The sequence below is a fragment of the Rathayibacter sp. AY1E6 genome (assembly GCF_002931115.1).
In the GTDB taxonomy this organism is placed as follows: Bacteria; Actinomycetota; Actinomycetes; order Actinomycetales; family Microbacteriaceae; genus Rathayibacter.
Window position 1 is genome coordinate 1 of sequence record NZ_PSVK01000023.1, and the last position, 46,961, is coordinate 46,961.

The window sequence follows — 46,961 nt, forward strand, 5'->3', positions numbered from 1 at the left end:
TGGCCGACGAGCTTGATCGGGATGCCGGTGCGCCCCCGCCCCCCGCGGCGGCAACCCCCCGCCGGTACCCGCGAGCCCCGCGCCGCCGCCCGCCTCCGACCCGCCGCGTCAGCCGTCCCAGCCGCCGGGGAGGTCGCGGACGACCCGCCAGCGCGGGTCGAGCTGCGTCGCCGCCCCTCCGTTCCACGCGCGGCTGTGGAACCACGGCGCGATCACGTCGGCGCCGCCGTGCACGTGGTCGCCGAGATGCGCGCCCCAGTACGAGAAGGTCGAGTTCGTCAGCACCAGGCGGCGGGACGCGGCCAGCAGGGCGAGCTGCTGCGGCACCGGCGTCCCCGCCCCCGGGAAGCGCACCTCGACGCCCTCGAGGACGCGGGCCAGCTTCACCCGGCACCAGTCGAGGTCGTCCGACACGATCAGGACGCTGCGCACGGGCTCCCGCTCGCGGGCCAGGGCGAGCGCCGCGTCGACGTACTCGACCACGTCGAAGGAGTAGCGGCCGCGGAAAGCCGGGACGCTGTAGTAGTCGCCGCGCCGGATGTTCACGGTGAGGTCCGCCTCCGGTCGCGCCGCCGCCGCCAGAGCGGTGAACGGGCCGCCGGGCGGGAGCAGCATCGTCGCGACGAAGTCCGCCAGCTCGTCCGCCGTGAACTCCACGCCGAAATCCTGGTGGACGCTCCCGAGCTCGCGGGGGCTGAAGAACGACATCTCCGCCGGGGGCACCACGAGCTCCTCGAGGACCCGCGGGAAGACCTCCGCCCACTCCGCGGTCCTCCGCGTCGCGCGCACCGCGGTCGGCACCCCGCGGCTCCGGCGGGCGTGGGCCTGCAGCCAGAAGTAGGCGAGGTTCCCGACCCCGAACGACTCGCCGGGCAGCAGCACCGTCGTGCCCCGTCGGCGGAGGGGCGCCAGCAGCGCCGAGCGGACGTCGCCGAGCGTCACCACCGCGGGCCTCCCCCGCTCACGAGAGCTCTCCGAGCGCCACGAGCTGGGCGAAGCCGGGGTGCGCGGCCCGCACCTCCTCGAAGGTGCCGGCCCCCTCGATCCGGCCGCCGTCGAGGAAGAGCAGCCGGTCGGCGCCGCGCACGGTCGAGAGCCGGTGGGCGACCACGAGGACGGTCATGCTGCCGTGCAGCTCGGCGACGGCCCGCGAGATCTCGTGCTCCGTGCGGTTGTCGAGCGCCGAGGTCGCCTCGTCGAGGACGAGGACGGAGGGGCGCCGGTAGAGCGCTCGGGCGAGGCCGAGCCGCTGGCGCTGGCCGCCGGAGAGGCGGACGCCGCGCTCGCCCACGCGGGTGTCCAGACCCTGCGGCAGCCCGCTGACGAACTCCTCGAGCTGCGCCGTCCGCAGCACCTCGCGCACGCGCTCGTGGTCGACCTCGGCCGCCGGCACCCCGAAGGCGACGTTCGCGGCGACGGTCGCGTCCAGGAGGAACACGTCCTGCGGCACCACGCCGAGCCCCGCGTACCAGGCCGCGGGGTCCTCGTCGATCGGCCGCCCGCCGCAGAGGATCCGGCCGCTCGTGGGCGGGAGCAGGCCGAGGACCAGGTCGAGGAGGGTGCTCTTGCCGGCGCCGCTGGATCCGACGAAGGCGGTCGTGGCGTTCCGCTGGATCACCAGGGAGACGTCCCGCACCACGTCCACGTCGGAGTCGGCGTAGCGGTACGTGACGTGCTCGAGCGCGATGTCGCCGGAGTAGCGGCCGCCCGGCCCGGGCCTCTCGTCGTGCGCCCCCTCGGAGGCGAGCTCCTCGGCCGCCTCGGAGACGATCCGCAGGCCCGCCTGCCCGCTGCGCACGATCGCGAAGGTGGCCGAGACGCGGTTGAGGGTCGGCAGGGCGCGGAGGGAGGCGGCCGCGAAGACGCCCAGGACGGAGAGCGCCTCGGCGCCGGAGCCGGTGGCGACGAGGATCCCCGAGACGCCCACGACGGCGACGACGAAGCCGATCTCGAGCAGGTACTTCGGCAGCTCCGAGACGAGCGAGAGGGAGCGCAGAGCCTGGGCGCTGCGGCGCTTGGCCCCGCTGAAGCCGGCGACCAGGCTCGCCGCGCTCGAGGTCAGGCGCGCCTCGCGGAACCCGTCGAGCGAGGGGAGCAGGAACTGCCACGACTCCAGCGCGGCCTCCGCCATCTCCTCGCCGATCCGGCCCTGCCGCCGCCGCAGGAGCGCCTGGACGCCGCCGAGCAGCACCGCGAAGAAGACGGCCGCGAACAGGGTCGCGACCGGCGAGGCGACCAGCAGGATCGCCACGATCGCGACGAGCACCAGCAGGTCGGAGGCGATGCCGATCACACCGAGGAGCACGCCGGCCGCCTGCGCGCTGGCGTCGTTGATGGTCCGGTACACCTCGGCGAGGCGCCGGGAGCGGTGGACGGCGTAGGGCGCGAGGACGTACCGCCGGAGCAGCTCCGTCGCAGCGTCGGCCGATATCCGCGTGGTGCGGCCGAGCAGCCACCACCGGAAGACGATCGTCCCGGCGCTCTTGAGCACGAAGACGACCGCGACGAAGCCGGCGATGATCGGGAGGAGGGTCTGGACGTCCGTCGAGCCGAGGACGCCGGAGAGGACGCCGAGCGCGCCCGTGGTGGTGTCGGTCCCGGTGAGCAGCGCCATGAGCGGCACCATCGCGGCGACGCCCAGGGTGTCGAGGACCGCGAGCGCGAGGGAGCCCGCGACGGCGGCGGTGATCCAGCCCGGAGAGGCGGCGCCGGCCAGCGAGAGGAGGGTGCGCAGCCCCGGCCGCAGGGACCCGCCGCTCACGCCGCCACCCCCTCGTACACGGCGGCGATCCCGCCGCACATGGCGGCGACGTCCCGCACGGCGCGAGGAGCCGCGGCCCTCGACGCCTGCCGCTCCAGCGCCGCGGCCACCGCCTCCGGGTCGTCGGCGTCGACCAGCGAGTCCCGCTCGACGATCTCGGGGTTCCCGCCCACCGCGGAGGCGACCACGCCGATCCCGCGGGCGGCCGCGTCGAGCAGCGTGTAGGAGCAGTTCTCCCAGACCGAGAGCTGGGCGACGACGTCCGCCGCGGCGAGCGCCGCCTCCGGATCGGCGAAGCCGGGGAACGACACGGCGTCGCCGAGGCCGAGCCGCTCGGCCCGGGCGCGCAGGGTGCCGTCGAGCGGACCCTCGCCGGCGACGGTCAGCGTGGCGCCGGGGACGCGCCGGCGCAGCACCGCGAAGGCCTCGAGCAGCGCGTCCAGGCGCTTCTCCGGCGCCAGGCGCGCGAGCGAGAGGACCCGGAGCGACCCGGGCTCCCCCGGCTCGCGGTCGCGGGGCGCGGCGTCGACTCCGTTGAGCACGACCTGCACCGGCAGGCTCGGCCGCCACTTCTCGATCATGGTGCGGCGGGTGGCCTCCGAGACGGCGATCGCGGAGTCGAAGGACCGCAGCCGCGCGTGGTGCGCCGCCGCGGTCGTCCGCGCCCGCAGGGCGGTGCGGTGGTAGACGTCGGGCCCGGCGATGCCGTGCTCCGTCGTGACGCGGCGGACCCCGCGGGGCAGCGGAGTCGCCGCGGTCACGAGGTCGGCGTGGGCGAGGTGGGAGTGGACGACCGCCGGGCGGAGAGCCGCCGCGGTCGCGCGCAGGGTCGCCACGGAGGCGGCGGCACCGGCGGACACTCCGAAGCACCCGGTCGTCACGGCCGAGCCCTGCTCCCGCAGCCGCTCGGCGAGCGCTCCCTCCGGGCAGAGCACGACGAGCCGGTGGCCGGGGATCCCGTGCCGGGCGGCGTCGAGGACGTGGCGGGCCACCCCGCCGAACTCGCCGACCGGCACCGCCCAGAGCGCGAGCGGGGTCACAGCCACTCCTCCAGCCGCTCGAGCGCGGTCCAGAAGCCCTCGCCGCTGTTCACGTGCCCCTGCCAGATCTCGGGGATGAACGGCACCCCGGGCGCCAGCTCGTCGAGCGACGCCGCGAAGTCCGGCCAGTCGATCTCGCCCTCGCCGATCTGCACCCCCTCGCCGTCGACACCCGTCGCGTCGACGAGGTGCAGGTGCGCGCTGAGCGGAGCGAGCAGCGCCACCGCCTCCGAGAAGGCGAGCCCGAGGTGGTTCGCCGCGAGCTTGGTGTGCGAGGCGTCGAGGCAGAGCGGCGTGCCGGTCGCGGCCGCGAACTCGGCGGTGTCGCGCGGGTCCACGAAGAGGTTGTGGAACTGCTGCCCGCCCATGAGCCACGGGTAGGGCGGGAGGGTCTGCGCCAGCACGCGGACGCCGCTCGCGTCGATCCGCTCGAGGGCGTCGGCGACGCGCTCGTAGAGGGGAGCGCGCTGATCCTGAGCCACGTGCGCGTGCCGGGTGAAGCCGCCCATCGTGACGACCATCATCGGGTCCTCCTCCTGGCGGAACCAGCGCGCGAGGCTCCGGGTGGTCTCGACGGTGCGCTGCACCTCCGCGATCGAGCGCTCCCACACGTCGTCGTCGAAGGAGGCGAGGTCGACGAGGAAGTCGCCCGCGAACAGGTCCGGCAGGTGGGTGGTGAAGCCGGAGTCGAGGCGGCGGGTGAACACGTCGTCCGGCTCGATCTCCAGGTCGCGGTACGAGAAGTGGAACTCGAGGAAGTCGGCGTTCGACTCCGCGGCGAGCGCCGCGTGGTCGTGGTACCGCACCGGCAGGCCCCAGGGGCGGCGGAACCGGAACGGCCGGCCGGACGGCGTGCTCTCGCGCAGGTCGCCGGCGAAGAAGAACCCGCCCTCCTCGACGTCGCGGTGGAGCGCGCGGCCGAGCAGCTGCGGCAGCTCGTTGGGCTGGAGGCCCCGGCCGGGGCTGCGGACGACGACGTCGGCGGCGCGCACCACGTCCCCGATCGAGAGGTCGCGGGAGGCGACCAGCGACTTCGCGAGCGAGACGCGGTTCATCGACTCCCCCGTCGAGACCGATCGGGCGTCGCGCGTGCCGAGCGAGTCCTCGATGTCGCGGATCTCGCCGACCATGCGGCGGAACTCGTCCGGGAGCAGGGACACCGTGTGGTCGTTGCCCTCCATCCCCCGGTCGACCGTGAAGTGCTTCTCGACGATGCGGGCCCCGCGGGCGACGGCGGCGACGGGGACGTGCCAGCCCCGCTCGTGGCCGGAGTAGCCGACGACGCCGCCGCCGATCTCGGCGAGCCGGTCGAGGTAGGCGAGGTTGAGGTCGCGGTAGGGCGCCGGGTACGTCGACTGGGTGTGCAGCAGGGCGAAGGAGGTGCCGAGCGAGCGCAGCAGCGCGACCGACTCGAGGATCTCGGACTCGCGGGACATCCCGGTGCTGAGCAGCAGGGGCAGTCCCCGGGTGCCGGCGTCCTCGATCAGGCCGTGGTTGGTGAGGTCCGCCGAGGCGATCTTGAGGCCCGGGATCCCGTAGTCGACGAGCGCCTGCACGCTCGGGGCGTCCCACGGGGTGCAGAGGACGTCGATCCCGGCCTCGGCCGCGTGGTCGAAGACCCGGAGGAGCGGCTCGGCGGGCAACGAGAAGCGGCGCAGGAGGTCGATCGTGTACTGGGCGCCGAGGTCCTCCCCCGCGGTGGCCCCGCCGGCGCGCCGGTAGAGAGAGTCGAGGTCGCGCAGCTGGAACTTCACCGCGTCGGCTCCCGCCTCGACCGCGAGGTCGACCAGCCGCCGCGCCAGATCGACCGAGCCGTTGTGGTTGTTGCCGATCTCCGCGATCAGGAAGGCCGGGTGGCCGTCGCCCACCTCGTGGCGGCCGATCCGCAGCGCCCGATCGCCCTCGACCGCGATCGCGACGAGGTGCCCGCGGTCGTCGACGAGCGGGAGGTGGCTGATCCCGTCGCGGCCGAGCCGGGCGGCGATCGCGGTGGCCGGCTCGTCCGCTCCCGCCGTGCGGACGGCGGTGTTCGCGACGGCGAGGGCCGGGACGTCGAGGGAGGCCGTCGGGTTCGCGATGATCCAGCGGCGGAAGTCGCCGTCGGACACCGACCCGCGGAGGATCCCGTGCCCGTCGACGCAGAAGACGATCCGCTGCTTGTTCGCGTTGATCTTGGCCAGCGCGGTGAGCACCGGGTCCTCGGCGAAGACGATGAACGGGGCGAGGTGCCGGTCGATGATCATGCGCCGCCTCCCGCCGACAGGCTGAGGAGGGTCTGCTCGACCACCGCGAGGTCCGCCTCGGTGTCGATGTCCCCGCCCTCCGCCTCGTCCATGACGAACAGGCCGACCCGGCCGCCGATCCGGTTGCGCTCGCGCTCGTAGACCTCGGTGCGGGTGAGGTAGAGGGACCCGGTCTCGCGGTAGAAGAAGTCGGCCTCGGCGAGGTCCTGGCGCCGCGGCCGGGCCGTGACGTCGTACTGCGGCACGGCGGCCCCCTCCAGCAGCCGCCAGAGGAACGGCGTCTGCGGGACGACGCCCACCAGCGAGTCGACCCCCGTCGAGGCGAACTGCTCGAGCGCGCGGGCGAGGGTGCCCGGGAGCCGGATCGGCGAGGTCGCCTGGAGGAGCATCACCGCGTCCGGGCGGCGGCCCAGTGCGGCCCGGTGCTCGATCGCGTGGAGCACGACGGGCTCGGTCGCCGTCTCGTCGCGCGCCAGCTCGGCGGGCCGGAGGAACGGCACGTCCGCTCCCGCCCCCTCCGCGATCGTTGCCAGCTCGGGGTCGTCGGTCGACACGAGCACGTCGAGACCGGCGGCGAGCGCCTGCTCGATGCTCCAGACCACCAGCGGGCGGCCCGCGACGGGGCGGGCGTTCTTGCGCGGTATGCCCTTCGAGCCCCCGCGCACGGGGATGACGCAGAGAACGGTCACGGGGTGCCTCCTTCGGCGATGGCGAGTGCCCGGCGGGCGACGGCGACGGCCGGCTCGACGGACGGGACGGGCGGAGCCGCGGTCGGCGTCTGCCCGCCCCAGCGCGCGAGCCGGTACCGGCTCCAGAACTCGAGCACCCAGGCGGGCGGATCCTCGCAGACGACCCACGCGGGGATCCCGGCGGCCGCGGCCTCGAGGACCCCGGTCGAGAAGATCGAGGCGACCGGCCGGGCCTGCGCGGCGAGGTCGCCGCCGCGGAGCACCCGGATGCCGCGGCGCTCCCACCGCGCGTGCTGCCAGCGCGAGCGGCGGTCGACCTCGGCGGGGTGGGGGCGGTAGTCGGCGCCCGCCTCGCGGCAGAAGCGGGAGGCGGTGGCCGCGGCCGTCCGCCGGAGCAGCTCCGCGCCGTGCAGCTGGCCGAGGAACAGGGGCCGCTCCTCGAGCCGCTCGGGGCGCGGGCGGCGCGACGCGGTCCAGAGCAGCTGGCTGCCGACGACCTCGGTCTCCACGTCGCTGCGGCCGGAGGTCCAGAAGGTCGCGTCCTCCTCTGAGAACGCCAGCAGCGTCGCTCCGGGCGGGAGCGGCGGGGCGGAGGGGGTGAGCAGGCCGTGCTGCACGACCAGGAAGCGGGCGCCGAGGATTCCGGACCAGCGGTGGGCGGCCGCTCCCGCCGCGAGGAAGTGGCCGGTGGCGATCACGGCGCGGAGGCTCCGCAGCTCGGCGGGCGGGTCCGCCTCCGGGTCGACCGGGTGCGCCCTCCAGCGGCCCGGCAGCAGCCCGGACAGCGCGTCGCCGGCTCCGGAGGGAGCGAGGACCGCCGCGGGAGCCCCGCCGAGAGGAGCGAGCGAGGCCGCGGTCGAGGCGAGGGCGCTCGCCGTCGACGCCTCCACCGCGAGCAGGACGGCGGGCCGGTCGCCGCGCACGTGCAGCACCAGGCGGGTCGGCTCGGAGCGCCGCAGCGCCGCCCGGGCGGTGCGCAGCGGGTCGCGGCCGCGCTGCCAGCGGCGCCAGGCCTCCAGGTCGGTCGGGTGCGTCAGCGCCACAGGGCCCTCACCTCCCGCATCCGGTGCACGAAGGTGTGCTCGGCGCCGGTGCGGCGCGCGCCCGCCTCGCGGATGCGCCGCGCCCAGGAGGGGTCCGCGCCCGCCCGCCGCACGTGCTCGACGAGCTGGTCCCGCTCCTCGAAGACGAGCACCTCTTTGCCCACCTCGTAGAACTCCGCCACCTCGGGCCGGTCGATCAGGGTCAGCGCCCCGACGCCCGGGGCCTCGAAGGCGCGCATCGAGAGTCCGCCATGGCCCGCGCCGTGCAGAGCCAGGGTCGCGGTCGAGCCGGCCATCACTCCGTAGTAGCCCGCCCGCGGGACGTCGCGGCGGGCGGGGACGCCGGCCGAGCGCCAGCGGCCGGTGCGCGCCACGTCCCAGGGGTGCCGCGACCACTGCCGCCCGTACGCCTCGACCGCGACACCGCCGGCCGCGAGCTCCCGCAGCACGCGCTCGCGCTCGGGGTAGCGGGCGCCGACGAAGGTCACAGCGGCGGAGGGGCGGGGGCGGAAGGAGAGGAGGGAGTCGAAGGCGTCGGGCAGGTGCCCGGCCGGAACCCCCGCGCGGGCGAGCTCGGCGACGTCGGCGGCGGAGTAGCTGACGATCGACACCGCCTCCCCGGCGAGGGAGCGCAGGCGGTCCACGGGGTGCCCCATGTTGCGGAGCTCGTCGTAGAGCCAGAGCACCACGGGGACGCCGGCGCGGCCGACCTCCTCCCACCAGGCGTCGCCGAGGGAGTCGCCCTTCACCACGAGGACGGCCCGGGGCCGGACGGCGCGCAGCGCCGCGATCGCACGGTCGGTCTCGGCGCGCATCGACGAGCGCCGGAGCCGGCCCCCGGGGAGCCGGTGGCCGAGGGCGTCGCGCACGTGGGCCAGCCCGGTCGCGGCGTCGTAGCGGTGGACGACCACGTCGTCGCCCAGGTGGGCCAGCGCCGACTCGAGCGCCTCCCAGTAGCCGTGGAAGACCGGGCTCACCACGAGCACGGGCCCGCTCACCGGGACGCCGCCTCGGCGGCGGCGACGAGCCGGAGCTCGCGCCGGAGGACGGCCAGCGGGCGCACGTCGCTGCCGGCGGCGGCGCGCACCGCGTTGGCGGCGAGGTTCACGGCGGAGGCGGCGCGCAGGGCCGCGGCGACGGCGGCGGGGCGCCCGCCCCACTTGCGGGCGTAGCGCAGGCGCGAGGCGACCAGCCAGACCAGCCGGCGCGCGGGGTCGGAGGAGCCGCCTCCCGTGTGCTCGGCGACGACGGAGCCGGCGAAGACCGAGGGCACGCCGCGCTCGCGCAGCCGGCGCTGGAGGTCGACCTCCTCGCAGTTCATGTGGAAGGACTCGTCGAACCCGCCGACCGCGCGGAACTCGGCCACCGGCAGCAGCATCACGGCGCCCACCACCCAGTCCACCGGCACCGTCGCGCCCGGGGCGCACCGGGTGTCGTGGCCGACGGCGGCGTGCAGCCGCGGGCGCCAGCGCGCGAGCGGAGTGAGCCACTCCACGACGTAGTGGCGCAGCCGCGGGAACCGCCGGCCGACCCACTGCCGCTCCCCGCCCGCGTCGACGAGGTCCGGAGCGACGACCGCGGGCAGCCACGGCCGTCCCGCCTCGAGCAGGTCGCAGAGGAAGGAGGGCCCGACGACGAGGTCGCTGTTGAGCACCAGGAGCAGCGGGTGGCGCGCCCGGGCGGCGCCCGTGTTCACCGCGGCGCCGAAGCCGCCGTTCCGCTCGCGCCGCACGACCTCCACTCCGTCGGTCCCGGTCGGGAACGGGATCGGGGAGGCGTCGTCGACGACGACGATCTCGAGGGCGGGGGGCGACTCCTGGCTGCGGAGCCGCTCGACGAGGGCGAGCGCGGGCGCGGGGTCGCCGTAGTGCGGGATCACGACGCTCACCCCCTCGGCGGTCACCTCGCGACCGTCTCGGCGGCGCGGTCCCGGCGGAGCGAGCGGCGGGTGCTCCGGACGGTGGCGGCCGGGGGCTCCGCGCCGACGGGCAGAGCGCCGAGAGCGGGGAGGATCACCCGGAGCAGGGCGTCGATGTCCTCGACGGCCGCCGCGGCGACGTCCGGGCCGCGCCCGAACGGGTCGGCGAAGTCGTCCTCGGCGCCGTAGGGGGCGGTGTCGTCGGCGAGCAGCCGCAGGAGCGGGACCCCGGGGGCGGCTCCCGCCAACCGGGCCGCCCGGCGGACCGTGGTCGTGCGGCGCGCGGCGGCCGGGAAGTGGCGGGTGACCCACTCGCGCTGGCCCGCCTCGAACACGAGCACGGGGTCGGTGCCGGCGAGCATCCGGCCGTCGGCCTGGCGCGCGCGGTGCCCGGCCGTGGAGAGTCCGCGGGCCCGCAGCGCATCGCTGAGCTCGGGGTCGAGCCCGCGGCCGGCCTCCGCGTGCGTTCCCGCGCTCTCGACCCGCCAGTCGGAGCCGGCGCCGAGCAGGCGCGCCGCGATCAGCTCGGCCGAGGGCGACCGGGCCACGTTCGCATGGCAGAGCAGGAGCAGGCGCCCGCTCATCGAGCCGCCCGGCGGGACGTCTGCGGAGGCAGGGCCCGCGACTCCACCGGGGCGAGCTCGGACCGGCGCGGTGCCGCCGCCGCGCGCTTGCGCCCCGTCGCCGGCTGCGGCTCGGCGTAGTACGCGTTCTTGCGGTCGTAGTAGTAGTACCCGGTGTCGCCGTCACGGGCGGTGACCATGTTGAGCACGGTGCCGAGCACGCGGGCGCGGACCTGCTGGACGATCCGCCGGGCGGCGGCGACCTCGGGCCGGCGCGTCTGGTTCGAGGCGACGACGAAGACGACGCCGTCGACGACGGTCGCGACGATGGAGGCGTCGGTGACGGGCAGCACGGGCGGCGCGTCGATGATGACGAAGTAGTCCTTCGAGAGGCGCGCGACCAGGGCGCGCATCGCCTCGGAGCCGAGCATCTCGGACGGGTTGGGCGGGATGTGCCCGGCCGGGAGGGCGTAGAGGCCCGCGGTGCCGGTGGGGCGGATCGCGTCGTCCACGGGGATCTGGTGGCTGAGGACCTCGCTGAGGCCGATGGCGCCGTCGATGTCCAGCATCCGCGCCACGGAGGGCCGGCGGAGGTCCGCGTCGACCAGGAGGGTGCGCTGCCCGGACTCCGCGGTGACGCGGGCCAGTCCGGCGGCGATCGTGGACTTGCCCTCGGCCTGGTTGGCGCTGGTGATCACGACGCTGCGCGTCTCCTCGTCGACGCTGGAGAAGCGCAGGCCCGTCCGGAGCGAGCGGAACGCCTCCGCGGTGAGCGCGTCGGTGCCGCGGCGGCCGCCGGTCCGGCCCGGGCGTCCCGCCTTGGGGATGCGCCCGAGGACGCCGACGCCGAAGAGCTCGGTGAGGTCGTCGACGGTCCGCACGCGGATGTCGAGGGCCCGGCGGAGGAAGGCGAGACCGAAGCCGAGAACGAGCCCGCCCAGGGCGCCGAGCAGGATGTTCCGCACCCAGTCGGGGCTCGTCGGAGCGGCGGGCGGCTCCGCGTTCTCGAGCGGGACGACGGTGATCTGCGGTGTGCGGTCGGCGGTGGACTGCGTCTCGATGTCGGTGATGACGGCCGCCAGCGCCGCGAGCGCCCCGTTGGCCAGGGCGGCGGCGTTCTGCGCGGTCCCGGCCGCGGCGGTGACCTCGATCAGGGTGCTGCCCGGAGCGACCCTCGCGGTGAGGCGGCCGCTCAGGGCCTCCCCGCCCGGATTCGCCTCCGGGTCGGCCTCGATCCGCTCGGAGACGGCGCTGCTCGAGATCAGCGGCAGGTAGGCGTTGGCCCGGGTCACTGCGGTCTGCGACCCGCTGATCGCATCGGCCGAGCTGCCGTCGCTCGCGGCGATCACGAATCCGGCCGAGCTCGACTCGTAGACCTTCGGAGTGAGGAACGAGAAGGCGGCCATCGCCAGAGCTCCGACGAGCACGGCGACCACGAGGGTCCGCCAGTTCCGCCGGATGAATGCGATGAGATCGACGACAGTCACTGCGCACCTTTCTGCGTGCCGCGCATGCGCCGCACGACGATGCTGAGGTGTCGGTCACGCTAGCAATGCGGAGCGCCTTTCCCTAGGCGGTCCCCGACCCCTCGGGAGGCCCTTTCTGCGAGGATGACGACATGTCCGCGCCAGGGGGAGAGATCGTCGTCGAGAGGCGTTCCCCGCTCGTTCACGCGGCCTTTCCGATAGCACATTCCGCTCGGATACTCGATGCCGTCCTGATGGGCCTCCTGGTCTACCGGCTCCCCACCCCCTTCCTCCCGGGGAGCGTCCCGCTGGCCCAGACGGCGCTGGCCGCCCTGGTCCTCGTCAGCCTCTTCCGGCGGCCCACCCGCCGTCTCGGACGGGCCGCCTGGTACCCGTGGCTGTGCCTCGCCCTGCTCGCCTTCGTCCTCGCCGGCTCGTCCTTCGACGGCCTCGACGCCCTGCGCCGGGCGGCGAACATCGCGCTCGTCATGCTCGCCGCGGGCTTCCTCGCGAGCGGGCGGATCGACGTGGTCTCGGGGCTCAAAGGACTCGCCGCGGCGCTGTCGCTGAACGCCGTGCTGTTCGTCGCGGGACTCGCCCCGGACAGCTACCAGGGCGCCCTGACCGGCTACCTGCAGGACAAGAACGTGGCCGGTCTCGTCTACGGAGCGGCGGCGCTGCTGGTCTCGGCGCTCGGCTCGCGGCTGTGGCTGCGGGTCGGCGTGCTCGCGCTCGGGGCCGCCGCGGTCGTCGCCACCGACTCCCGCACGTCGATGGCGGCCTACGCCTGCGCGCTCGTGTGGCTCGTCGCGGCGCCGTACCTGCGCCTGCTCTTCCGCGCGCTCCTCGGCGGCGGCCTCGTCCTGCTGTTCCTCTGGGCCGAGCGGAACCTGGCGACGGCCGGCGACTACGGGGTGGAGCGGGCCGGCTCCGACGCCCTGCGCGCCCGCATCCTCGACGCCTCGGTCGACAAGGTGGCGCTCTCGCCGTGGACCGGCTCCGGGCTCGGCGAGGCGACCGCGCGGGTCGACGGGATCGACTGGTTCTTCCACAACTCCTACCTGGCGCTGATGGCCGAGGGCGGCGTCGTGCTGCTCGTCGGCGTCATCGGCACCGTGCTCGTGGCCGGCTTCGCGACCACGGCCGCCGGGGCCGGGAGCCGCCCGGGGCACGCGGTCGGCGCGGCGAGCATCCTGGTGCTGCTGTGCGCGACGCAGCTGGGCGAGGTGTTCTTCGCCCCGATCTCGTTCGTCGTGATCGGCGCGGGTCTCGCTCTGCTCGCGGAGCGGTCCGCTCGCGCCCGCGCTCTGCCGCCGGAGTAGCGCCTCCCGCGTCCGCCCGATCCGGCGCGGATCCACGGGTCCGGGGCGCGGAGGTCCCGGTCGGCGGGCCCTTCCCGGCGCGACGGAGGTCGCCTGGTGGGGCCCCGGCCGACCGCCGCTCAGACGCGGCCGCGCTCGCGGACCGCGTCGCGGAGGACCGCGCGGACGCCCGCCCACATGTGCCGCGCGTTCAGCTCGGCCAGCACCCGCTCCCGGCCCGCGCGGGCGACCTCGGCCCGCTTCCCGTCGTCGCTCAGCACCGCCTCCAGCACCGCCGCGATCCCCGCTGGATCGTGCAGGGGCAGCGAGAAGGACGTCTCGCCGTCGCGGACGTAGCCGGTCATCGCGGCGCTCGCGGTGACCGCCGTGCAGGTCCCGCAGCCGGAGGCCTCCAGGAGGACGCTCTGGCCCGTCGGGTAGGCGAGGTCGTGGCTGGTGACGACGACGAGCTCGGCGTCGCGCAGGTTGTCGCGGTGCCGACCGACCGGGACGGGATCGTGCAGGACGACGTTGGCCGGCAGCGCCCGGGACGGCCGCCGTGCAGGAGTGGTCACGATGTCGAACCGACGGTGCGGCAGGCGCTCGGCGGCGGCGACCAGCGAGTCGAAGTCGCGCCCGCGGTCGACACCGACGGCGAGCACCTCGAACCGCTTCGGACGCGGCGGAACGGGCCGGTAGTAGTCCGAGTCGACCCCGAAGAGCACCGGTGCGATCCGCCGCTCGTCGACGCCGTGCCGGGCGAAGAGCTCGCGCTGGTTCTCGCTGAGCACGATGATCCGGTCCACGCCCTGGAGCAGCCGGACCACCTGTCGGCGCCGCTGCGGCGAGCCGGTGAGCAGCTCCTCCGCCCACCAGCAGGAGAGGACCACGAGCGGCGTGCGGCCGTACGGCCCGAGCCGCGCGCGCCGGAGCAGCGCGGGGAGGCCCGCCTCCGGCTCGAGCACGCAGAGCACCGCGTCGGCCGAGCGGACCGCCCGGAGTGCGCGCAGCTGCGTGTCCACGTTCAGCCCCGTGCGGTGCTCCACGACGTCGCGCAGCTTCACGTGCGCGGGCCGAGACGCGTGACCGGGGACGAGGAGCCGCGTCGAGTCGTCCCGGAGGAGGTCGGCCCGGTACGGCAGCCTCCCTCGGGCGAAGGGCTCGCCCGGAGCCAGGCGCAGTGTCGGGTGCTTGAGGAACAGTCCGAGCACTCTGAGGACTTCCGGTTCGGGGGTCATCGTCGTCCTTTCCGGAGGGAGGAGGAGAGGCTCGCCGCGGCATTCTCCGGAAAGCGGATCGGTCCCGTGGCGGGAGGATCAGGAATCACCGGAGAGGACCATTCGCGCCAGAAGTCCGTCGATAGCCGACTTCCCGGAGGACGGCGAGTAGGAATCGTTCCAGCGGGCACGATCCCTCTCCCGCGACTCCGATAGTCCTCTCTTCTTCCGGGCTCTGATCAGCTCGGCCAGAGCCCGCGGATCCCCGGCTCGGAACGTGGCGTCGATCGACGGGCCGACGACCTCGGGGAGCGCACCGGCATCGCTCACCACCACGGGGACGCCGGCCGACATCGCCTCCGTCACGACCAGGCCGAACGACTCCGGCTGCACCGACGGCACCACCAGGAGGTCGATCCGCGCGAAGAGGTCGCCGGGCTCGATCCACCCCGGCCGGTCCACCAGAGCGGCGACCGGAGCGAGGGCCGCCTCCACCTCGCGACGCTCCCGCTCCGCCACGAACCGGGGCTCGCCCGCCAGCACCAGGCGATACGCGCCCGGTTCCCCGGCCTCCAGCAGCGCCAGCGCCTCGGTGAGGACCCGCACCCCCTTCGCGAGCGAGGGACGCCCGAGGAAGCCGAGGACGGTCGTCCCGTCCTCCCGCTGCCGCGCCTCCGGCAGCTCGACGCGGCGGCTCCAGTTCGGCAGCACGGTCGACCCGGGGACGACCCCCGCGAGGTAGCGAGAGGGGACGAGGGTCGCCAGCGCGCCGCGGCGGGCCACGGGCGCGAGCAGCCGCTGCAGGCCGGACGGGCGCTGGTGCAGATGCACGATCCGCCGCGGACGCCCTGCGGTCGCGACGGCCGGCACCAGCCCGTTGCACCACAGCACGCCCTCGCGGGAGGAGGCGTCCCAGCGCCGCAGCGCGCGCATCCAGGCGGGTCTGCCCGCGGCCTCGAGCTCGACGACCCGGTGGCCGGCAGCGAGGGCGGCGGCGACGAGCGCACGCGGCTCCGAGGGGCCGACGACCACGACCGGGACCTCGAGCGCCTCGAGCGCCTCCGCGATGCTCAGCAGCATCACCTCGCCGCCGCCGATGTCGCCGTTGTTGGTCGCGAGCGCCACCGGAGGCCGCCCGGCGCCGCCCGCTCCCCCGTGGATCATCCGCCGCCCCGCCCGCCTCCGTGCGGCGCCCCCGCGGCCCGCGGGCCCATCCTCACCGAGACGAGCGCTCCGCTCCACCGCCCCCGGCCGGGCTCCGCGGGCCGCAGGAGCGCTGGAATACTGACCGGATGGAGGTCGTGGGCGTTCTCTGGGCCGACGAGGCCGTGCCGCTGGTGTCGGCGTTCGTCCACCGGCGGGCCGACGCGGCGGGCCTGCGCGCACTCGTGCTCAAGGGACCGACCGCCGCCGCCGACCGGCTCCGGCCGCCCCGCGCCTCCGGCGACGTCGACCTGCTGGTCGCCCCCGACGACCTGCCCCGGATCCTGGCCCTCCTGGCCGCCGACGGCTGGACCGAGCGGCCCTGGCCGGACGGACCGACGCTCGCGGCCAAGCACTCGCGCTCCTACCGGCACGCCGCGTGGCCGGTCGACATCGACGTGCACTGGCGCTGGCCGGGCTTCCTCGTGCCGCCGCGCGACGCCTTCGAGGCGCTGTGGAGCCGGCACCGGATCGTGGAGCTGGCCGGCCGTCCGGTCGCGACCGCCAGCGTCGCCGACTCGGCGCTCGTGCTGGCGCTGCACGCGCTCCGCGACGCCTGGCAGATCACCGACCCGCGCCTCACGCGGCCCTCCGACTACGACCTGCTCGTCGAGGCGGTGGGCGCCCGCGCGGAGCTGCACGCTCCGCTCCGGGCGGCGGCGGAGGAGCTCGGCGCCGTCCAGACCGCGCAGCCCTTCCTCGACGCGCTCGGCATCCGCGCGCGCGCCGGGGAGGTGCCCGTGGCCGAGCTGCGGGCGTGGCGGATCAACGCGAGCTCGCCCCACGCCTCCGCGGGGTGGGTGCAGGCCGTGCGCGCGGCCGGCTGGCGGCAGCGGCCGCTGCTCCTCGCCCGCGCCGTCTTCCCCGCTCCCCACGCCCTGCGTGCCGCCGACCCCGCCATCGGCCCGCGCCGGATCGACGTAGCGGCCGGCTGGTGGCGGCGGCTGCGCCGCGGCGCCCGCACGGCTCCGCTCGCGTGGGACCACCTCCGACGGACGGACAGGACCTGACATGACCCGCCGGCTGATCCGCGCCCCCTTCGGGCTCGGCGTGCGCTTCACCTTCGACGACACCGTCCCCGACCGCTTCGTGGCGGAGGTGGAGGAGTCGTGGAACGACGTGGACGACGACGCCGATCGCCCGGGCTCCGAGTACCGGGTGTCGCTGACCGAGCCGGTCGGGGAGCCCGGAGTGATCGCGCAGCCGACCGAGGACGCCCTCGCCGAGCACATCGGCGCCGCGCTCACCCTCGCGGCGGCCGACGCCTGCGAGGGCCGGCTGCTCAGCGTGCACGCCGCCGCGGTCGCCCTGCCCGACGGCCGCGTCGTCGCGTTCGTCGGGCGGCCCGGTGCCGGGAAGTCGACCCTCGTGAGCCTCGCCGCTCGGCGGTACGGGTACGTGACCGACGAGACGCTCGCCGTCCGCCGCGACGGGCGGGTGCTGCCGTTCCGGAAGCCCGTCGCCCTCCTCGACGGCGGCGACTGGAAGCGGCACCGCTCCCCCGCCGCGATGGGCCTGCAGCCGCTGCCGGACGCTCCGCTGCGCCTGGCCGCCCTGCTCCTGATCGCCCGCGACCCGTCCGGCCCGGCGGAGCCCCGGCTCGAGCCGATCGCCTTCGACGAGGCGCTCTCGGTGCTGCTGCCCGAGCTGAGCCACTTCGCACGGCTGCCCGCGGCGCTGCACCACCTCGCCGGGCTGCTCGATTCCGTCGGCGGGGCGCGGGTGCTCCGCTACCGCGAGGCGGAGACCGTGCTGCCGCTCCTGGAGCGGATCGGGGAGCCGTCGCCGGTCGTCGCCGACGCGCCGGAGGCCGATGCGGCGGCGCCCGGCCCGGGCCTGCTCGCGCGCGCCGCCGGCGTCGAGTGGGTCGAGCGCGACGGAGTGGTCAGCTGCCTCCTCGACGAGCGGGTCGAGACGCTGACCGGGATCGGCCCGGTGCTGTGGCGTGCTCTCGGGACGCCCGCGACGGTCGACGCGCTGACCGGGGCCGTCGTCGCCGAGCACGGCGCCCCGCCCGCGGGCGACCCCCGGGCGCACGTCGAGGCCGTGCTCGACGCGATGGTCGAGCACGGCCTCGTGGTCCGCGGCGCCTGACGGCGCCGAGCGCGCGGCTAGCCCGTGCGGACGTTCGGCCCGACGGAGCCGCGGGCGATGAACAGGTCGAGCAGGTTCACGAGCCCCACCGCGCGGATGTAGAGCGCCGCGACGTCGTAGCGGCCGACGGGGAGCGCCTCGAGGGCGGCGGGCCCGGTCGGGTTGGTGGAGCGGTTCTGCGCGTTGACGTCGATCTGGATGACATCCTGCAGCGCGGAGAAGACCGGAGTGATGACCTCGTTCTGCAGCGTCGCGAGCAGCGGCGTCAGGGCCGTGAGAGCGAGGTTCACCACGGTTTGAACAGCCCCCCCGAGACCACTTGAGACCAGCGGCGTACCGTTGATGAGGATGAGATTCTCGAGACGCGTCCTCAGCGAAGCGAGAAGAGCACTCGTGAAGGACGACGCCGCCGTCCCTGGAACCCGGAGGCTGTTGTCGACGAAGAGGGTCGAGTTCGGCGGAAGGCCGTTGACGTAGGGCGAGGTCGCGCCCTGGCCCGGTGCTCCGCCGAGCAGCGAGAAGAGATCGACCGTGATGGTCGCGGGGTTCGTCGACAGCTGCGCCTGGATCGGCTGCGTGCCGCCGGGGATGCTGCCGCCGAGGACCGACGTGGTGTCGACCGTGACCGTCAGCCCGAGGCCCGAGAGGTTCACCACGGCACCGAGCAGCGTGTTGATCGCCGTCGTGATCGCGGTCAGCGTCGGCGAGGTCAGCACCAGGTCCAGGCGGCCGACCTGGTAGTCGCGCTGCAGGTTGTCCGACCCGGGCACGCAGGCCGACTGGAGGGACGCGCGACCGGTCAGGGCGCCGATCCGCAGGGTCAGGTCCGTCACGTTGGTGAGCAGAGCGGCCACTCCCGCGCCGCCGGACGCCGCGAGGATCGCCCGGAGGTTCACCGTCCCGAAGTCGGGGAAGCTCCCCGCCGTCGAGTCGAGCGCCAGCTGGCCCGCGTCCGTGATCGCGCCGGAGGCGCCGCGGACGGTGCCGTTCGTGTTCGCCGACGCGTACTGGTTGAGGGTGCCGACGGTGGCGGGAGCCGCCAGCGTGAGGAGGGAGGAGAGCGTGCCGGTCAGCCCGGTCGCGTTCACGTTGATCGCGTTCAGCACCGTGGCGTTGACGCCGCCGGTCACGACGGCCGGATTGCCCTGGTCGGGAGCGATCGCCGTCACGCCCGCGACACCGGCGACGGTGTCGAGGTTCACGCCGCCGAGGAAGCCGCTGAGGAGGCGTCCGCGGGCGACCGCCTGGAAGACCGTCCCCACCGGGAAGCAGCTGATCGAGACAGCGGAGGCGGACTGCGCCAGCATCACCGCGGGCACCGACCAGACCGCTCCGGCCACGACCGTCCGCCGTGCGAAGACGCCCGCGGAATTCGCGCTCTTCTTCTCGCTCTTATCGCTGATATCGCTGGATGCGAGCGGATTAGACTCCGACATTGGCGGCCCTCCGGTGCTGTCGCTCGACGTACACCCCTTGGCGCGTCGGCGGCAAACATAGCGAGAGAGGCGTCGCGATAAGAGGCGCTGGCGGATTTCTACTCGCACTGGCGGTGATCAGCGGAGAGGACGCGGAGAAGATGGCAGAGGACCCCCGGCTCCTTCTCTGGCGGCGCCGCCCGGACACGGCCTCCGTCGATCTGAACGGGCGCGTCCTGGTGCTCCCGCTGGACGTCTCCCCGATGGGCAGCCCCTACGCGCTGCGCGAGAGCGTGGCCGCGACCTGGCGGGCGCTCGACGACGAGCCGCAGGACTTCTCCGGCCTGGCCGACCGGCTCGCCCGCCTCCACTCCACCGATCCCGGCGCCATCGCCGACGACCTGGCGCGCGTGCTGAGCGGGCTGGAGGAGCTGCTCCTGGTCGAGAGCAGCCCGCGCGGCGAGGAGTCCCGATGAGCGTCGCGAGCGTCGTCGTCCCCAGCTACGCGGGGGCGGCCCGCCTGCCCCGCCTCCTCGCCGCCCTCGCGGCTCAGACCCACCGCGATCTCGACGTGGTCGTGGTCCTCGACGGCGTCGTCGACGCCAGCGAGCGCGCCCTCGACGCCTCCCCCGTGCCCGTGCGCCGCGTCGTGCTCCCCGAGAACCGGGGGCGCTCCGCCGCGCTCACCGCCGGCTTCGACGCCGCGCGGGGCGACGTGCTGATCCGCTGCGACGACGACCTCGAGCCCGGCCCGGGCTGGGCCGCCGCGCACGTCGGGGCCCATCGGGACGCGGTCGTCGGCGTCGTCGGCCTCTGCCCCGACGTCGACCCGGGCACCGCCTACTCCCGCGCCTACGGCCGGCCGGCCGGCGAGCGCTTCCGCCGCGGCGCCTACGCGGCGGGTTCCGACGCAGCCTGGCGCTACTGGGGCGGCAACGTCTCGGTGACGCGGACGACCTACGACCGGGTCGGCGGCTACAGCACCGACTACCGCGAGTACGGCTGGGAGGACGTCGACTGGGGCTACCGGCTGCACCGCCTGGGAGTGCCGGTGCGGATCGAGCCCGGCGCCGAGGCCCTGCACCACGGCGCCTCCGTCTCGGCGGCGGTCCGCAGCCGCCGCGCGTTCCTCTCGGGGGCGGCCCGCCGCACCTTCGAGCGGCTGCACCCCGAGCAGGTGCGGGAGGCGGTGCCCGCAGCCGGCGCGTGGGACGCGGTAGTGCGCCTCCTGGCCCGCGGCGGGAGCGAGCGGCGCACAGCACTGGTCGCGGGATTCGCGGACGCCGCGCTCGGAGTGGTGCCCCGCCCGGTCGGCGAGAAGCTGGTCGCGCTCGCCGTCGAGTCCGCTGCGATCGCGGGCTACGACCGCGGCAGAGGGCGTCCCGCGCACGGGTGACGGCGGCGCGGATCGACGGATCCGCGGGCCCGGCAGCGGCGCCGACGCCGTGCGGGAGCCGATCTAGGCTCCCCCGCATGCGAGTCCTTCTGGTGGGCGGAGCGGGCTACATCGGGAGCCACACCGCCGTCGCGCTCCTCGAGAGCGGCCACGAGGTGCTGGTCGTGGACGACCTCTCGCACGCGAGCGAGCGGACCCTCGACGCGGTGGAGGAGCTGACCGGCTCGGTGGTCCCCCGCCTGATCGCCGACGCGCGCGACACGGCCGCGCTGACCCGCTTCCTCGCCGCCCACGGACCGGTCGACGCCCTGGTCCTGCTCGCCGGGCTCAAGTCGGTCGGCGACTCGGTGCGGCGGCCCCTCGATTACTGGACGGTCAACGTCGGGCTCGCCACCGCGGCGTTCTCGGTCGCAGCGGAGGCGGGGATCCGCACCGTCGTGTTCTCGAGCTCGGCGGCCGTCTACAGCCCGGGCGGCGCGATGCCGGTCGGGGAGGACTCCCCCGCCGGGCTCAGCGCGGCGAGCCCCTACGGCGCGACCAAGCGCGTCATCGAGGAGATCCTCGGCGACGCTGCGCGCGCCGATCCCCTCCTGCGCGCGGTCAGCCTCCGCTACTTCAACCCCATCGGCGCGCACCCGTCGGGGCGGATCGGCGAGGATCCGGCCACGGCGCCGGGGAGCCTCCTGCCCGTGCTGACACGGGCCGCAGGCGACCCCTCCCGGTGCGTCGACGTCCTCGGCGACGACTACCCGACCCCCGACGGCACGGGGCTGCGCGACTACATCCACGTCTGCGACCTCGCGGCCGGGCACGTCGCGGCGCTCGAGCGCGCGCGGCCCGGGCACCGCGTCTACAACCTCGGCACGGGCTCACCGACGAGCGTCCTCGAGCTGATCGACGAGGTCGAGCGGGCGAGCGGGGAGACGGTCCGGTGGCGGGCCGTGGGGCGCCGGCCGGGCGACCTCGCCGCGAGCTGGGCCGACCCGGCGCGCGCCGAGCGGGAGCTGGGCTGGCGGGCGGTGCGCACCGTGCGCGAGGGCGTCCGCGACCAGTGGCGGTGGCAGACCCTGCAGCGCATCGGCGTCTCCTGATCCTTCCGGCACGGCGTCACTGAAAGAGTGACTTCTTCCTCTCCGCGACTCTCCTCCATCGTTGTGATCTCCGAGGGAATAGCGCCTCCGCGACGCACTCCAGACGATCCTCGCCATTCCGCTCGCGGCTTATCCGGATTATCGGACTCTCCTTTCCCCGTCGTTCTGCGACGACTCGTACTCGCCTTTCGATTCCTTCTCCACGAGCCGGTTAGCTTCTACTGCACTGCTGATCGGTCACCGACGACGGATAAGCATTCGGAGCCGCTCCCGTCTCCGGATGGCCGCCCGATCCTCACCGCACGCCCGGGGGAAGGGGCCCATCATCACTGCCGTCATCGACGCGACCACCCGTTCCCGATCCGTCCCCCCGGTCGGTCCCGGCCTGATCGTGCACGAGTGGGTCGAGCGCCGCGGAGGCGCCGAGCGCGTGCTCGAGGCGATGACCGAGGCCTTCGCCGACGCCGACGTCCGCGTCCTCTGGAGCGACTGCGCCGAGGTCGTCGGCAGGCCCGTCTCGGAGTCCTGGCTGGCGCGCACGCCGCTGCGCCGCCACAAGGTCCTCGCCCTGCCGGCGATGCTGCCCACGTGGCGGCTCCCGGTCGGCGCCTCCCGCGAGTGGGTGCTGGTCAGCTCGCACCTCTTCGCCCACCACGTCCGCACCAGCGGACCGACCCGCAAGCTCGTCTACGCGCACACCCCGGCCCGCTACATCTGGGAGCCCGACCGCGACGGCCGCGGCAGCAGCCTCGCCGCCCGCACCGCGAGCCTGCTCCTCAAGCCGATCGACCGCCTCCGCGCCGCCGAGGCCTCCTCCATCGCGGTGAACAGCCTCTTCACCGGGCAGCGGGTGCGCGACGCGTGGCACCAGCCGTCGAGGGTCATCTACCCGCCGGTGAACACCGAGCTGCTCTCGACGATCACCGACTGGCGCTCCCCGCTCGACGACGACGAGCTGCGCCTCCTCGACTCGCTCGCGCGGCCGTTCATCCTGGGCGCCTCGCGGTTCGTCCCCTACAAGCGCCTCGAGAAGGTCATGGACGCCGGAGCTCGCACCGGGCTGCCGGTCGTCATCGCCGGGCACGGCCCCTGGGAGGCGCGGCTCCGCGCCTACGCCGAGGAGATCCGGGCCGACGTGACCTTCGTCATCTCGCCCTCCGACCAGCTGATCCGCGCGCTCTACGCGCAGGCGCTCGTGTACGTCTTCCCCGCCGTCGAGGACTTCGGGATCATGCCCGTCGAGGCGATGGCCTGCGGGACGCCGGTCATCGGGACCGACATCGGCGGAGTGCGCGAGAGCGTGTCCCTCGCCGGCGGGGGCGTCATCGCCGACCTCGAGGGCGATCCGGACTGGAGCGACCTGCTGCGCCGTGCGCTCGCGCTCGACGTCGACGCCTTCCGGGCCCGGAGCCGGGTCTTCTCGCGCCGGCGCTTCATCGCCGAGATCCAGGACTGGGTCGCCGAGCAGACCGCCTGACGACGGCGCTCCCCACCGCGGGAGGCCGTCCGTGCGCGCGTCACCGTGCGTGCGGACGACCCTCCCGCGGCGGGATCAGAACAGGCCGCGCGGGGGCTCGATCGAGGCGAGGACGCCGGGGGCGGCGATCACGCTGAGGCGGCCGACCTCCTCCGGGGTCAGCTCGGGCAGGCGCTGCGCGAGGTCGAGGAAGCGCTCGATCTCGGACTCCTCGAGCACGTCGGCGGCGAGCGTGCGGAACTTCGACACGTACTGCTCTCGGCTGAACGGGTGCGCGCCCAGCGGGTGCGCGTCCGCCACCGCGATCTCGTCGACGATCGTCGTGCCGTCCGTCATCAGGATCTCGACGCGGGCGCCGAACGCCTTCTCGCCCGGATCGGTGGAGTGGTAGCGGCGCGTCCACTCCGCGTCCTCCTGCGTCGTGACCCGGTGCCAGAGCGCGATGGTGTCGGCGCGGGCGGCCCGCTCGGGGGCGTAGCTGTGCACGTGGTGCCAGGCGCCGTCCTGCAGCGCCACCGTGAAGATGTACGGCACGGAGTGGTCCAGCGTCTCGCGGGACGCGGCCGGGTCGTACTTCTGCGGGTCGTTCGCGCCCGAGCCGATCACGAAGTGCGTGTGGTGCGAGGTGTGCAGGACGATCCGCTCGACGCGCTCGGGGTCGGCGGCCTCGGGGTGCGTCCGGTGCAGGCGGCGGGCGAGGTCGATCAGCGCCTGCGCCTGGTACTCGGCCGAGTGCTCCTTCGTGTACGTGTCGAGGATCGCGCGCTTGGCCTCGCCGCGGTCGGGCAGCGGGACGTCGTAGCTCGCGTCGGCGCCGTCGAGCATCCAGGCGATGACGCCGTCCTCGCCCTCGTAGATCGGCGACGGGCTGGTCTCGCCGCGCATCGCCCGGTCGACCGCCTCGATCGCCATCTTCCCCGCGAAGGCCGGCGCGTACGCCTTCCAGCTCGAGATCTCACCCTTGCGCGACTGCCGCGTGGCGGTCGTCGTGTGCAGGGCCTGCGCGACGGCCTGCTCGATCGTCGCGACGTCGAGGCCGAGCAGCGTGCCGATCCCGGCGGCGGCCGAGGGGCCGAGGTGCGCGACGTGGTCGATCTTGTGCCGGTGCAGACTGATCGCGCGCACCAGGTCGACCTGGACCTCGTATCCGGTGACGATGCCGCGGACGAGCTGCGCCCCGCCGATGCCCGCGTGCTGGGCGACGGCGATCAGCGGAGGGATGTTGTCGCCCGGGTGCGAGTACTCGGCCGCCAGGAACGTGTCGTGGTAGTCGAGCTCGCGCACGGCGACCCCGTTGGCCCAGGCCGCCCACTCGGGCGAGACCCGGCGGGCCGGGTCGACGCCGAGGACGACCGAGCCCTGGCCGCCGATGGAGGCGGGGTGCGCGAGAGCCTGCGCGCGGGCGGCGACGACCGGGCGGCGCAGGAGCGACGCGGTGGCGACGGCGGCGTTGTCGATGACCCGGTTGACCACCATCTCGGCGACCTCGTCGTCGATCTCGACCGGATCGGCGGCGACCTCGGCGATCGCGTGGGCGAGCTGCCCGTGTCGCGGGAGCTCCTCGTCGCTGCGGTGGACGCGGACGTGGTGTTCGTGCACGGGCGGCTCCTTCGTCTCTCCCCCAGGCTATCGCCCGCCTCCGGCCCCGGCCGCGCGGGCAGAATGGGCGGATGTCCTCCCCCACGCGCGTCGCGGCGCTCGACTGCGGCACCAACTCCCTCCGCCTGCTGATCGCCGACGTGGAGGGCGGCCGCCTCCGGGACGTCCAGCGTCGCACCGAGCTCGTGCGGCTGGGCCGCGGGGTCGACCGCACCGGCCGCTTCGACCCGGCCGCGCTCGAGCGGACCCTCGCCGTCACCCGCGAGTACGCGGCCGCCGCGCAGGAGGCCGGCGCCGAGCGCCTCCGCTTCGTCGCCACCTCGGCCACCCGCGACGCGGCCGACCGCGAGGACTTCCTCGCCGCCGTCGAGCGGATCCTCGGCGTCACCCCGGAGACGATCTCCGGCGAGGAGGAGGCGCGGCTCTCCTTCCGCGGCGCGGTCTCGGCCGTCGACTCCGCCCGGCCCGTGCTGGTCGTCGACCTCGGCGGCGGCTCGACCGAGCTCGTGCTCGGCGGAGCGGAGCCGGAGCAGGCGCACTCGATGGACGTCGGCAGCGTCCGCCTGACCGAGCGCCACCGCCGGGCCGCCGCACCGACGGAGGGCGAGCGCGCGGCGATGCGGGCGGACGTGGCCGCCGCGCTGGCCGCCTCCTCCGTCGACCTCTCGCAGGCCCGGAGCGTCGTCGGCGTCGCCGCGACCGTGCTCACGATCACCGCGCACGTCCTCCGCACCACCGACCGCGCCGCGCTCGAGACGTCCCTCCCCCTCTCCGACGTCCTCGCCGCCTGCGACGAGCTCGCCGCACTGTCTCCGGAGGGGGCGGCGGCCCTCCCCTGGGTCCGCCCGGGGCGCGAGGACGTGCTGGCGGCCGGCGCGCTGGTCTGGGGCGAGGTCCTCCGCGCGGTCCACGAGGCGTCGCCGGGCGTCGACCGGGTCCGCTCGACCGCGCACGATATCCTCGACGGCATCGCGCTCGGCCTCGCCTGACGCCCGCGCGGGTCAGGCGGTGAGGGCACTCCCGGAGTCGCGCGGGAGCCGGGCGGCGGCGGCGAGCGGCACGAGGGTCAGCACCGCGAGGGCGAGGAAGGCGACGCGGTAGGGGACGAGGCCGGGCCCGATCGCGGTGCCGACGGCGAGCGCCACCGCGCCCACCGCGACCCCGAGGCCGGCCGCGATCTGTTGCGTGGTGGCGTTGAGGGTGTTGGCGCCCGACATCCCCTCCTGCGGGACCTCGGCGAACGTGACGGTGTTGTAGGCCGTGAAGCCCGCCGAGCGGGCCACTCCGCTCAGCACCAGCAGCGCCACCACGAGCGCCACCGGAGTCGCCGGCTCGAGGAACGCCATCGCCGCCATGCACGCCGCCCCGACCGCGCTCGCCGCGACCAGCACCCCGCGGAAGCCGAGGCGCCGCAGCAGCGGAGTCGTGGCCGGCTTGATCGCCAGGTTGCCGGCGAAGAGCGCCAGCACCACGGAGCCGGCCTGCACCGGGCTCCAGCCGAACGCGTCCTGGAACAGCAGCGGGAGCAGGAACGGCACCGCGTTCACGGTCGCCCGGTAGAGCGATCCGCTCGCGTTGGCGACCCGGAAGGTGCGGAAGCGGAAGGCGTCGAGCCGCACGAGCGGATGCTCGGCGCGGCGCAGGTGCCGCACGGCGAGCGCCGTCACGACCGCGCCGACGAGCAGCGGCGCCACCGCCCGCCCGTCGAGCTCGGAGCCGGTGAGGAGCCCCGCCGCTCCGACCAGCGCGCCGAGACCGACCGCGACGAGCGCCAGCCCCGTGACGTCGAGCGGGGGCGGCGCGCTCTCGGAGGTGGCGGGGACGATCCGGCGCGCGATCGCGAACGCGACGACCCCGAGGGGCAGGTTGATCAGGAAGATCCAGTGCCAGGAGGCGACGGTCGTGAGCAGCCCGCCGAGGAACGGCGCGATCACGGGGGCGACCAGTCCCGGCCAGACCAGGATCGCGATGGCGTGGATGATCCCCTCCCGCGGAGTCGCCCGCAGCACCGCGAGCCGGCCGACCGGCACCATCAGCGCGCCGCCGACGCCCTGCAGGACGCGGGCGCCGACCAGCAGCGGCAGCGTGGGGCTGAGCGCGCAGAGCAGGGAGGCGAGGGTGAAGACGGCGATCGCGGTGGTGAAGACGCGGCGCACGCCGAAGCGCTCGCTGAGCCAGCCCGAGGCCGGGATGAGGACGGCGACGGTGAGGAGGAACGCGGTGACGGTGATCGAGACCGCGGCGGAGTCGACGCCCAGGTCGGCGGCGATCGCGGGCGCGGCGGTCGTCACGATCGTGGCGTCGAGGTTCTCCATGAAGAAGCAGCCGGCGACGAGCAGCGCGAGGGAGCGGTGGCGGGGGTCCGTGCTGTCCTCCTCGGCGTGGGGCTGTCGGCGGCGAGCGTAGCGCGGCGACGGCGCGGCCGCCGGGCGGGTACCGTCGCAGCATGAGCGCTGCAGCCGAGACCAGGACGATCCAACTCCGACGCTACGAGCTGATGGACGGGGTGATGGACGACTTCCTCGCCTGGTTCCCCGAGCGGATCGTGCCGGCGCGGGAGGCCCACGGCTTCCGGATCGAGTTCGCCTACGCCGACCGCGAGGTGAACGAGTTCGTCTGGGCGGTCAGCACGGCCGGCGACGCCGACGCGTTCGCCGAGGTCGAGCGGGCGTACCTGGCCTCGCCAGAGCGCGACGCCGCCTTCGCGGGCGAGCCGAAGCGCGTCGCGGTGCAGCACGTGCGGCTGGTCGAGCGGATCGTCTGACCCGGGCGGCGTCCTGCCGGGGCGCCGCCGACTCCGGGCACCGTCGGGTCCGGGCGCCGTCGGGTCCGGGCGCCGTCGGGTCCGGGCCCGTCAGCTCCGGGCGCGCCGCACGGCCGCGAGGACGCCTCGGACCACGAGCGTCCCGACCGCGATCGACCCGATCGCTCCGGTCAGGCGCGCCCAGACGTGCTTCGGCCGGTCGATCCCGGCGCGGTCGGCGGGCGAGGGGAGCGAGGCGGGCGCGAGCGTGCGTCCCGCGGCTCCCGCCTCGGCCATGTGGGCGAGCCGGCGCACGGCCTCGCGGTTGCGGATCCAGAGGAACGAGTGCATCAGCGGCTTCGGGATGAGCGTGCCCGGGCCCTTCACGGGCGCCTCGTGCATCCGCACCTTCGCGCCGCGCGCGTGCGGCTCGACCTCGACGCGCACCCGGGCCTCGCCGAGCGGCCAGCCGGCGGCCTGGATGACCATCCGGCGCGGCGGGTCCCACTCGAGAACCGTGGTGCGGTCGTCGATCACGAGCGGCCACAGGCCGAAGGAGTGGTGCAGCTGCGAGCCCACGTGCGGGAAGTCGGCGTCGACCTTCCGCATCCGCGACGCGCCGACGACCCAGCTCGGGAACAGCCAGCCGGAGGCGAGCACCGCGAAGACGGACTCGGGCGGGCAGTGGACGACGCGGGTGGTGCGAGACATCGCGGGCTCCTTCGAGTGGTGGTGGGGCGCGTGGCGGCGCCGTCCCTCAGCCTGGCAGGCCGGGGGCGGCGACGGGCGCAGCGCAACGGCGGCGGCTCAGGCCGGGTGCGCCTCCGGCGACAGGTCGGGCGACTCGCGCACCCCGAACTCGTGCCGCAGCGCGCTGCGGGCGGCGTGCCAGCCGGCCATGCCGTGCACGCCCGGCCCGGGCGGGGTGGACGAGGAGCAGAGGTAGAGCCCCTTCGCGGGCGTCCGCCACGGGTCGGTCGTGGGGACCGGGCGCGAGAGCAGCTGCGCGACGCTCGCGGCTCCGGCGGCGATGTCCCCGCCCAGGTAGTTCGGGTTGTAGGCCTGCATGTCGCGCGCGGTCATCGAGGAGGCGCCGATCACGCGGTCGCGGAACCCGGGGGCGAAGCGCTCGATCTGGGCGGTGATCGCCTCCTGCTGGTCGGCGGGCGAGTACCGGGGGACGTGCGTGTACGCCCAGAGGACGTGCTTGCCCTCGGGCGCCCGGGTCGGATCGGCGATCGAGGGCTGCGCCACCAGCACGTAGGGGCTGCGGCTGTGCCGGCCGCGCTTCACGTCGCGCTCGGCGGCCGCGATCTCGGCGCGGCTGCCTCCGACGTGCAGCGTGCCCGCGCCGGCGAGCTCCGGGTTCGTCCACGGCACCGGCCCGTCGAGGGCGAAGTCGACCTTGGCCACGCCGTTGCCGTAGCGGAAGCGCTGGAGGGCCGCGGCGTACGCCGGGGGCAGCCGGTCCCCCGCCATCGCGAGCAGCGCCGTCGGCGTGCCGTCGACGAGCACGGCGCGGGCCGGGGGCAGCTCCGAGAGCGAGGTCACCTCGACGCCGGTCTCGATGGTGCCGCCGTGCGCCCGGAGGTCGTCGGCGAGCGCGTCGACGATCGACTGGCTGCCTCCGATCGGCACCGGCCAGCCGCGCGCGTGGGCGTAGGCGCCGAGCGCCAGGGCGGCCGCGGCCGTCGACGGGCTCGGCATCGGGCGGATCGAGTGCGCGGCGACCCCGGAGAACATCGCCGGGGCGACGTCCTCGCGGAAGCGCAGGTTCCACACCGGGGTGCCCTGCTCGAGCACCCGCAGTCCGAAGCGGATCAGCACGCTCGGGTCCGTCGGGATCCGCAGCAGCGCGTCGTTGGTGAAGCCCGCGACGCGGTCGGCCCGCTCGGAGAGAGGTCCCATCAGGGCGCGCCACGCCGCTCCGTCGCGCCCCAGCGCCTCGACCGTGCGGTCGAGGTCGCGGTAGGCGATGCCCGCGCGGCCGCCGTCGAGCGGATGCGCGTACGAGATCTCGGGGACGACCAGCTCGATGCGCCGGTCGAGCCCGAAGGCGCGGAAGAAGCCGGACGCGAGCGCCATCGGGTGCACCGCCGAGCAGACGTCGTGGTGGAACCCGGGCAGCGTCAGCTCCGCCGTGCGCGCGCCGCCGCCGATCGTCTCGTTGCGCTCGAGCACGGTGACCGAGAGCCCGGCCCGCGCGAGCGTGACCGCGGCGGCGAGGCCGTTGGGCCCCGCCCCGATGACGACGGCGTCGACCACGGTCACTTCCTCCGCAGGGCCGAGACGACGCCCGCGGCGCCGGCGGCGAGGGCCGCGGCGGCCCCCGCGTAGCTCAGGGCGCGGTGGCGGATCATCCAGATCTGGGGCGTCATGGTGTGCGCGCGGTCGCTGAAGAGGCCGCGGGCGCCGTGATCGCCGGGGACCGGCTCATACACGTTGTTCGGCAGCATCGGCTCCGTCTTGTCGGGGGCCTGCTGACCGTCGAAGGCGCTGCGGGCGAGGTACCAGTCCATGAAGCGCCCGGCGAAGCGGTCGCCGAGGATGGTGCCCGCGGTCGGCTCGCCGACCCAGGTGCGGCGGCGCGGCTTGTCGGCCACGTCGGCGATCGCGATCGCGCCCACCTCGGGCTCGTAGATCGGCGGCACGGGCTGCGGGTGGTGCGGCAGCTGCGACTTCACCCAGTTGAACTGGATGGTGTTGAGCGCCGGCATGTCGACCTCGGACAGGCGCACGCGGCTCTTCGCGTGCAGCAGCTCCGCGGTGACGGCCTCGGTGAAGCCTCGGGCGCCGAACTTGGAGGCGCAGTACGCGGCCTGCAGCGGGATGCCCCGGTGCGCGAGGGCGGAGCCGACCTGGATGACGTGCCCGCGGTCGCGCGGGGTCATCCGGGAGAGGGCTGCGCGGGTGCCGTTGACGAAGCCGAAGAAGTTGACGCCCACGGCGCGCTCGAAGTCGGCGGGCTCGGTCGAGAGGAACTCGCCGAAGACGCCGACCATCGCGTCGTTGACCCACAGCTCGATCGGGCCGAGCTCGGCCTCGACCCGGTCGGCCGCCGACTCGACGGCCTCGCGGTCGGCCACGTCGGTCGAGATGCCCAGCCCGCGCCGGCCCTTCTGCTCGATCTCGGCCACCGTGGCCGCCAGTCCGTCCTCGCCGCGTGCCAGCACGGCGACGTCCCAGCCGCGGGAGGCGAGCTCGCGGACCGTGGCGCGTCCGAGCCCGGCCGTGCCGCCCGTGACGACGGCGACTCCGCGGCTCATGCGCGGGCCTCGCGGGAGGAGGTCTCGAGGCGGGGGTGCTGCGTCATGGTGCGGGCTCCTTCGTGAGGGCGCGGTGTGCGTCGGGAGTCCCACGCTAGGCGGGAGCGGCGGCGCGGCGCGCGGGGTTGCGCCCGATCGGTGGAGAGCTCGGTGGATCCGCGCCCGGGGAGGAGAATCGCTCCCGACAGCTCCCGGCTCTCCTCCAGAGACCGCCGCCAGACTGACGCCCGCCCGAGCACCCTCCGACCGGATCGACGCATGACCTCTCTCCTCGACCTGAGCCTCGTCTCCGGCCCCCTCGTCGTCGCCGTCTACGTGCTCGCGATCGGAGCGCTCCTCCTCCTGCTCGCCGCCCACGTCCGCGCTCCCCGCCGCGGGCGCTCCCGGCGCGGCGGGATCGCCGTCGCGGTCCTCCTCCTGGGCCTGATCGGCGGCGCCGCCCTGGCCGCCCTCGTCGACGGGCCCGACGGCCCGTTCGGCGTCGACTTCACGCCGGTCACCCGGGTCGCGATCGGCCTCGGGATCGGCGGGCTGGGCGTCGCGCTGGTCGTCCTCGGCCACGCGATCGCCCGCCGGCGCGCGCGGGGAGTGCTCGCGTCGCTCGCCGCCGGAGTGCTCGTCGTCGCGGCGGCCGCGATGACCGTCAACATCGACTTCGGCCAGTACCCCACGGTGCGCAGCGCGCTCGGGATCAGCGCGTACTCCGACTCCTCCGTGCCGGTCGCCGCCGCGGACGGACCGCACTCGGACCTCGCGACCTGGACCGCCCCGGCCGGGATGCCCGCCGTCGGCTCGGTCTCGACAGTCGCCATCCCCGCCACCGCGTCGGGCTTCCCGGCCCGCGACGCCGTCGTCTACCTCCCGCCCGCGGCCCTCACCGCGACCCCGCCGCTGCTGCCGGTGATGATCATGCTCTCGGGGCAGCCGGGGTCGCCCTCCGATCCCCTCTCGACCGAGAAGTTCCAGCAGACCCTCGACGCCTACGCCGCCGCGCACGCCGGCCTCGCGCCGATCGTCGTGTCGCCCGACCAGCTGGGCGATCCCGACAGGAACCCGATGTGCGTCGACTCGCCGCTCGGGAAGTCGGCCACGTACCTCACCGTCGACGTCCCGAACTGGATCCGCGCCAACCTGCCGGTGCTCGGCGACGCGCAGCACTGGGCGATCGGCGGCCTCTCGCAGGGCGGGACCTGCTCGATCCAGCTCGGCGCCGGCCACCCGTCGCTCTTCGGCAACATCGTCGACGCCTCGGGCGAGCTCGCGCCGACCCTCGGCAGCGAGGCGGCGACGGTCGCGCAGGGGTTCGGCGGCGACCAGGCCGCCTACGAGGCCGCGAAGCCGGTGAACGTCCTCGCGGAGAACGCCCCCTACACCGGCACCGTCGCGATCTTCGGAGTCGGCGCCGAGGACACCTCGTTCCTCCCCGGAGCGAAGACCGTCTACGCCGCGGCCGTCGCCGCCGGCATGAGCGCCACCTACCTCGAGGTGCCGGACAGCGCCCACGACGTCACGGCGTGGTCGGCGACCTTCGACAAGGGCCTCGAGATCCTCGCCGACCGCTGGAAGCTCGTCCCCGCCTCCTGAGCGGCTCCGCGCCTCAGGCGCTCTCGACCAGCCGGACCGCCGCCTCGACCCCGCCGCTCCACGGCGCTCCGTGGCCCGGAACCACCCAGCGCGCCCCGGTGGGCAGGAGCGCCCGGAGCGACGCGAGCGCCTGCTCCGGCTCGTCGGTGAAGGGCGCGGGCTGCGGACCCGTGCGGCCGGTGAGCACGTGGCGGGTGGTCAGCCCGTCGCCGACGAAGACCGCGTCGGCCAGCGGCACGTGCACGGCGATGCTCCCCGGGGAGTGACCCGGGAGCGCGATCACGCGGGGAGCGCCCGGCAGGTCGAGCGTCTGCCCGTCGTGCACTTCGACGACCTCGGTGAGCGGCGGGACCGTCGCGATGCCCTTCCGCAGCGCGTAGGCCGCGAAGCCGAGGAGCGGCAGGACGCGCAGCCGCGGTGTCGCGGTCCTCGGCTTCGCCCCGCCCTTCGCCCGCTCGGCGTCGGCGGCGTGCACGTGGACCGGCACGTCGTGGTCGCGGCGCAGGCGCTCGGCGAAGCCCACGTGGTCGGAGTCGCCGTGGGTCAGCACGACGCCGCGCACGTCGTCGAGGGTGCGGCCCATCGCGCGCAGCTCGGCCAGGAGCTCCGGCCAGAGACCGGCCGGCCGCGTTCCTCCTCGTGATGGCCCCCGCTCCCGGCACGCCCGTCGCCGCCCAGGAGTACCGCGACGCGGCGAGCGCCCGCCTGCTGGACCTCACCGCGCAGCTGGCGGGCGAGGAGGACGCCCTCGAGGCGGCGCGCACGCTGACCGCCTGGGCGACGGGGTTCATCGGGATGGAGATCACCGGCGCCTTCACCCTCGGCGGCGATGTGGAGAGCGCCTGGCGCTTCGGGCTGGGGCGGATCGTCTCCGCGCTCGCTCCGGCCGCGTCGCGCTGAGCGCCGCCGCTCAGGCCCGGCGGAGCGCCGCCTCGTCCTCGAGGAACCGCGGACGGCACGCGACGATCCCGCTGACCAGCAGCACCGCCACTCCGGCGAACAGCAGCGCGTACGCGCCGCCCCAGTCCCCCTGCGCCTCGTAGAGCACGCCGATCAGCAGCGGACCGAGGCAGGCGAGCCCGTAGCCGAGCCCCTGCGTGGCGCCGGAGAGGGTCGAGGAGCCGGTGGTCGTCCGCGTCCGCGCGTTCACGAGCGTCAGCGTCATCGGGAACGTGCTGACGCCGAGCCCGAGGCAGACCACCCACGCCACGGCACCCTCCAGCGGAGCGACGACGAGGCCCGCGTAGCCGACGGCGAGCAGCACGCAGCACACCACCACGACCACGACCGGGTTGCGCATCCCCAGAGTCAGCGGCGGCACCACGAAGGCGGCGGCGAGGCCGAACACCGAGAACAGCGCCAGCAGCGCCCCGCCCTGCGCCGGATCCGCGCCCGCGTCGACGAGGATCGTCGGCAGCCAGGTGATGATCCCGTAGGTGTGCAGACCGGTCATCCCGAGCATCAGCACCATCGCCCAGAGCAGCGGCGTGCGCCACGCCCCGTCCACGCGGCCGCCGGCGGCGGCCGGAGCCGCCCCGCCTCCTCCGCGGGCCGCGAGCGCCGCCCAGAGCAGGCAGGCCGCGGCCGTCATCACGGCCCAGATCCCGATCGCCCAGCGCCACCCCGCCGTCGAGGCCAGCGGCACCGCGACCAGCGGAGCGACGAACTGGCCCACCTGCAGCAGCGCCAGGTAGAGCGAGCTGACCGTCTTGATCCGCTCGGCGAAGTACCGCTTCACGATCGGCACGATGAGCACGTTCGTGGTGCCCACGCCCGCGAAGGCGACGACGGTCGAGAGCACCAGAGCGACCGGGCTCGGGCTGAGCGCGCGGAGGGCGATGCCCAGTGTGGTCACCAGCGTCGCGATCGCGAGCGTGCGCTCCAGGCCGATCCGGCGCGAGACGGCCGCGGCGACGAAGCCGAAGACGGCGAAGGAGGCGGTGACGATCGTCCCCAGCGCCCCGTAGAGCGAGGGCCCGAAGCCGAGATCGGCGCCGATCGTGTCGAGCAGCGGGCTGAAGCCGGTGACGGCGGTGCGGAGGTTCAGCGCGGTGATCGCGATGGCGGCGAGGGCCAGGAGGGCGGTGGCGCGGAGCGTCGGTGCTGCGGTCATGGAGTCCCCGAGAGATAGGATGATGGGATGAATCCTGGCGAGTCTAGCCCCGCGGCGCCGTTCCAGCGCGAGAGCGTGATCGACCACGTCACGGCGCTGTTCCACGAGGAGATCCGCTCCGGCCGCTGGGCCGTCGGCGAGCGGATCCCGGTGGAGGCCGAGCTCGCCCGCTGGACCGGCGCCGGACGCAACTCCGTCCGCGAGGCCGTCCAGGCCCTCGTGCAGGCGGGCCTCGTGCGGCGGGAGCAGGGGCGCGGCACGTTCGTCACCGCGCGCTCGCAGCTCGCCGAATCGCTGCGCCGCCGCATCCCGAGCGCCGCCCGCCGGGAGGGCCTCGAGCTGCGGTTCGCGATCGACGGGGCCACGGCCGCGCTGGCGGCCGAGCGCCGCACCGGGGAGGACGTCGCCTCCCTCCGCGCCCTGCTGGCCCGCCGGGCCCGCTCGTGGGAGGCGCCGGAGCTCGCCGAGCGGATCGCCGCGGACACCGCGCTGCACCGGGCCGTCGTCGTCGCGACCCACAACGACCTGTTCGTCGAGCTCTACGACGGCCTCACCGGCATGTTCGAGTCGGTGCTGGAGGAGGACGTCGTCGGCGAGGAGGACGTGCACGCCCGCCAGCACGCCGAGCTGGTCGAGGCGATCGCCGCGGGTGACGCCGAGGGGGCGCGGCGCCGGATCGAGGAGCTGCTCGCGCCGCTGCTGGCCGAGGCGCAGCAGGGCGGCGGCTGAGGGGGATGCTCCGAGGCGGGCGGCGGGCGGCACGCGCTCACGGCCGGCGTCGTGCCGCCCGGCGAGCGGGATCCGATGAGAGGGATCAGCCCCGCGGACGACGGGTCGACCAGAGCGCCCACGCCACCAGCAGCGGCTGGAACGCGAGGCGCACGGCGCGCTTGCGGTCGGTGTCGAGGCCGAAGGCGCTCGTCCGCGTCACCCACTGCGAGACGTTGCCCGGGAAGATCGCGGTGAAGAAGGCGGCGGCCGCGGCTCCGACCAGCGGCGCCCGTCGGCGCGCGAGCACCAGCGAGGCGCCCAGGCCGATCTCGACCACGCCCGAGGCGAGCACGACCGCGTCCTTGTCCAGCGGCACCCACTCGGGCACCTGCGCCTGGAACTCCTCCCGCTTGCGGGTGAGGTGGCTCACCCCCGCGAAGAGGAGGGCGGAGCCGAGGAGCACCTTGGCGCCGGTGCGGAGGAGGGAGGGGGAGGAGGAGGATGTCATGCGCTCCATCGTTCCCGATGCGGGCCGCCGCCGCCGACGTGGCGCGGCCACTGCGCACGAACGTGCCGGTGTCGGAGGCGGCGCCTAGTCTGATCGCGTGACTGACCGCATCCTCGTCCTCACCACCGGTGGCACCGTCGACAAGGAGTACTCGCTCGCGGGCGAGCTCGAGATCGGCGCCCCGATGGTGCCGCGCCTGCTCGCCCCGGTGCTCACCACGCTCGAGTTCCGCGTCGAGGAGGTCCTCGCCAAGGACAGCCTCGAGCTCGACGACGCCGATCGGGCCCTCATCCGCGAGCGGGTGCTCGCCGCCGAGGAGGACCGGATCGTCCTCACCCACGGCACCGACACGATGACCGCGACGGCCGAGGCCCTCGGCGTCGTCCGCGATCGGGTGGTCGTCCTCACCGGCGCGATGCAGCCCGCACGGATGCTCGACAGCGACGCCGCGTTCAACCTCGGCACCGCGGTGGCCGCCGTGCAGCTGCTGCCGCCGGGCGTCTACCTCGCGATGAGCGGACGGGTGCTGCCCGCCGGCTCCGTGGTGAAGGACCGGTCGATCGGCGTGTTCCTTCCGGCCTGAGCCGAACGCCGGGCCAGGGTCGCCCGCGGACGGGCTCCCGGCCGGACCACCCTCAGGCCTCGGCGAGCCCCGCGGTGCAGGCCGCGCAGAGCCCGAAGACGTCCACGACGTGGTGCGCGTCCGTGAATCCGTTCTGCGACGCGACCGAGCGCGCCCACTCCTCGACCTCGTCGGCCGCGATCTCGACCGTCAGCCCGCAGCGGCGGCAGATCAGGTGGTGGTGGTGCGTCCCCGGCGTGCAGGCGCGGTAGAGGCTCTCGCCCTCGGGCGACTGCAGCGAGTCGGCCTCGCCCTCCACGGCCAGGTCCGAGAGCGCGCGGTAGACCGTCGCGAGCCCGATCGGCGAGCCGGAGGCGTGCAGCGCACTGTGCAGGCCCTGGGCGCTGACGAAGTCCTCGCGACGCCCGAGAGCCTCGCGCACCGCCTCGCGCTGCCACGTGTTGCGCTTGACCACTGGACCACCTCCACTCCGCACGACCCGAGCCACGCTACCGCCCCCCGCCGACGGCGAGCCGGGAGCGCCGGACGCCCTTCCGGCCGATGATCCGGCAGACCGCGTAGATCGCGAACGAGATCGTCGTCACGTAGGGGCTGATCGGGATCGATCCGCCCAGCGCGAGCAGGATGCCGCCCACCAGCGCGCCGACGGCGAAGAGCACGCTCAGCAGCGGCACGACCACCGGCGAGGCGGAGAGGCGCAGCGCCGCGGCCGCCGGCGTCACCAGGATCGCGAGCACGAGCAGCGAGCCGACGATCTGCACCGAGACGGCGACCGCGAGGCCGAGCAGGAGCATGAACGCGATCGAGAGCGCCCGGGTGGGGATGCCGCGCGCGGCCGCCACGTCGGCGTCGACGCTCGCGAAGGTGAGGGGGCGCCAGATCAGCGCGAGACCGACGAGGACGACCACCGAGATGCCGATCAGCCACCCGAGCTGCGGGTCGTCGACCGCGACGATCTGCCCGGTGAGCAGGCCGAACTTGTTCGCGCTGCGGCCCGGGTAGAGGGCCAGGCAGAGGATGCCGATGCCGAGTCCGAAGGGCATCAGCACCGCGATGATCGAGTTGCGGTCGCGGGCGCGCGAGCCGAGCACGCCGATCAGGACCGCCGCGATCAGCGAGCCGACGATCGATCCCTCGACGACGCCGACGCCCAGCAGCAGCCCCGCGGACGCCCCCGCGAACGAGAGCTCGCTGATGCCGTGGACCGCGAAGGCCATGTCGCGCGACATCACGAAGACGCCGATGAGCCCGCCGACCACTCCGAGGACCGCGCCGGCGATCACCGAGTTCATCAGGAGCGACAGCAGCGCTCCGTAGTCCGAGAAGTCGAAGATCTGCGACCAGACGTCCGTCACGACTGCCCCTCCTCGTGCTCGTGCACGTGCGAGTGGTCGGGGGCGCCGACCACGATGACCCGGCCCCGGGCGCGGATCACGTCGACGGGTGCGTCGTAGAGCTCGCTGAGCACCTCCGAGCGCAGGACCTCGTCGGGGGTGCCGATCCGGAACCGGCCGCCGGCGAGGTAGAGCACGCGGTCCACCATGCCGAGCACCGGATTCACGTCGTGCGTGACGAAGAGGACGCCGAGGTTCCGCTCGCGGCGGTGCCGGTCGATCAGCTCGCTGACCGCCCGCTGGTGGGCGAGGTCGAGCGCGATCAGCGGCTCGTCGCAGAGCAGGAGCGCCGGGTCGCCCGCGAGCGCCTGGCCGACGCGGACGCGCTGCTGCTCGCCGCCGGACAGGCTGCCGATGGGGGCGTCGGCGAAGGCGGTGGCGCCGACGGCCTCGAGCAGCGCGTCGACGGCCGCGCGCCGGGAGCGGGAGGGCAGGGGCAGGCCGAACCGGTGGCCGTCGATCCCGAGCCCGAGCAGATCGCGGGCGCGCAGCGGAGTGCCCTCGTCGGCGAGCTTCTGCTGCGGGATGTAGCCGATGCGCCGGTTGCCGCGGTGCACGGGCTCGCCGAGCACCTGCAGCTCCCCCGCGCTCAGCTGCTGCTGGCCGAGCACCGCGCGCAGGAGGCTCGTCTTGCCGGAGCCGTTCGCGCCGAGCACCGCGACGAACTCGCCGGCGCGCACGTCGAGGTCGACGCCGCTCCACAGCTCGCGGTCGCCGAAGCGGAGGCCGGCGCCGCGCAGCCGCAGCACGGACGCCGAAGGGCCCGCCTCCGGGGAGACGGGCCTGGTCGGGGAGTCGTGGCTCACTGGGAGAGGGCTCCCTCGATCGCGTCGAGGTTGGCGGTCATCCAGCCGGTGTAGTCGTCGCCCTCGGGCAGCGTCTCGGTGACGGGAACGGCCGGGATCCCGGCGGCTTTCGCGGCGTCGAGCACCGCGTCCGTCTGCGCGCCCTCGGTCTGCTCGTTGTAGATCAGCGCGTCGACGGCCTCGCCGGAGAACAGCGCCAGCGTCTCCTGGAGCGTGGTCGCGGGGACGTCGGTGCCCTCCTCGACCGCCTCGCTGAAGGCCTCGGGAGTCGCGTCGGTCAGGCCGAGCGCGTCGGTCATGTACAGCGGGACGGGCTCGGTGATCGCGATGGAGCGGCCGGAGAGCGTGCCCTTCAGCTCGCCCTCGCGGGCGATCAGGGCGTCGAGCCCCTCGTCGAGAGTGGCGAGATTGGCGGAGTAGGCGGAGGCGTTGTCGGGGTCGAGCGCGGCGAGCTCGTCGCCGATCCGCCCCGCGACCTCCTTCATCACCGAGAGGTCGTACCAGACGTGCTCGTTGAACTCCGCGTGCTCGTGCCCGCCCTCCGACTCCTCCTCCTCCGCGTGGTCGTGGACGTCCTCCAGGCCGGCGATCACGGTGGCCGTGATGACGGGGGCCTCGGTGCCGGCCGCGCTGATCATGGTGTCGAGGAAGTGGTCGTAGCCGCCGCCGTTCTCGATCACGAGGGTCGCGCCGGACACGGCGAGCTGGTCGCGGGCGGTGGCCTCGTACTCGTGCGGGTCCTTGTCCGGGCTGTCGATGATGCTGGTCACCTCGACCAGGTCGCCGCCGATGCTCGAGACGAGGTCGCCGTAGACGTTCGTCGACGCGACGACCTTCACGGGCCCGCCCGCGGCGGCGGCGGAGGAGCTGTCGGAGGCGCTGCCCGCTCCGGAGCAGCCGCTCAGGGCGAGCGCGGTGCCGCCGAGGAGGGCGGTGAGGGCGAGGAGGCGGGTCTTCACGGTGAGCCGATCTGGGTCAGGGGCCGGGCGGGTGCCCCCACGCTAACGGCTATTGATAACGATTGTCAAAATCGTGCGGAGGCGCCCGCCGGTCATCCGCGGACACACGCGGACACGGGGCGACACGCGCCTCGCTCCGGACACCTCGCCCCTGGCACAGTCGCTGCACACCGCCCCCCGACGAGACGAGGACACCGTGACCACCACCGCACCCACGACCGCCGGCGCCGACGCCGCGACGACGATCGGCGCCGCCGCCGAGCACTGGTCGGCCGCACCCCGGCCCGACTCCCCCGACGCCTGGCTCGTCCGCGCCGAGGAGGTCGCCGCCGTGCTCGCGACCGACGCCCTCGAGCGCGACCGCGCCGGCGCCGCCCCCTTCGCCGAGGTCGCCCTGCTCAAGGCGGCCGGCCTCGTCACGCTGCTCGGGCCCGCCGAGCACGGCGGCGGTGCCCAGGAGTGGACCACCGCCCTCCGCGTCGTCCGCACCGTCGCGCGCGGCGACGGCTCGATCGGCCAGCTGCTCGGCTACCACTACCTCTGGGCCTGGGCGGCCCGCCTCGTGGGGACCCCTGAGCAGATCATCGCGGTGGAGCAGCTCGCGACCGAGGGGGACCTCCTCTACGGAGGCGCGGTGAACCCGCGCGACTCCGACCTCACCGTGCGGGAGGAGGGCGACGAGCTGGTCTTCACCGGCCGCAAGTCGTTCTCGACCGGCGGCGTGGTCAGCGACCTGACCGTGCTCGAGGGGGTGCTCGAGGGGACGGACACCCACCTCTTCGCGATCGTGCCCACCGATCAGGAGGGGATCGTCTTCGGCCGCGACTGGGACAGCCTCGGCCAGCGCCTCACCGAGTCCGGCTCCGTCGAGATCCGCGGCGTCCGCGTGCCGTGGGCGGCGGCGGCCGGCTTCGTCGACAAGGTCTACCGTCCGCTCGTCTACAACACCCTCAACGTGCCCGTCATCCAGCAGGTCTTCGCCGAGTTCTACCTCGGCATCGCGCAGGGAGCTCTCGAGCGCGCGGCGCAGTACACCCGCGAGCGCACCCGGGCCTGGCCGTACGGCGGCGACGACAAGGAGCGCGCCGGCGACGAGTGGTACGTGCTCGAGGGATACGGCGACCTGCAGTCCCGGCTCTGGGCCGACGAGGCGCTGATCGACGCGACGGGGGCCGCGCTCTCGGCCGCGCTGCACGCTCCGCGCGAGGAGCTGACGCCTCGGCGCCGCGGCGAGATCGCCGTGCGGATCGCCGCGGCCAAGGCGCGGATCGTGGAGGACGGCCTCGCGACAGCGACCCGCGTCTTCGAGCTGACCGGCGCCCGCGCCTCCGCGAGCTCGGTCGGACTCGACCTCTACTGGCGGAACCTCCGCACCCACTCCCTGCACGATCCGCTGCCCTACAAGCGCCGCGAGGTCGGCGTCTTCGCCCTGCTCGACACCGTCCCCGAGCCCAGCTGGTACACCTGATCGGCCGCGGGGCGCGTCCTGCTCCGGCGACGCGCCCCGCCCGCACGCCGCCCCGGCGTCGATCCGCGACAGGCCGGAGCGGAGCCCCGGGGTAGCGTGAGGGCCGAGCGGAGGGAGGACCGTGGCCGTCACGCTGCACGACGTCGCCCGCGCCGCCGACGTCTCGATCAAGACCGTCTCGAACGTGATCAACGACTATCCGCACGTGCGCCCGGCCACCCGCTCCCGGGTGCAGGCGGCCATCGCGCAGCTGGGCTACCGGCCCAACCTCTCCGCGCGGAGCCTGCGCCGCGGCCGCACCGGCGTGATCGGCCTCGCCCTGCCGGAGCTGAGCCTCCCCTACTTCGCCGAGCTCGCCGACAGCGTGATGCGCGCCGCCGACGAGCGCGGGCTGACGGTGCTGATAGAGCAGACCGGCGGCGACCCCGAGCGCGAGCGGAGCGTGCTGGCGAGCGAGCGCCGGCAGCTCACCGACGGGCTGCTCTTCAGCCCGCTGGGCCTCGCCGACGAGGACGCGCTCGCGGTCGGCTTCCCCCTGGTGCTGCTCGGCGAGCGGATCTTCACCGGGCTGGTCGACCACGTCACCATGCAGAACACGGCGGCGGCGCACGCTGCCACCGCGCACCTGCTCGCCTCCGGAAGGCGCCGGATCGTGGCGCTCGGGACGCACCCCGACGCCGCTGTCAGCTCGGCGTCGCTCCGCCTCGAGGGCTACCGCGCCGCGCTCGCCGAGGCCGGCATCGCCTACGACGAGCGGATGATCGGCGTCTCGGGCCCGTGGCGGCGCTCCGGCGGCGCCGAGGCGATGCGCCGCGTGCTCGCCTCCGGGCTCGACTTCGACGCCGTGTTCGCGCTCAACGACACCCTCGCGCTCGGCGCGGTCCGCGCGCTCCAGGAGGCGGGGGTCCGCGTGCCCGAGGAGGTGGCGGTGATCGGCTTCGACGACATCGACGAGGCGGGCTACTCCTCCCCCAGCCTCTCCACCGTGGACTCGGGGCGCGACGAGATCGCGCGCACCGCGGTCGAGGTGCTGCAGGCCCGGATCGAGGGCACCCGCACCGGCCCCGGGACGCTCCACGAGGCGGCGTTCACCGTGGTCGCCCGGGAGTCGACCGCGGGCCGGCCGATCGCGGAGGACCCGGCCGTCGGACGGGCGTCGGCCGGGGCCTAGGCGCAGGTCCCGCTGCCGCAGATCTCGCGGCGGATCCACGCGCCCGCGTCCGCGACGGCCAGCTCGCCGCGGCGGAGGAGCCGGCTCCACTCCACGGCCCGCGTCGTCAGCCGGTCGTCGGCCGAGCCGCGGACGTCGCCGCCGACGGTGCGGAGGAACAGGTGCGCGAGCGGGCCGCCGAGGTACAGCGTGGCGCCCGCGACGCCGGCGAAGTGGCGGGCCTGGCCGCGGGTGCCGTCGTCGTAGGGGCGGCGGAAGCCCTTCCCCCGGACCCGGTTGCGGCCGCCGTGCGCCAGGTCGAGAGCGCCGAGCGGGGCGCTGCGGATGCCGGCGACGTCCTTCGCGACGGCCGCGAGGAACGCGCGCGGGCGGGGATGCGACGCCGCGAGGGCGTCGGCGCGGTCGGCGAGCTCGGAGCAGGCGTCGGTGACGGCATCGGAGGAGGGCACCCGCCCAGTCGAGCACAGGTGCGCTGAGCGGCGGCGGGGAGGGCCGACGCGCGAGGAGGTCTGCCGACCTCGGCAGCGGCGCAGCGAGGCGGGTGGGGCCCGTGCCGCTCTTGACAGCAGCGGAGGCGGGGCGGACCATCGTGTACAACGTTAGAAAGACCGCTCGCCGCCGAGCCCGCTGCGGGAGCCCGAAGCCCGAAAGGCCCTCATGACCGACGCCCCCGCCGCCACCGCGCGCATCAGCCTCGACCCCGCCGCGGTCGTCGCCCCCGTCACTCCGCGCCTCTTCGGCTCGTTCGTCGAGCACCTCGGCCGCTGCGTGTACGACGGCATCTACGAGCCCGGCCACCCCGCCTCGAACGAGGACGGCTTCCGCCTCGACGTGGTCGAGCTGGTCAAGGAGCTGGGCACCACGACGATCCGCTACCCCGGCGGCAACTTCGTCTCGGGCTACCGCTGGGAGGACGGCGTCGGCCCGCGCTCCGAGCGCCCCCGCCGCCGCGACCTGGCCTGGCACTCGCTCGAGACCAACGAGGTCGGGCTGGACGACTTCGCGAAGTGGGCGGAGCTGACCGGCAGCGAGATCATGTACGCCGTCAACCTCGGCACCCGCGGCGTCCTCGAGGCGCTCGACGTCCTCGAGTACGCCAACGGACCGGCCGGCACCGCTCTCGCCGACCAGCGCATCGCCAACGGCGGGACCGAGCCCTACGACATCCGCATGTGGTGCCTCGGGAACGAGATGGACGGCCCCTGGCAGGTCGGCCACATGAGCGCCGACGACTACGGCAAGCTCGCCTCCCGCACCGCCAAGGCCCTCAAGATCGCCGACCCCTCGCTCGAGCTGGTCGTCTGCGGCTCGTCGAGCTCGTCGATGCCGACCTTCGGCGAGTGGGAGCGCGTGGTCCTCGAGCACGCGTACGACGACGTCGAGTACGTCTCGTGCCACGCCTACTACCAGGAGTACGACGGAGACCTCGGCTCCTTCCTCGCCTCCTCCCTCGACATGGAGTACTTCATCGCCACCGTCGCGGCGACCGTGGACCACGTGAAGTTCAAGCTCAAGAAGACGAAGGACATCAAGCTCTCCTTCGACGAGTGGAACGTCTGGTACCTCGAGGAGTGGCAGGCCAAGGAGAAGGCCGACGCCGAGGGCGACCAGAGCACCCGCGAGTGGGCCTACGCCCCGCGCCTGCTCGAGGACGTCTACTCCGTCGCCGACGCCGTCGTCCTCGGCAACCTGATGATCACGCTGCTGAAGAACTCCGACCGGGTCACCTCCGCCTCCCTCGCGCAGCTCGTCAACGTGATCGCGCCGATCATGACCGAGCCGGGCGGAGCCGCGTGGCGCCAGACCACGTTCTTCCCGTTCTCGACCACCGCGCGCCTGGCCTCCGGCTCGGTGCTGCGCCCCCGGATCGACGCGGGGACCTACTCGACCGCCCGTCACGGCGACGCTCCGCTCATCGACTCCGTCGCCACCGTCGACGAGGGCCGCGCGGCCGTCTTCCTGGTGAACCGGTCGCAGACGGAGCCGATCGAGGTCACCGTCGACGTCAGCGGCCTCGGAGTCTCGAGCATCGCGGAGGCGCTGGCCCTGTTCGACGAGGACCCCTACGCGAAGAACACGCGTGACGACCAGAACCGCGTGCGCCTGCGCGAGGCCACGGCGACGCTCGAGGACGGCGTGCTGACGCTGACCCTCCCGCCCGTCTCGTGGACGGCGGTCGCGCTCACGGCGTAGCGGCGTCCGACCCGCGGGACCGCGTCCGGCTTCCCGGAGCTGCGCGGACCCGCGGGCCCCGTCGGGAACCGTCCCGGCTCAGGCCGCGGGCCGCAGCGGGGAGGAGGCGCTCGAGCTGGTCCGCGAGGTCGTCCGCCACCCCCACGAGTACGTGGCGGGGATCGGGCTCGACAACCTCGAGACGGCGGGTCCGCCCGAGCGCTTCGCCGACGCCTACCGCCTCGCCGCGGAGGCCGGCCTGGGCCGGACCGCCCACTCCTCCGAGCACGCCCCGACCGCGGCCAACGCGACGACCTGCCTCGATCTGCTGGGCTGCGACCGGATCAACCACGGCTACTTCGTCCTCGAGGACCCCGCCGTCGTCGAGCGCGTCCGCGAGCAGGGCGTCGTGTTCACCGTCGCCTCGACGACCTCGCGCCGCTCCTGGCGGCCCTGGCGGCGCGCGTCCATCCGGGCGATGCTCGACGCGGGACTGCGGGTCGTGCCGTGCTCCGACGATCCCGGGATGTTCCCGACCACGCTCGCCGACGAGTACCGTCTCGCCGCCGGCCCGATCGGCGCGACGGCCGCTCAGCTGCGCGCGATGGCGCTCACCGGAGCGGAGGCCTCCTGGCTGCCCGCCGACGAGAAGGAGAGTCTGCGCGCGTCGTTCGCCGCGGAGCTGGACGCGCTGGACGCGGAGTTCGGGCTCGTCTGAGGCCCGGGACGCGACGGGCTCCCCGCCCTGACAGAGTGGACGGATGAGCCCCCTCCCCGATCCCCTGGCCTGCGACCTCGAGGCGCTGCGCCGGGAGGTGCTGCCGGACGACGGGGGCGAGGTCGACGACAGCATCCCCGCGCTCGCGGACGCCGACCCGGGACTCTGCGCGATCGCGCTCGTCCTGCCCGACGGGTCCGTCCGCGCGAGCGCCGACGCGGAGGCGCGGTTCAGCATCCAGTCGGCCGTCAAGCCGTTCCTGTTCGCGCTCGCGCTCCTCGACACCGGCGGCGACGCGCTCGACCGCGTCGGCATCGAGCCCACCGGCGAGGCCTTCGACGCCCTCAAGCTCGAGAGCGGCACCGGGCGCCCGCCGAACCCGATGGTCAACGCGGGAGCGGTGCTGACCGCCGCCCTGGTCGACGGGGGCGACGCCGACGGCCGGAGCGAGCGGATCCTCCGCGGCCTCTCCGCCTTCGCCGGCCGCCCGCTCTCCGTCGACGAGAGCGTCGCCGCCGACGAGCACCTGCTCGGCGACCGGAACCACGCCCTCGCGCACCTGATGCGCGCGGAGGGCACCCTGCACCGCAGCGCCGACGACGCCGTCTCCGCGTACGCCCGGGCGTGCGCCGTGCTGGTCGACGTCCGCGACCTGGCCGCGATGGGCGCGACGCTCGCGTTCGGCGGCGTGCACCCGCGGACCGGCGAGCGGGTCGTGCCGGCGTCGGTCGCGCGCGACGTGATCGCGGTCATGGCGACGTGCGGCGTCTACGACGGCTCGGGCCGCTGGATGCGCGCGGTCGGCGTCCCCGCCAAGTCGAGCGTCTCGGGCGCCCTCGTCCTCTCCGCTCCCGGCCGCCTCGGCGCCGCCGTCGTCAGCCCGCCGCTGGACCCCCAGGGCACCAGCGTCCGCGGCGCCCGCGTCGCCGCCCGCCTGAGCGACGCCCTCGCCCTGCACTCCTTCGCGGTCGCCCCCCGCTGACCGCTGCCGTTCCCCCGCTCTCCCCGCTCCCGCCGGCGCAGCCGCGGCCCGTGCCCCGCGCCGTCGCAGGCGCCCACCGCACCCTCAGCGGAGACCACCCGCCCTCCCTCGACAGCGAAGGGCCGAGCCGCATCCGTGCACGCTCGCCCTCAGGGCCGAGCCACGTCAGCGCACGCTCGCCCGCAGGGCCGAGCTGACCGCCGAATCGCGTTCCAGCGATTCGCCGTAGCGGTACGCTCCCCGCTCCACGACACGCCCCCACCTCGTACAGCCGACCGCGGAGCGGATGACGACGAAGGAGGAATCCGCTCAATCCAAGAGCAGCGCCGGTTCCTCCAGCACGCTGGCGACGTCGGCGACGAAGCGGCTGACGACGTCGCCGTCGACGACGCGGTGGTCGAAGGAGCCGCCGACCGTGGTGACGAAGCGGGGGCGGACCTCGCCGTCGACGACCCAGGGCTTCTGCTTGATCGTGCCGAGGGCGATGATCGCGACTTCGCCGGGGTTCAGGATCGGGGTGCCCGTGTCCATCCCGAACACGCCGATGTTGGTGATGGTGATGGTGCCGTTCTGCATGTCGGCGGCGGTGGTCTTGCCGTCGCGGGCGTCGAGGGTGAGCTTCTCGAGGGCCTGGGCCAGTTCGAGGAGGCTCATCGACTGGGCGTCCTTGACGTTGGGGACGAGCAGTCCGCGCGGGGTGGCCGCGGCGATGCCGAGGTTGACGTAGTGGCGGACGACGATCTCGGTGTCGGTCCAGGCGGAGTTGACGGTGGGGTTGCGGCGGACGGCCCAGATGATGGCCTTGGCCATGATGAGCAGCGGCGAGACCTTGACGCCGGCGAAGTCGGGCGAGTTCTTGAGGCGCTTGACGAACTCCATGGTGCGGGTCGCGTCGACGTCGACGAAGACGCTGACGTGGGGCGCGGTGAACGCGCTCGTCGACATCGCGGCGGCGATCGCCTTGCGGACGCCGCGCACGGGGATGCGCTCCTCGCGGTCGTCGCCCCAGGCGGGGGTCTGGATGTTGCGGAAGACGCTGGCCTGGGAGGCGTGGCGGATGACGTCGTCGCGGGTGACCTCGCCGGCGAGGCCGGTGGCCTGCACCTCGAGGAGGTCGACGTCGAGGTCCTTCGCGAGCTTGCGGATCGGCGGCTTCGCGATGACGGGGAGCGCGGCGGCGGCCGGGGCGGTGGCGCCCGGTCGGCGGCGGCGGGTCTGGACGTGTCCGCCGGCGGTGCCGTAGCCGACGAGCGCGGCTCCGGAGCCC

General features: G+C 74.8%; 45 protein-coding genes. 18 read left to right on the forward strand and 27 right to left on the reverse strand.

The window, feature by feature from the left end:
* Positions 1 to 108: 108 nt before the first annotated feature.
* From C5C46_RS14415 to C5C46_RS14460, 10 genes are read right to left on the reverse strand one after another with little or no spacing between them, the layout of a single operon-like run.
* On the reverse strand, positions 109 to 945 hold the full coding sequence (locus C5C46_RS14415; RefSeq protein WP_104227194.1) for an alpha-1,2-fucosyltransferase: 837 nt from the start codon (positions 943 to 945) through the stop codon (positions 109 to 111).
* 16 nt (positions 946 to 961) lie between these two features.
* Positions 962 to 2,761, reverse strand: a complete 1,800-nt coding sequence (locus C5C46_RS14420; RefSeq protein WP_104227195.1) for an ABC transporter ATP-binding protein — start codon at positions 2,759 to 2,761, stop codon at positions 962 to 964.
* Positions 2,758 to 3,801, reverse strand: a complete 1,044-nt coding sequence (locus C5C46_RS14425; protein WP_104227196.1) for a glycosyltransferase family 4 protein — start codon at positions 3,799 to 3,801, stop codon at positions 2,758 to 2,760. The genes C5C46_RS14420 and C5C46_RS14425 overlap by 4 nt, the downstream gene beginning before the upstream one ends.
* Complete coding sequence (locus tag C5C46_RS14430; protein WP_104227197.1) at positions 3,798 to 6,044, reverse strand: N-acetylneuraminate synthase family protein; 2,247 nt, start codon at positions 6,042 to 6,044, stop codon at positions 3,798 to 3,800. Before C5C46_RS14430 ends, C5C46_RS14425 begins: the two co-directional genes overlap by 4 nt.
* On the reverse strand, positions 6,041 to 6,733 hold the full coding sequence (locus C5C46_RS14435; protein ID WP_104227198.1) for a cytidylyltransferase domain-containing protein: 693 nt from the start codon (positions 6,731 to 6,733) through the stop codon (positions 6,041 to 6,043). The genes C5C46_RS14430 and C5C46_RS14435 overlap by 4 nt, the downstream gene beginning before the upstream one ends.
* A complete protein-coding gene (locus C5C46_RS14440; protein ID WP_104227199.1) occupies positions 6,730 to 7,776 on the reverse strand; it encodes a hypothetical protein in 1,047 nt (348 codons plus the stop codon). The genes C5C46_RS14435 and C5C46_RS14440 overlap by 4 nt, the downstream gene beginning before the upstream one ends.
* Positions 7,767 to 8,774, reverse strand: coding sequence for a glycosyltransferase (locus C5C46_RS14445; RefSeq protein ID WP_104227200.1), 1,008 nt, complete (start codon positions 8,772 to 8,774; stop codon positions 7,767 to 7,769). The genes C5C46_RS14440 and C5C46_RS14445 overlap by 10 nt, the downstream gene beginning before the upstream one ends.
* The gene (locus C5C46_RS14450; RefSeq protein ID WP_104227201.1) at positions 8,771 to 9,679 is read right to left on the reverse strand and encodes a glycosyltransferase family 2 protein; all 909 of its coding nucleotides are present in this window, start codon (positions 9,677 to 9,679) and stop codon (positions 8,771 to 8,773) included. The genes C5C46_RS14445 and C5C46_RS14450 overlap by 4 nt, the downstream gene beginning before the upstream one ends.
* Entirely contained in the window at positions 9,676 to 10,278 is a 603-nt protein-coding gene (locus C5C46_RS14455; RefSeq protein WP_104227202.1) for a hypothetical protein, read from the reverse strand. Before C5C46_RS14455 ends, C5C46_RS14450 begins: the two co-directional genes overlap by 4 nt.
* Entirely contained in the window at positions 10,275 to 11,744 is a 1,470-nt protein-coding gene (locus C5C46_RS14460) for a polysaccharide biosynthesis tyrosine autokinase (protein ID WP_104227203.1), read from the reverse strand. Before C5C46_RS14460 ends, C5C46_RS14455 begins: the two co-directional genes overlap by 4 nt.
* Before the next feature lie 233 nt (positions 11,745 to 11,977).
* Here C5C46_RS14460 and C5C46_RS14465 point away from each other — a divergent pair, with 233 nt between their 5' ends.
* Entirely contained in the window at positions 11,978 to 13,045 is a 1,068-nt protein-coding gene (locus C5C46_RS14465) for an O-antigen ligase family protein (RefSeq protein WP_104227204.1), read from the forward strand.
* A 119-nt stretch (positions 13,046 to 13,164) separates the two neighbouring features.
* Here C5C46_RS14465 and C5C46_RS14470 read toward each other — a convergent pair whose 3' ends face one another.
* On the reverse strand, positions 13,165 to 14,262 hold the full coding sequence (locus C5C46_RS14470) for a glycosyltransferase family 4 protein (RefSeq protein WP_104227205.1): 1,098 nt from the start codon (positions 14,260 to 14,262) through the stop codon (positions 13,165 to 13,167).
* 78 nt (positions 14,263 to 14,340) lie between these two features.
* Positions 14,341 to 15,405 (reverse strand): glycosyltransferase family 4 protein, encoded by a 1,065-nt coding sequence (locus C5C46_RS14475; RefSeq protein ID WP_104227206.1) that lies wholly within the window; start codon positions 15,403 to 15,405, stop codon positions 14,341 to 14,343.
* Between the two features lie 128 nt (positions 15,406 to 15,533).
* On the opposite strand from C5C46_RS14475, the gene C5C46_RS14480 reads away from it, so the two are divergent.
* Positions 15,534 to 16,454: a nucleotidyltransferase family protein gene (locus C5C46_RS14480; protein WP_104227207.1), complete on the forward strand. Its 921-nt coding sequence runs from the start codon at positions 15,534 to 15,536 to the stop codon at positions 16,452 to 16,454.
* Position 16,455: 1 nt separating this feature from the next.
* The gene (locus C5C46_RS14485; protein ID WP_104227208.1) at positions 16,456 to 17,538 is read left to right on the forward strand and encodes a PqqD family protein; all 1,083 of its coding nucleotides are present in this window, start codon (positions 16,456 to 16,458) and stop codon (positions 17,536 to 17,538) included.
* A gap of 17 nt (positions 17,539 to 17,555) precedes the next feature.
* Here C5C46_RS14485 and C5C46_RS14490 read toward each other — a convergent pair whose 3' ends face one another.
* A complete protein-coding gene (locus C5C46_RS14490) occupies positions 17,556 to 18,974 on the reverse strand; it encodes a choice-of-anchor G family protein (protein ID WP_146079005.1) in 1,419 nt (472 codons plus the stop codon).
* 140 nt (positions 18,975 to 19,114) lie between these two features.
* Between C5C46_RS14490 and C5C46_RS14495 the strand changes: the two genes are divergently transcribed.
* The 4 genes from C5C46_RS14495 to C5C46_RS14510 all read left to right on the forward strand — a co-directional run bounded on the left by C5C46_RS14495 (position 19,115) and on the right by C5C46_RS14510 (position 22,917).
* Positions 19,115 to 19,429, forward strand: a complete 315-nt coding sequence (locus C5C46_RS14495) for a hypothetical protein (protein WP_146079006.1) — start codon at positions 19,115 to 19,117, stop codon at positions 19,427 to 19,429.
* Positions 19,426 to 20,349: a glycosyltransferase family 2 protein gene (locus C5C46_RS14500; RefSeq protein ID WP_104227211.1), complete on the forward strand. Its 924-nt coding sequence runs from the start codon at positions 19,426 to 19,428 to the stop codon at positions 20,347 to 20,349. The genes C5C46_RS14495 and C5C46_RS14500 overlap by 4 nt, the downstream gene beginning before the upstream one ends.
* 77 nt (positions 20,350 to 20,426) lie before the next feature.
* Complete coding sequence (galE, locus tag C5C46_RS14505; protein WP_104227212.1) at positions 20,427 to 21,440, forward strand: UDP-glucose 4-epimerase GalE; 1,014 nt, start codon at positions 20,427 to 20,429, stop codon at positions 21,438 to 21,440.
* Between the two features lie 280 nt (positions 21,441 to 21,720).
* Positions 21,721 to 22,917, forward strand: a complete 1,197-nt coding sequence (locus C5C46_RS14510) for a glycosyltransferase (protein WP_104227213.1) — start codon at positions 21,721 to 21,723, stop codon at positions 22,915 to 22,917.
* Between the two features lie 75 nt (positions 22,918 to 22,992).
* Here C5C46_RS14510 and C5C46_RS14515 read toward each other — a convergent pair whose 3' ends face one another.
* A complete protein-coding gene (locus C5C46_RS14515; RefSeq protein WP_104227214.1) occupies positions 22,993 to 24,516 on the reverse strand; it encodes an MmgE/PrpD family protein in 1,524 nt (507 codons plus the stop codon).
* A 71-nt stretch (positions 24,517 to 24,587) separates the two neighbouring features.
* Between C5C46_RS14515 and C5C46_RS14520 the strand changes: the two genes are divergently transcribed.
* Positions 24,588 to 25,505: an exopolyphosphatase gene (locus C5C46_RS14520; protein WP_104227215.1), complete on the forward strand. Its 918-nt coding sequence runs from the start codon at positions 24,588 to 24,590 to the stop codon at positions 25,503 to 25,505.
* Positions 25,506 to 25,517: 12 nt separating this feature from the next.
* On the opposite strand, the gene C5C46_RS14525 is transcribed toward C5C46_RS14520, so the two are convergent.
* Positions 25,518 to 26,831: an MFS transporter gene (locus C5C46_RS14525; protein WP_104227216.1), complete on the reverse strand. Its 1,314-nt coding sequence runs from the start codon at positions 26,829 to 26,831 to the stop codon at positions 25,518 to 25,520.
* Positions 26,832 to 26,962: 131 nt separating this feature from the next.
* Between C5C46_RS14525 and C5C46_RS14530 the strand changes: the two genes are divergently transcribed.
* Positions 26,963 to 27,280, forward strand: coding sequence for an NIPSNAP family protein (locus C5C46_RS14530; RefSeq protein WP_104224531.1), 318 nt, complete (start codon positions 26,963 to 26,965; stop codon positions 27,278 to 27,280).
* 90 nt (positions 27,281 to 27,370) lie between these two features.
* On the opposite strand, the gene C5C46_RS14535 is transcribed toward C5C46_RS14530, so the two are convergent.
* The 3 genes from C5C46_RS14535 to C5C46_RS14545 all read right to left on the reverse strand — a co-directional run bounded on the left by C5C46_RS14535 (position 27,371) and on the right by C5C46_RS14545 (position 30,525).
* Positions 27,371 to 27,970 carry an SRPBCC domain-containing protein gene (locus C5C46_RS14535; RefSeq protein ID WP_104224532.1) on the reverse strand — a complete coding sequence of 200 codons (600 nt, stop codon included), beginning with the start codon at positions 27,968 to 27,970 and terminating at the stop codon, positions 27,371 to 27,373.
* Positions 27,971 to 28,066: 96 nt separating this feature from the next.
* On the reverse strand, positions 28,067 to 29,524 hold the full coding sequence (locus tag C5C46_RS14540; protein WP_374953123.1) for a phytoene desaturase family protein: 1,458 nt from the start codon (positions 29,522 to 29,524) through the stop codon (positions 28,067 to 28,069).
* A 2-nt stretch (positions 29,525 to 29,526) separates the two neighbouring features.
* Entirely contained in the window at positions 29,527 to 30,525 is a 999-nt protein-coding gene (locus C5C46_RS14545) for an SDR family oxidoreductase (protein WP_104227218.1), read from the reverse strand.
* 258 nt (positions 30,526 to 30,783) lie between these two features.
* On the opposite strand from C5C46_RS14545, the gene C5C46_RS14550 reads away from it, so the two are divergent.
* The gene (locus C5C46_RS14550) at positions 30,784 to 32,109 is read left to right on the forward strand and encodes an esterase family protein (protein ID WP_104227219.1); all 1,326 of its coding nucleotides are present in this window, start codon (positions 30,784 to 30,786) and stop codon (positions 32,107 to 32,109) included.
* A gap of 13 nt (positions 32,110 to 32,122) precedes the next feature.
* Here C5C46_RS14550 and C5C46_RS14555 read toward each other — a convergent pair whose 3' ends face one another.
* Positions 32,123 to 32,710 (reverse strand): MBL fold metallo-hydrolase, encoded by a 588-nt coding sequence (locus C5C46_RS14555; protein WP_258059523.1) that lies wholly within the window; start codon positions 32,708 to 32,710, stop codon positions 32,123 to 32,125.
* 41 nt (positions 32,711 to 32,751) lie between these two features.
* Between C5C46_RS14555 and C5C46_RS14560 the strand changes: the two genes are divergently transcribed.
* A complete protein-coding gene (locus C5C46_RS14560; RefSeq protein WP_146076559.1) occupies positions 32,752 to 33,009 on the forward strand; it encodes a TetR-like C-terminal domain-containing protein in 258 nt (85 codons plus the stop codon).
* Positions 33,010 to 33,019: 10 nt separating this feature from the next.
* Here C5C46_RS14560 and C5C46_RS14565 read toward each other — a convergent pair whose 3' ends face one another.
* On the reverse strand, positions 33,020 to 34,222 hold the full coding sequence (locus C5C46_RS14565) for an MFS transporter (RefSeq protein WP_104227222.1): 1,203 nt from the start codon (positions 34,220 to 34,222) through the stop codon (positions 33,020 to 33,022).
* Between the two features lie 27 nt (positions 34,223 to 34,249).
* On the opposite strand from C5C46_RS14565, the gene C5C46_RS14570 reads away from it, so the two are divergent.
* Positions 34,250 to 34,951: a FadR/GntR family transcriptional regulator gene (locus C5C46_RS14570; protein ID WP_104227223.1), complete on the forward strand. Its 702-nt coding sequence runs from the start codon at positions 34,250 to 34,252 to the stop codon at positions 34,949 to 34,951.
* Between the two features lie 85 nt (positions 34,952 to 35,036).
* Here the strand turns inward: C5C46_RS14570 and C5C46_RS14575 are convergent, their stop codons facing one another.
* The gene (locus C5C46_RS14575; protein ID WP_104227224.1) at positions 35,037 to 35,441 is read right to left on the reverse strand and encodes a hypothetical protein; all 405 of its coding nucleotides are present in this window, start codon (positions 35,439 to 35,441) and stop codon (positions 35,037 to 35,039) included.
* A 97-nt stretch (positions 35,442 to 35,538) separates the two neighbouring features.
* On the opposite strand from C5C46_RS14575, the gene C5C46_RS14580 reads away from it, so the two are divergent.
* Positions 35,539 to 36,024 (forward strand): asparaginase domain-containing protein, encoded by a 486-nt coding sequence (locus tag C5C46_RS14580; RefSeq protein ID WP_104224541.1) that lies wholly within the window; start codon positions 35,539 to 35,541, stop codon positions 36,022 to 36,024.
* 52 nt (positions 36,025 to 36,076) lie between these two features.
* Here the strand turns inward: C5C46_RS14580 and C5C46_RS14585 are convergent, their stop codons facing one another.
* From C5C46_RS14585 to C5C46_RS14600, 4 genes are read right to left on the reverse strand one after another with little or no spacing between them, the layout of a single operon-like run.
* Entirely contained in the window at positions 36,077 to 36,478 is a 402-nt protein-coding gene (locus C5C46_RS14585; RefSeq protein ID WP_104224542.1) for a Fur family transcriptional regulator, read from the reverse strand.
* A gap of 34 nt (positions 36,479 to 36,512) precedes the next feature.
* On the reverse strand, positions 36,513 to 37,316 hold the full coding sequence (locus C5C46_RS14590) for a metal ABC transporter permease (RefSeq protein ID WP_104224551.1): 804 nt from the start codon (positions 37,314 to 37,316) through the stop codon (positions 36,513 to 36,515).
* 59 nt (positions 37,317 to 37,375) lie between these two features.
* Entirely contained in the window at positions 37,376 to 38,224 is an 849-nt protein-coding gene (locus C5C46_RS14595) for a metal ABC transporter ATP-binding protein (protein WP_104227225.1), read from the reverse strand.
* Complete coding sequence (locus tag C5C46_RS14600; RefSeq protein WP_104227226.1) at positions 38,221 to 39,183, reverse strand: metal ABC transporter solute-binding protein, Zn/Mn family; 963 nt, start codon at positions 39,181 to 39,183, stop codon at positions 38,221 to 38,223. The genes C5C46_RS14595 and C5C46_RS14600 overlap by 4 nt, the downstream gene beginning before the upstream one ends.
* Before the next feature lie 196 nt (positions 39,184 to 39,379).
* Between C5C46_RS14600 and C5C46_RS14605 the strand changes: the two genes are divergently transcribed.
* A complete protein-coding gene (locus C5C46_RS14605) occupies positions 39,380 to 40,651 on the forward strand; it encodes an acyl-CoA dehydrogenase family protein (RefSeq protein ID WP_258059521.1) in 1,272 nt (423 codons plus the stop codon).
* Positions 40,652 to 40,772: 121 nt separating this feature from the next.
* A complete protein-coding gene (locus C5C46_RS14610) occupies positions 40,773 to 41,822 on the forward strand; it encodes a LacI family DNA-binding transcriptional regulator (protein WP_104227227.1) in 1,050 nt (349 codons plus the stop codon).
* Here C5C46_RS14610 and C5C46_RS14615 read toward each other — a convergent pair.
* On the reverse strand, positions 41,819 to 42,271 hold the full coding sequence (locus tag C5C46_RS14615) for a hypothetical protein (RefSeq protein ID WP_104224546.1): 453 nt from the start codon (positions 42,269 to 42,271) through the stop codon (positions 41,819 to 41,821). The two genes, C5C46_RS14610 and C5C46_RS14615, sit on opposite strands and share 4 nt — an antisense overlap.
* Positions 42,272 to 42,479: 208 nt before the next feature.
* Here C5C46_RS14615 and C5C46_RS14620 point away from each other — a divergent pair, with 208 nt between their 5' ends.
* The 3 genes from C5C46_RS14620 (at position 42,480) to glsA (ending at position 45,694) form a co-directional block, all read left to right on the forward strand.
* Positions 42,480 to 44,015 (forward strand): alpha-N-arabinofuranosidase, encoded by a 1,536-nt coding sequence (locus C5C46_RS14620; protein WP_104227228.1) that lies wholly within the window; start codon positions 42,480 to 42,482, stop codon positions 44,013 to 44,015.
* A 115-nt stretch (positions 44,016 to 44,130) separates the two neighbouring features.
* On the forward strand, positions 44,131 to 44,712 hold the full coding sequence (locus C5C46_RS14625) for a hypothetical protein (protein ID WP_104227229.1): 582 nt from the start codon (positions 44,131 to 44,133) through the stop codon (positions 44,710 to 44,712).
* Positions 44,713 to 44,755: 43 nt separating this feature from the next.
* The gene (gene glsA / locus C5C46_RS14630) at positions 44,756 to 45,694 is read left to right on the forward strand and encodes a glutaminase A (RefSeq protein WP_104227230.1); all 939 of its coding nucleotides are present in this window, start codon (positions 44,756 to 44,758) and stop codon (positions 45,692 to 45,694) included.
* A gap of 309 nt (positions 45,695 to 46,003) precedes the next feature.
* Here glsA and C5C46_RS14635 read toward each other — a convergent pair.
* The coding region (locus C5C46_RS14635) for a dihydrolipoamide acetyltransferase family protein (RefSeq protein ID WP_104227231.1) at positions 46,004 to 46,961 on the reverse strand (958 nt) is incomplete at its 5' end.

Bases quoted from the DNA above. Each gene is read 5' to 3' on its own strand.
- galE (WP_104227212.1), top strand. From the start codon at position 20,427: ATGCGAGTCCTTCTGGTGGGCGGAGCGGGCTACATCGGGAGCCACACC.
- C5C46_RS14535 (WP_104224532.1), bottom strand. From the start codon at position 27,970: ATGTCTCGCACCACCCGCGTCGTCCACTGCCCGCCCGAGTCCGTCTTC.
- C5C46_RS14520 (WP_104227215.1), top strand. From the start codon at position 24,588: ATGTCCTCCCCCACGCGCGTCGCGGCGCTCGACTGCGGCACCAACTCC.
- C5C46_RS14470 (WP_104227205.1), bottom strand. From the start codon at position 14,262: ATGACCCCCGAACCGGAAGTCCTCAGAGTGCTCGGACTGTTCCTCAAG.
- C5C46_RS14475 (WP_104227206.1), bottom strand. From the start codon at position 15,405: ATGATCCACGGGGGAGCGGGCGGCGCCGGGCGGCCTCCGGTGGCGCTC.
- C5C46_RS14590 (WP_104224551.1), bottom strand. From the start codon at position 37,316: ATGAACTCGGTGATCGCCGGCGCGGTCCTCGGAGTGGTCGGCGGGCTC.
- C5C46_RS14455 (WP_104227202.1), bottom strand. From the start codon at position 10,278: ATGAGCGGGCGCCTGCTCCTGCTCTGCCATGCGAACGTGGCCCGGTCG.
- C5C46_RS14560 (WP_146076559.1), top strand. From the start codon at position 32,752: ATGGCCCCCGCTCCCGGCACGCCCGTCGCCGCCCAGGAGTACCGCGAC.
- C5C46_RS14480 (WP_104227207.1), top strand. From the start codon at position 15,534: ATGGAGGTCGTGGGCGTTCTCTGGGCCGACGAGGCCGTGCCGCTGGTG.
- C5C46_RS14545 (WP_104227218.1), bottom strand. From the start codon at position 30,525: ATGAGCCGCGGAGTCGCCGTCGTCACGGGCGGCACGGCCGGGCTCGGA.
- C5C46_RS14490 (WP_146079005.1), bottom strand. From the start codon at position 18,974: ATGTCGGAGTCTAATCCGCTCGCATCCAGCGATATCAGCGATAAGAGC.
- C5C46_RS14525 (WP_104227216.1), bottom strand. From the start codon at position 26,831: ATGGAGAACCTCGACGCCACGATCGTGACGACCGCCGCGCCCGCGATC.
- C5C46_RS14510 (WP_104227213.1), top strand. From the start codon at position 21,721: ATGGCCGCCCGATCCTCACCGCACGCCCGGGGGAAGGGGCCCATCATC.
- C5C46_RS14570 (WP_104227223.1), top strand. From the start codon at position 34,250: ATGAATCCTGGCGAGTCTAGCCCCGCGGCGCCGTTCCAGCGCGAGAGC.
- C5C46_RS14465 (WP_104227204.1), top strand. From the start codon at position 11,978: ATGGGCCTCCTGGTCTACCGGCTCCCCACCCCCTTCCTCCCGGGGAGC.
- C5C46_RS14530 (WP_104224531.1), top strand. From the start codon at position 26,963: ATGAGCGCTGCAGCCGAGACCAGGACGATCCAACTCCGACGCTACGAG.
- C5C46_RS14495 (WP_146079006.1), top strand. From the start codon at position 19,115: ATGGCAGAGGACCCCCGGCTCCTTCTCTGGCGGCGCCGCCCGGACACG.
- C5C46_RS14430 (WP_104227197.1), bottom strand. From the start codon at position 6,044: ATGATCATCGACCGGCACCTCGCCCCGTTCATCGTCTTCGCCGAGGAC.
- C5C46_RS14485 (WP_104227208.1), top strand. From the start codon at position 16,456: ATGACCCGCCGGCTGATCCGCGCCCCCTTCGGGCTCGGCGTGCGCTTC.
- C5C46_RS14500 (WP_104227211.1), top strand. From the start codon at position 19,426: ATGAGCGTCGCGAGCGTCGTCGTCCCCAGCTACGCGGGGGCGGCCCGC.
- C5C46_RS14575 (WP_104227224.1), bottom strand. From the start codon at position 35,441: ATGACATCCTCCTCCTCCCCCTCCCTCCTCCGCACCGGCGCCAAGGTG.
- glsA (WP_104227230.1), top strand. From the start codon at position 44,756: ATGAGCCCCCTCCCCGATCCCCTGGCCTGCGACCTCGAGGCGCTGCGC.
- C5C46_RS14620 (WP_104227228.1), top strand. From the start codon at position 42,480: ATGACCGACGCCCCCGCCGCCACCGCGCGCATCAGCCTCGACCCCGCC.
- C5C46_RS14550 (WP_104227219.1), top strand. From the start codon at position 30,784: ATGACCTCTCTCCTCGACCTGAGCCTCGTCTCCGGCCCCCTCGTCGTC.
- C5C46_RS14565 (WP_104227222.1), bottom strand. From the start codon at position 34,222: ATGACCGCAGCACCGACGCTCCGCGCCACCGCCCTCCTGGCCCTCGCC.